Source organism: Nocardioides panzhihuensis, assembly GCF_013408335.1.
Lineage (GTDB): Bacteria > Actinomycetota > Actinomycetes > Propionibacteriales > Nocardioidaceae > Nocardioides > Nocardioides panzhihuensis.
The window spans coordinates 4,294,466-4,351,555 of the sequence record NZ_JACBZR010000001.1 but is presented as its reverse complement, the minus strand read 5'-3'; the positions used below and the strand labels follow the sequence as shown (position 1 = coordinate 4,351,555).

Below are 57,090 nucleotides of genomic sequence, written 5' to 3'. Positions count from 1 at the left end.
TGGAAGGCGCGGCTGCTGCCGCACCTCGGTGAGGACAAGACCGCCGAGATCATCGCGAACAGCAGCGGCCCCGGCGCGCTCGCCGGCACTCCCGAACAGGTCGTCGAGCGGCTCAAGGCGATGGAGGAGCTCGGGATGACGTACGCCATCGGCTACTTCCCCGATGCCGCCTACGACCGCTCCTCGCTCGAGCTCTTCGAGTCGCAGGTCATCCCCGAGCTCGCCTGAGCGAACCGACGACACCGTCGCCACGTTTACAAGTGGGTGACCGCCCGGTAGGAAGACGTACATGAAGATGACGACCCTCCTCGGAGGAGCAGCGGTTGCTGCCGGTGTGGTCGCCGCGCGCGACCTGACCCAGCGCAAGCACGCGATCCTGAGGAACTTCCCGGTGATCGGGCATGCGCGCTACCTGATGGAGAAGATCGGTCCGGAGCTGCGGCAGTACATCGTGACCAGCAACGACGAGGAGAGGCCCTTCAGTCGTGACCAGCGGCGCTGGGTGTACGCCTCGTCCAAGGGTCAGAACAACTACTTCGGCTTCGGCACCGACAACGACGTCGAGCACATGCAGGGCCACATCCACATCAAGCACCGTACGTTCGCCGACAGCCTCCCCGACGACCACGACATGGCCGCGAAGCTGCCCTCGGCGAAGGTGCTCGGAGGCCCACGGGGGCGCGCCAAGGCGTTCCGGCCGGAGTCGGTCGTCAACATCTCGGCGATGTCGTTCGGATCGCTGTCGGGTCCGGCGATCAAGGCGCTCAACCTGGGCGCCCACCGTGCCGGGGCGATGCACAACACCGGCGAGGGCGGCATCTCGTCCTACCATCTCGCGGGTGGCGCGGATCTGGTGTGGCAGATCGGCACCGCCTACTTCGGCTGCCGGAACCCGGACGGCACCTTCTCGATCGAGCGGTTGAAGGAGAAGGTCGCCGCCGCACCGGTCAAGGCGATCGAGATCAAGCTCTCCCAGGGCGCGAAGCCGGGCCTCGGCGGGCTGCTGCCGGCGGCCAAGGTGACCCCGGAGATCGCCGAGATCCGGGGCATCGAGGTCGGCAAGGACTGCGTGTCGCCGTCTCGGCACTCTGCCTTCTCCGACGTCGACTCGATGCTCGACTTCGTCGAGATGATCGCCGCCGAGACGGGACTGCCGGTCGGCATCAAGTCGGCTGTGGGGGAGATGGAGTTCTGGCAGGAGCTCGCCGGCAAGATGCTGTCGGGGGAACGAGGAGTCGACTTCATCACCGTCGACGGTGGCGAGGGCGGCACCGGCGCTGCGCCGCTGATCTTCTCCGACGCCGTCGCGATGCCGTATCGGATCGGCTTCTCGCGGGTCTACGGCACCTTCGCCGAGCTCGGTCTCACCGACTCGGTCACCTTCATCGGGTCGGCCAAGCTCGGTCTGCCGGAGAACGCCGCGGTCGCCTTCGCGCTCGGTGCCGACATGCTCAACGTCGGCCGCGAGGCGATGCTGTCGATCGGCTGCATCCAGGCGCAGAAGTGCCACGACGACAGCTGTCCGACCGGCGTCGCGACCCAGAGCAAGTGGCTCTCCGGCGGTCTCGACCCGCAGGACAAGGGTGATCGCTGCGCCAGCTATCTCAGGACCCTGCGCAGGGAGCTGACCAAGGTCTCCGCCGCCGTCGGCGTCGCCCACCCCGGCCTGATCACTCCGCACGACATCGAGGTCATGAACGGCGACTACGAGTCACGCACCCTCGCCGGCGTCTACGGATACAAGAACCACTGGGGAGCCCTTGGGCCCGACGTGATCCGTGACCTCCTCGACGTCGTGCAACCGCACGGCTCCTTCAACGAGAAGCCGAACACCGCCTGAGAGCCGAAGCGTCAGGTACGTCGGTCGAGACGTCGCTTGCGTCGGTCGAGCTGGCATCCAGGTGCCAGCTCGGCCGACGTGCGTGACGTCTCGGCCGGCGGGGGTGACGACTCGGCCTGTGAGGTGACTACTCGTCAGGCTTCGGTGGCGTAGCGGGCGCCGACGGACTCGCGGATCATGTCCATCTGGCGCATCAGGCTGAGCGTCTGGTTGTGCGGGACCAGCGGGGACTCCAGGAGCCCCTCACGCAGGCAGCGCTGCACCTCGACGATCTCGTTTCCGTACGCAGCGCCGATGACGGGCTCGTCGCCGACGATCTCGACGGGCTCGTCTCCGTTGGCGGGCTTGAAGACGGCCGAGGACGGGTGGTGGAAGTCGGTCAGCTCGACGCGGCCCTGGTCGGTGGCGATGGCCGCCGAGCGGGAGGAGTGGGACGTGACCGAGGCGACCATGGTGGAGAGCTCGTTGCCGGCGTACTTCCCGGTCATCACCAGGTCCAGGTCGAAGGTGCCGCCGGAGGCGCCGTCAGGGCTCGTGCCGATGTTGGCCTGAGCGGTCAGCGCTCGGGCCTCGCCGAAGAGCAGATGGGCGAAGGTGAGCGGGTAGATGCCCATGTCGAGCAGCGCGCTCGCGCCGAGCGCGGGGTCGAGCAGGCGCTGGTGCTTGTCGGGATCGGCGACGAAGCCGAGCTCGGCGTGTACGTGACGGGGAACCCCGAAGCGGCCAGACTGCACGTCGGCGACGACGCGCCGGATGATCGGGTTGGTCGCCATCCACATGGCCTCCATGAGGAACAGCTTCTTGGAGGTGGCCAGGTCGACCATCGTCTGCGAGTCGGTGCTGTTGAGCGTCAGCGCCTTCTCGCACAGGACGTGCTTTCCGGCCTCCAGCACGAGGCTGGCGTGCTCGAGGTGGTGGGAGTGGGGGGAGGCGACGTAGACGACGTCGACGTCCTCATCGGCGGCCAGCTCCTCGTAGGAGCCGTGCGCGCGAACCGGGCCGTGGGCGGCGTACACCTGCGCGAACGTCTCCGCGGACTCCTTGCTCCGCGACCCGACCGCCACGAGTTGGCCGTCGGGGACGAGCATCAGATCGGTGGCTAGGGAGTGGGCGATCCGGCCGGTGCCGAGGATTCCCCACCTGATCGGAGCAGAGTTGGTGGTCACGGCCTCGACTCTAGTGGCCCGGGGGGAGCTAGCTGCCGTTGGGCGGAAGGACGTTCTTGGTGTGGCTGCTCTGCACCGCGGCGAGCACCTCGAGGAACGTGTCGGCCCAGTGGCGGACATCCTTGGAGGCGACCTGCTTGCGCATCGCCCTCATCCGGCGGGTGAGCTCCTTCGGCTCGGCGGAGTACGCTTCCAGCAGCGCGGCCTTCATCCCGTTGATGTCGTAGGGGTTCACCAACCAGGCCTGGCGCAGCTCCTCGGCCGCGCCGGCGAACTCGGAGAGGACGAGGGCGCCGTCGTTGTCGTAGCGGCAGGCGACGTACTCCTTCGCGACCAGGTTCATGCCGTCGCGGTAGGGCGTGACGACCATGATGTCGGCGGCGCGGTAGAGCGCGGCCATCTCGTGTCGTGGCAGCGAGGTGTGGAGGTAGGAGATCGCCGGGCGGCCGATGCGGCCGAGGTCGCCGTTGAGGTGGCCGACGAGCCGGTCGATGTCGTCGCGCAGCTTGCGGTACTGCTCGACACGCTCGCGCGAGGGCACCGCCACCTGGACGAAGATCGCGTCCTCGACGTCGAGCTCGGTGTCGCGGAGCATCTCGCCGTACGCGCGCAGACGGGCGTAGATGCCCTTGGTGTAGTCGAGCCGGTCGACGCCGAGAAGGATCTTCTTCGGGTCGCCGAGCTGTTGGCGGATCTCCTTGGCGCGCTGGTTGACGGACTCGTCGTGGGCCATCTCGTCGAAGCCGATGAAGTCGATCGAGATCGGGAAGGCGGCCGCGTGCACCGTGCGCCCGTCGGGGAGGTAGACGAGGTCGCGATGGGTCTTGTGGCCGACCCGCTGGCGCACCAGCCGGACGAAGTTCTGTGCCGCCTGGGGAAGCTGGAAGCCGACCAGGTCGGCGCCCAGCAGGCCCTCGAGCAGCTGCCGGCGCCACGGCACCTGCTGGAAGAGCTCGGCAGGTGGGAACGGGATGTGGAGGTAGAAGCCGATGCGCAGGTCGGGGCGGAGCTCGCGCAGCATCTGCGGGACCAGCTGGAGCTGGTAGTCCTGCACCCACACGGTCGCGCCCTTGGCGGCGACCTCGGCGCACTTCTCGGCGAACCTCTTGTTGACGCGCTGGTAGCCGTCCCACCACTCGCGGTGGAACTCGGGCTTGGCGACGACGTCGTGGTAGAGCGGCCACAGGGTGCCGTTGGAGAAGCCTTCGTAGTGCTCCTCGATGTCCTGGGCGGTCATCGTCATCGGCAGCAGGTTGAGACCGTCGTCCTCGAAGGGCTCGAGGTCCTCGTCGGTGCCCCCCGGCCAACCGATCCAGACGCCCTCGTTGGCGCGCAGGACGGGTTCGAGGGCGCTGACCAGGCCTCCAGGGGAGCGTCGCCACGCCTTCGTGCCGTCCGGCATCTCCACTCGATCGACGGGGAGCCGATTGGCCACGATTACCAGGTCAGCCTGCACATCGCCGACTCTAGTAGACCGGGCCCAGGTTCGGCGCGCCGTTGTTCCACTCACGACTTCCGCCCCGTCCGGAATACCTGTCGAGTAACACGCCGAAGGGTGAACCACAGCCGTGTAGTTCGGCGGGTTACGCTGTCGTCAGATGCAGACAACACCGGGGGACGAGGAATGAGCGCTGTAAACGTGCAGGTCACAGGCCCAGGTGAGGACCCCGCGAGCCTCAGCGAGCGCGACAAGCAGATCCTTGACTTCGAGCGCCAGTGGTGGAAGTACGCAGGCGCCAAGGAAGCCGCCGTGCGTGAGGCGTTCAACATGTCGGCCACCCGCTACTACCAGGTGCTCAACGCCCTGATCGACAAGCCGGAGGCCCTCGAGGCCGACCCGCTGCTGGTGCGCCGGCTGCGACGGCTCCGCGCGGCCCGGCAGCGTCAGCGCTCGGCGAGACGGCTCGGTTTCGAGGTCTGAATGACCGGCTGCGTACGTCCTTCGAAGGGGGAGCGCGGCGTCGCGCTCCCCACACCTGTCATCGCTCTGAGCGTCGTGGCCGTCGTCATTGCCGTCGTCATCTTCTGGGTGACCGGGGGCGACGACGACCAGGGCAAGGAGGTCGCCCAGGCCGGTGGCAGCCCGTCGGCATCGGCATCGGCTTCGCCGCAGGCGGCCAAGACCGAGACGAAGAAGCCGGCCAAGGCCGAGCCTTCGCCCGTCGACCGCGCCAAGATCAGCGTCGAGGTCTACAACAACAGCAACATCGGCGGCCTGGCCGGTGAGGTCGCGGCGAAGGCCACGACGGTCGGCTGGAACGTCGTGGGCGAGGACAACTGGATGGGCTCCATCCCGGAGAACACCGTGTACTTCCCGCCTGGGATGAAGCGCGAGGGCCAGCAGCTGGCCGACGATCTCGGCATCAAACGCACCCATCTGTCGGTGGAGGGCTCGATGAAGGGCGACCGGCTGACGGTCGTGCTGACCGGAGCTCTCTGAGGGTTCCCGGCCGTTCTCGACGGCGTGTGATCTGTCGCACGGCCACCCTCGCCCCGTCGGCTCTGGGGTCGTTGTCGTGTCACAGTTGATGCATGGCCGAACTCCAGTCCGTTGGCACCGAAGGCGAGCAGAAGTACGCCGCGGTCGTGTCCGCTGCCGCCGAGACCCTCGTCGGGCTCGACTTCGACGGGACGCTCTCGCCGATCGTCGAGGACCCCTCTACGGCGCGGATCCATGAGGACGCCGCGTCGGTCCTGATCGGTCTCGCCTCCCGGGTGAAGGCGCTGGCCATCGTGACCGGCCGCCCCGCCGGGCAGGCCGTCGAGCTCGGCGGACTGGACGCGATCGCCGATGCGCTCGCGGAGATGGGCAAGGAGATCTATGTCTTCGGGCAGTACGGCAACGAGCGCTGGAGCGGCTCGGACCGGGTCGTCGTCGGCCCGCCGCCGCCCGAGGGGCTGGCTGCCTTCGAGGCGGCGCTGCCGGAGGTGCTCTCCGCCCACGGGGCGCAGGACGCCTATATCGAGGAGAAGGGGCTTGCTGTCGGGGTGCACACACGCCGGTTCCCCGACCCCGACGGACTCGCCGAGCGCCTGCTCCCGCCGCTGGCCGAGCTGGCCGCCGAGCACGGCCTGATGATCGAGCCCGGCAAGCAGGTCATCGAGGTGCGCGCCCCCGGCATGCACAAGGGCCGCGCGATCGACACGCTGGTCTCGGAGGTCGCGCCCGGCGCGATCCTGTTCGGTGGCGACGATCTCGGTGACATCGAGGCGTTCGAGGCCGTCAGGGCTTGGGGTGAGACCACCGGATCGCCCACGCTTCTCGTCTACTCCCACGCGGGTCCCGACCGAGGCCCGCTCGCTGGGCTGGCCGACCTCGAGGTGGCCGGGCCTGAGGGTGTGCTGGGGCTGTTGCGGGGCCTGAGCGCCGACGCAGCCGGCGCCGTCCGCTGACAGCGAACAGACTAACCGGAGGGAACATCCGGTTGCTCCCAGAAGTTGAGCGGGTATCACTCAACTTCTGTAGGAGGGTCCGTCATGGACAAGCTTCCCGTGCTGTTCGTCTCCGACGCCGTGGTCCTGCCGGGCATGGTCGTGCCGATCGAGCTCGACGAGGCCGCGCAGGCTGCCGTCGACGCTGCCAGGGCCGGCTCGGAGAGCCGGCTGCTGGTCGCGCCGCGGCTGGGGGACCGGTACGCGACGTACGGCGCCGTCGCGACGATCGAGCGCGTCGGCCGTTTCCGGGGCGGTGAGCCCGCGGCGGTGCTGAGGGCCGACGGCCGCGCAAAGATCGGCGCCGGTGTGACCGGCCCCGGCGCGGCCCTGTGGGTCGAGGTCGAGCCCGCGGTCGAGACCACGACGGAGCACGCGAAGGAGCTGGCCGAGGAGTACAAGCGGCTGGTCGTCGCGGTGCTCCAGCGTCGCGAGGCCTGGCCGGTCATCGACCAGGTCAACCGGCTGACCGACCCGGCCGAGATCGCCGACACCGCCGGCTACGCGCCCTACCTCGACGACGAGGCCAAGCGCGAGCTGCTGGAGACGCCGGACGTCACCGAGCGCCTCGAGAAGGTGATCGCCTGGGCGAAGGAGTACATCGCCGAGTCCGAGGTCACCGACAAGATCGCCGAGGACGTACGCGAGGGCATGGAGAAGACGCAGCGGGAGTTCCTGCTGCGCCAGCAGCTCGCCGCGATCCGCAAGGAGCTCGGCGAGGGCGAGCCCGAGGGGTCTGACGACTACCGGGCCCGCGTCGAGTCGGCCGACCTCCCCGAGGCCGTACGCGAGGCCGCACTGCGCGAGGTCGACAAGCTCGAGCGTGGCTCCGAGCAGAACCCCGAGACCGCCTGGATCCGCACCTGGCTGGACACCGTGCTGGAGCTGCCCTGGGGTGTGACCACGGAGGACTCCACCGACGTGACCGCCGCGCGCGAGGTGCTCGACGCCGACCACCACGGCCTCGACGAGGTCAAGGACCGGATCGTCGAGTACCTGGCGGTGCGGGCCCGGCGCGCTGAGCGCGGGCTGCAGGTCATCGGCGGCCGGGGCTCCGGTGCGGTGGTGCTGCTCGCCGGCCCGCCAGGAGTCGGCAAGACCTCCCTCGGCGAGTCGGTGGCGCGGTCGCTGGGTCGGAAGTTCGTCCGCGTCGCGCTGGGCGGTGTCCGTGACGAGGCCGAGATCCGTGGTCACCGACGCACCTACGTCGGCGCGCTCCCCGGACGGATCGCGCGGGCCATCAAGGAGGCCGGCTCGATGAACCCCGTCGTCCTCCTCGACGAGGTCGACAAGGTCGGCTCCGACTACCGGGGCGACCCTGCGGCCGCGCTGCTGGAGGTGCTCGACCCGGCGCAGAACCACACCTTCCGCGACCACTACCTCGAGCTCGATCTCGACCTCTCCGACGTCCTGTTCGTCGCCACCGCCAACGTCGTCGAGCAGATCCCGTCGGCGCTGCTCGACCGGATGGAGCTGGTCACGATCGACGGCTACACCGAGGACGACAAGGTCGCCATCGCCCGCGACTTCCTGCTGCCCCGGCAGCTCGAGCGCGCCGCGGTGACCTCCGAGGAGGCCACCGTCACCGACGAGGCGCTGCGTGAGCTGGCGGCGAACTACACCCGCGAGGCCGGCGTTCGCCAGCTCGAGCGGCTCATCGCCAAGGCGCTGCGCAAGGCGGCGACGAGGCTGGCCACCGGGGCGGAGCACGTCGAGATCGACCTGGACAACCTCAAGGACCTGGTCGGGCGGCCGCGGTTCACTCCGGAGTCGGCGGAGCGTACGTCTGTGCCCGGTGTCGCCACCGGACTGGCAGTCACGGGCCTCGGCGGGGACGTGCTCTTCATCGAGGCGTCCGCGGCGGAGGGCTCTGCTGGATCTTCGGGGACCGGGCTCAACATCACCGGTCAGCTCGGCGAGGTGATGAAGGAGTCCGCGCAGATCGCGCTCTCCTTCGTACGCTCGCACGCCGCCGAGCTCGGCGTCGACCCGGCCGTGCTGGACCGCTCGCTCCACGTCCACGTGCCCGCGGGCGCGGTCCCCAAGGACGGGCCGAGCGCCGGGATCACGATGGTCACCGCGCTCACCTCCCTGGCGACCGGTCGCCCGGTGCGCAGCGAGGTCGGCATGACCGGTGAGGTCTCCCTCTCCGGGCGGGTGCTGCCCATCGGCGGCCTCAAGCAGAAGCTGCTCGCCGCCCAGCGAGCCGGCCTGACCGAGGTCTTCGTGCCGCAGCGCAACGAGCCGGACCTCGACGACGTCCCCGACGAGGTGAAGCAGGCGCTGACGATCAACCTGGTCAGCGACGTACGCGACGTCGTACGTGGCGCGCTCGCGCCTGCCGAGGGCAGCGCTGAGCTCGGGGCCGAGGTCGGGGCCGCGCACGCCGCCTGAGGTGTAACACGCTGTTCGTAGGACTATCCGGTCGTTCTGAACGACCGGATAGTCCGTGTAACAGCGTGTTACAGCAGGTAGGGGAGCCCGTCGGTCCGGATGGTGGACGCCTGGTCCGCGGAGTGGGACCCGCGTGTGCTGGCGGCGGGCTGCCTGCCGTACGATCGGTATTGCTCATCGAGAGGGACTGAGGGAACGGCCCTGAGAAGTCCCGGCAACCGCCACGAGCCTCCTCCCACCTGTGGGCGGGTCGTGGAAACGGTGCTAATTCCGGCCCGGCGCGAGAGACGTGATCGGGGAAGATGAGGAGGAGGTTTCTCATGAGCGCTGTGACATCGGAGCCCAACGGCACGACCACGGAGAAGAAGGGTCTGCGCGAGGGTGCGTTCGGCAACGCCTCGGCGCTGTCGTGCCGCGAGTGTGGCAACCAGATCGAGCTCGGACCGCACTATGCGTGTCCGGAGTGTTTCGGGCCACTTGAGGTGGCCTATGACTTCCCGGCCGTGACCCGCGAGGAGATCGAGGCCGGCCCCCGCAACATCTGGCGCTACAAGGCGCTGCTGCCGGTGCCCGACGACATCGAGCAGAGCCCCAACACCGAGCCCGGCTTCACCCGGCTCCTCGAGGCGAAGAACCTCGCCCGGGAGCTCGGCATCGAGAAGATCTGGGTGAAGGACGACTCGACCAACCCGACCAACTCCTTCAAGGACCGTGTCGTCGCGTGCGCGCTGAGCGCTGCCCGCGAGTTCGACGCCAAGGTCTTCGCCTGCCCCAGCACCGGCAACCTGGCCAACGCGGTCGCGGCCGCCGGCGCCCGGGCCGGGATCCCCACCGCCGTCTTCATCCCGAGCAACCTCGAGCAGCCCAAGCAGGTCAACTCCGCGGTCTTCACCGACAACCTGATCGCCGTCGACGGCAACTACGACGACGTCAACAAGCTCGCTCAGGAGATCGCCGCTGAGGAGGACGGCTGGGCGTTCGTGAACGTCAACGTACGTCCCTTCTACGCCGAGGGCTCCAAGACGCTCGGCTACGAGATCGCCGAGCAGCTCGGCTGGCGCCTGCCCGACCAGATCGTCATCCCCGTGGCCTCCGGCTCGCAGCTGACCAAGGTCGACAAGGCCTTCAAGGAGCTGGTCAAGCTCGGTCTGGTCGAGGAGAAGCCCTACCGGATCTTCGGCGCCCAGGCGACCGGCTGCAACCCGGTCGCGACCGCCTTCAAGGCCGGCGTCGACGCCATCCGTCCGGTCAAGCCCGACACCATCGCCAAGTCGCTGGCCATCGGCAACCCGGCCGACGGCATCTACGTCCTCGACGCCACCCGCTCCTCCGGTGGCGCCGTCGAGGAGGTCACCGACGACGAGATCCGCTCGGCGATCGTGCTCCTCGCTCGCACCGAGGGCATCTTCACCGAGACCGCCGGCGGCACCACGCTCGCGGTCACCAAGAAGCTCGTCGACAACGGTCTCCTCGACCCGAGCCTGGAGACGGTGATCATCAACACCGGCCACGGCCTCAAGACCCTCGACGCGATCAGCGGCATCGTCGGCCCTCGCGCGACCATCTCCCCGAACTACGACGCCTTCGAGGCGGCCGGCCTCTCCCAGGCGTAGGGGCTGTCCCTTCGTCAAGGTATGCAGGTGAAGGCACGCTTCCCACGCGGAACTCCGCACGGGAAGCGTGCCTTACTCTGCATACCTCGACGAAGGAACCGGACGTTCACATACGTCAGGTACACAAAGGAATGTGAACACCGCGAAGACGAGTGAAGAGGCCAGGTGGCTCGGTATGGTCGCCGCCACTGCCGGGGTCGCCGGCGCGGTCGGTGTGGTCGGGGCGGCGGCCGGTGCCGGGCTCGTGACGTTGCTGAAGAGACAGGCCGCGCACGCGCGCGACGTGATCGGAAAGCCCCTCGGCGAGGAGGCCATCGACGCCGACAAGGTCTACAAGAAGACCTACGGCGGTACGCCGGTGGAGCTGCTCGTCCTCGGCGACTCGATGGCCGCCGGGCTGGGTGCGGAGACCAAGGGCGGCACCCTCGGCGCACGGCTGGCCAAGGGCATCGCCAAGGCCCTGCTGAGACCGGTGCGGCTGCGCACCGCTGCGGTCGTCGGGGCCGAGACCTCGATGGTCCCCGCGCAGGTCGAGTCGCTGCCCGACGACTATCGGCCCGACGTCGCCGTGGTCATCGTGGGTGGCAACGACGTCACCCACCGGGTGCCGCAGAAGGACTCCACCCGTGTGCTGGGCGAGGTCATCGACGCGTTGCGGGAGCGCGGCGCCGAGGTCGTCGTCGGGACCTGCCCCGACGTGGGCGCGGTCCGGCCGCTTCCGCAGCCGCTGCGCTCGCTCGGGCGTAGGATCGCCAAGCAGCTGGCCGAGGGTCAGCGGGAGATCGCGCTCGCCCGGGGCGCCTACGTCGTCTCGCTCTCCGACGTCGTCGGCCCGTTCTTCATCACCAACCCCGACGAGATGTTCGCCATCGACCACTTCCACCCCAGCGCCATGGGCTACAAGCGCACCGCCAAGGCGATGCTGCCCTCGATCCTGGCCGCCCTCGGACACGTGGAGCGGGTGCCCTTCGGCCACCACCTCCCCGGGCTTGCTGGGCCCCTTGAGCCGCCTGATTCCACTGAGTCTGTCGGGCCGGTCGAGCCCTAGGAGGCCGCTGCGACTCGCTCATCGACGACGGCCCAGGCCTCAGCCGAGACACCCGGGTGAGCACTTCGGTCGATGTCAGCAAGCGCCTCGGCGAGGTCGGCGACGATCGTGTCGACCACTAGTCGGGCGCGGCGCTCTGGCAGGCCCCAGGATCGACCCTCCGCGACCAGATCATCGGCGGTGACATCGCTGACCACGAACTTGCCGTTGACGTCCAACGCGAACCGCCGGTTGTCCCGGCGGTGGTGGAGATGCATGGAGATGTCGTAGGCCGGGCTCAGGGTCACGCTCCCGTCGACCCGGCGGATGAACGAGATGTTCTTCGCGTGCATGTCGGTGTTGCCGATGAGGTGGGAGAAGGTGGCCAGCCGCAGGAGATCGTCAGGGTTCCCGCCGTCGAGGCGGATCACGTCGGCTGCGTGTCGCAGAGAGGGCAGCCTCGAACCCCACTGGAACTTCCGGTTGGGATCCAGGGTGTTCAGCCCGATCGCCTGAGCGAGATCCTCCTGGTGGATCCGAGGATGTGGTCCGTCGAGATCCCTGTCGTAGCGGGAGACCGCGATGGCACGTACATCCTCGAACTCCAGGACCTTCGCGTCGACGCTGGTCAGGCCCAACATGCGGGCAAGTGTCAGGGAAGCGACCTCGGTGTCGACGACATCAGCGATGGCGGACTCCGCTGGGCCTCCTCGCTTGATGATCCAGGTCGATGGGGCGCCGTCTTTGCAGGCGAACCAGATGCCGTCCTCGTGGTGGGCGGCGATCTTCGGGACCATTCCCGGAAGACTGACCGACTCGACGGTCGTCCCGAACGCGCCCGCTGGCGCGTGTTCGTCCGCGTGACGAATTCGGTCGGCGAGCTGGTCCTGCGTCAGTGGCACATATCGCCCTTTGGCGGTCGGGTCGTCTGCCCCTTCGGTGACGAAGATGGCCGCGCCGGTCGTGTCGCGGCCGTACGACCGGATCATCGCGAACGAGTCGTCCGGCGGGACGCCTGCACTCATCGCATGGTTGGTCCGAGCGTTCCCTTCTGGGAGAAGTCCGTCCAGATAGTTCTTGACCAGTGCGGGAACCGGCACGTCGCCGATCGTCAGCTTCGCCGACAGCAGGCGCGTGCCTTCGGGCCAGCGTTCCTGCGACTCGTCGGTCCAGGACAGGGCCAGTCGGCCGTCGTACGCCTCGGACAGGGTGGCGATCCGAGTGCCATAGATCCAGATGTCGAGCGGATCGCGCATCAGCGTCGCCCGTTATCGTCGACCTGGGCATGAATCTCGACGTGGGCCCCGAGCTCTCTGAGCAGCTCGAAGATGCGCGTGGCGTACAGGTTCGGTTTCCCGGACTCGAGCTCATAGATGTATCGGCGCGAGATGCCGAGCGCCTCTGCGAGCTCGTCCTGCGTCACGCCGCGCTTCGCCCGAAGGCGGGCGAGGGCCTGGCCGAGTGCTTCTGGTGACCTAGCGGTGAGGCGATAGTCCGCCACGATCGACTCCTATGGGCTGATATCAACTCATTCGATGAATGCGAGGATATCAGCCCATAGGGCCTGTGGGCTGATATCAGCCCGCGAGGCGTCTACTCGGCGTCCTCCTCGTCCGGGCCCCTCCCGCCATTGCTGAGCCCGCCGGTGCTGAGCAGGTCGGCGGTGAGGCCGGTGGCGGCCCGGTAGTCCACGGTCCCCGCAGGCGTACGCGGCACCGACTCGACCAGCAGGACGAGCTTGGGCTCGTACGACTCCCCGAGGACGTCGCGGGCGTGCTTGCGCAGGTCGGCGGCGGTGGTCTCGACCGAGGGAGCCAGCTGCACCAGGGCCGCGACCTGCTGACCCCAGCGCGGGTGGGGCATGCCGAAGACCGCCGCGTCGATGACGTCGTCGTGCGCGAGAAGGACGCCCTCGATGGTCTCGGGATGGATCTGGAGGTCGCCGGTCCGTACGAGCGTGGCTGCTCGGCCGAGCAAGGTGATCGAGCCGTCCTCCTCGCGGCGGGCGAGGTCGCCGGGGAAGGTCCAGCGTCGGTTGTCGATCAGCTTGATCGCGGTGGCCGAGCGGGCGTTGTCGTTGTAGTAGCCGAGCGCCGCCGGGCCGGAGCGCGCCAGCAGCCCCTCGACCCCGGGGGCCGCCGGGGTCAGGTCGGGGTTGAAGACCTGCACCTCCGGGCCGACCATGAACCGCGGCTCACCGGGGGCGACGGTCGACCCGTCGTCGGCACGGGACCCGGTCACACCGGTCTCCAGGGTGCCGTAGGAGTCGACGATGACCCGGCGGGCGAACGCGTTGCGCAGGACCGAGAGCACCCCGTCGGAGAGTGGCGCGGCGGTGTTGGAGACGCCCGCGAGCGAGCGCAGCGGCCAGCGCTTCTTGCTGGTCAGTCGCGCCGCCGCGACCGGTCGCGCCTGGGCGTCGCCGAGAAGCGTGATCGCGGTCGCGCCGGTCTTCTCGGCGAGGTCGAGGAAGGCCTCCGCCGAGAACGTCGCAGAGGTGTCGAGCACGGCGGTGCCGCCGGCGACCAGCGCCCGCAGGAGCAGCAGCTGGCTCTGCCCGTGCAGCAGCGGCCCGCCGGCGAGCAGGACGACGCTCGAGGCACGGGCGGCTGCCTCGGCGGCGAGCCCCGCGACCGAGGGGATCGGCGCGTTGTGGCGGACCGTGTTCAGCGCGGCCCAGATCAGGTCCTCCTGGCGCCAGACCGCGCCCTTGGGGGTGCCGGTGGTGCCGGTGGTGAAGATGATGTGCCAGTCGCCGGGGGTGCGTCCGACCGTCGGCCGTTCCTTGGACGCCGCGGCGACCTTGGCGTCGTAGTCGGGGCCGAGGACGACCCGGTGGTCCAGCTTCAGGTCGAGCTCATCGAGGTCGGCGGTGAACTCGGGCGAGACGATGGCCGCGACACAGTCAGTGGCGGCGTACGTCCGGGCGAGCTCGTCGCGCCGGTAGGCGTGATTGATGTTGACCGGGATCGTGCGGGCCTTGAGGCACCCGTAGAGGGCGTCGACCCACTCGATCCGGTTGGTCGCGTGGACGGCGACCTGGGCGCCCGGCTCGAGCCCGATGCTCAGCAGGTGGTTGGCCAGGCGCGTGGCACGCTCGTCGATCTCGGCGTACGTGTAGGCGCGCTCGGTGGTGATGACTGCCGGGCGGTCGGGGATGGCATCGGCCATCGCTTCCAGGATGTCGGGCAGTGTGAGGGGGATCACGGCGGACACAGGGCTTCTGCGCCTTCCAATTGGTAGGGCCAGGGGTAGCGCCGTACGGCACGGAGCCGTACGTCGGATCACCCGGTCGTCACGTACGCGCCTCGAGCAGCTCGGCGGCGACCGTAGCGCTGGCACGATAGTCCACCTTGCTCACCGGCGTGCGAGGGACTCGCTCCACGAGCAGGATGTCCTTGGGCACCTTGTAGGCGGAGATCAGGCTGCGACAGTGCTCTCGGAGTGCGTCTGTCGAGGTCGCGGCCCCTTCTCGGAGCTGCACGAGGGCGGTGACCTGCTGGCCCCAGCGCTCGTTCGGGGTGCCGACGACCGCGGTGTCGAAGACGTCGGCGTGGCGCAGCAGGACTGACTCGACCTCCTCGGGGAAGACCTTCTCGCCGCCGGTGTTGATGCAGCCCGAGCCGCGCCCAAGGACGGTGATCGAGCCGTCCTCCTCGCGCCGCGCGAAGTCGCCCGGGATCGACCAGCGCTGCCCGTCGATCTCCTTGAAGGTCGCTGCGGTCTTGGCCGGGTCGTTGTAGTAGCCGAGCGGGATCGCGCCGGTGCGCGCGAGCATCCCGGTCTCGCCCGGTGCGCACGGCTTCAGCTCGATGTCGAAGACCTGTACGTCCATCCCGACCTGGAACCTCGGCGCGGCCTGCGCGCCCTCGTTGCCCTCGTCGACCTGCATGCCGGTCGCCCCGGACTCCGAGGCGCCGTAGGAGTCGAGGATGTAGCGGCCCGGCAGCGCCTCCCGCAGCTGGGTGCGAACGCCGGCGGAGAGCGGGGCGGCGCCGTTGGAGACCGCGAACAGGCTGCTCAGGTCCCAGCGCTCCGGCTCGCGCAGGATCGCCTCTGCGACCGGGCGGCCCATCGCGTCACCGAGGAAGGTGAGCGAGTTGACCCCGGCGGCCTGGACGAGGTCGAGGATCGTCTCGGCCGACCAGGCGGGCTCGGTGTAGAGCGAGACCGTGCAGCCGGCGACATGGCCGTTGCCCATGATCCATTGGCTGCCGCCGTGCATCATCGGACCGCAGGCCAGCAGCACCATCGGCGACTCCTGCGCCGCGGCCTCCTGGGCGAGCTGCTCGACGGTGTCGAAGGGCGCTCCGAAGCGGCTCGCGTTCATCGCGGCGCGGATGATGTCCTCCTGGCGCCACACGACGCCCTTCGGCATGCCGGTGGTGCCGCCGGTGTAGATGACGTAGCGGTCATCGGGGCTGCGCTCGATGTCGGGACGCTCCTTGGAGGCGGCAGCGACCGCGGCGTCGTACTCCTCGCCCATCACCAGGGTCGGGATCCCCAGATCGAGCGCCGCGACGGCCTCGACGTGCTCCGGTCCGATGATCGCCGCGACCGCGTCGGAGTTGCGGTAGAGATGGTCGAGCTCGTCGTGGAGGTACTTGTGGTTGATGTTGATCGGCACCGCTCGCGCCTTCATGCAGCCGTAGAAGGCGTCGACCCACTCGATCCGGTTGCGGGAGTGGACGGCGACGTGGTCGCCCGGCTCGATGCCCTGGCCGATGAGATGGTTCGCGAGTCGGCTGGCGCGCTCGTCGAGCTCGGCGAAGCTGTAGGCGTGCTCCATGGTGAACACGGCGGTGCGGTCGGGGATGGCGTCGGCCATCGCCTCGAGGATGTCGGGGAGAGTGATCGGGGTCACATGAACGAGTGTGGCAACTAGAACGTGTTCTCGTCTAGCGATTGCGAGGCAAAACCTGTCAACGCGCCCCGTCGACGGTCGAGGTCGGCCCGCTCCGGTCCGTGTGTGCACAGCGCGATGGCCTCCTCGTAGGCCTCGACCGCCGCAGCGTGACGACCCGCCCGCTCCAGCAGCTGTGCCCGTACGGCGGGCAGCCGGTGCCCCGGGAGCGCGACCGACTCCAGCGCCCTGAGCCCGGCCTCAGCGCCGTCGGCCTCGGCGACCGCGACGGCTCGGTTGAGGCGTACGACCGGGGTGTCGTGCAGCGTGAGCAGCTCGTCGTAGCGCTCGACGATGCGACCCCAGGCGGTCGCCTCGGAGCTGGGCGCGACGGCGTGCTCGGCGGCGATCAGGGCTTGGAGCAGGTAGGGCGCAGGTGGTGCATGGGCGAGCGGGGTGAGGATCGCGAGTGCATCGGTGATCTCCTCGAGGCGCCAGGTGGTGCGGTCCTGGTCGGGAAGCAAGACGGGGCTCCCGTCGGCGCCGATCCGCGCCTCGCGGCGTGAGTGCTGCAGCAGCATCAGGGCGAGCAGGGCGTCGACCTCCGGATCGGGCGCCGGGAGGACGGTCCGCAGCACGCGGACCAGCCGGATCGCCTCGCCGGCGAGGTCCCTGCGTACGACGTCAGGGCCGGTGCCGGGCGCGTATCCCGCGGTGAACGCGAGGTAGGCGACCTCGGCGACGATGCCGACTCGGTCGGCGAGGTCGGCGACATCGGTGGGGACCTCGAAGGAGGCCCCGGCCAGACGCTTTCGCGCCCGGGTGAGCCGCGCCGCCATCGTTGCCTTCGACTGCAGGAAGAGCCGCCCGATGTCCTCGGTGGCGACACCGAGGACCAGCCGGAGAGTGAGCGCGGCGGCAGCTTCGCGAGACAGCGTCGGATGGGCGCAGAGCAGCACCAGCCGCAGCCGTTCGTCGGTGATCGCCTGGCCGCCGGCCCCGAGGGGCACCGTGGCCAGGACCTGCTGCGCCTCCTGGGTCACTGCCGCGTCCACCGCGAGCAGCGGCATCTTGCGGGCCAGCACCTCCTCCGAGCGCATCCGGTCCACGATCCGCCGCCGCGCGGTGGTGAGCAGCCAGGCCGGCCCGTTGTCCGGATCGCCGTCGGCCGTCCAGTGCCGGGCCGCGGCCTCGAACGCGTCGGCCAGGCCGTCCTCGGCCAGGTCGAGACGCCGGAACTGCGCGACGAGCAGGGCCAGCAACCGCCCCCACTCGTCGCGCAGCAGGGTCTCGACCAGAGACATCAGCTGAGCTTCACCTCCAGGCACGGCCGGATCTCGGTCGCGAAGCGCTTCGGCAGCAGGTCGGCGAGCTCCGTCGCGTCGTCGATGGTGGGCACATCGATGAGGATGAAACCGCCCAACTGCTCGACCGACTCCGCGAACGGTCCCTCGGTGACGGTTCCGTCCGTGTGGATGGTCCTTGCGGTCTCTGGGCGGCCGACCGCGTCGCCAGCGAGACGTGTGCCGCGCTCGACGAGTGCCTTCTCGAAGGCGATGAAGTCTGCGTGCGCCTGGTCGCGTTCATCCTTGGACAGGGCGTCCCAGCGATCGTGGTGGTCGGGACCGCCCAGGAGAAGGAGGAAGTTCATGACATCCCCTCGTGCTCGACGATCTCGCGGATCTCGAGCGCCGTCTCGAGCTCGGCGAGGACCTTGCAGCACTCGAGCATGTCGGCCGCGTCGTCGGTCTCGATGACGTAGAAGCCGGTGACGTGCTCGACCGTCTCGGCGTAGGGCCCGTCGGTGATGACGATCCCGTCGTCGGTCTTGCGCAGCGTCTTCGCCGCGCTGGAGTGGTGGAGCTCGGCGCCGCCGGTGACCTTGTGGCCGCGCTCGGCGAGCAGCTTGGCGAACTTGCCGTGCACCTCGTAGCCGGCTGCCTTCTCCTCCGACGTCGACTCGGCCCAGAAGGCCTCGTTCGTCGGCAGCAGCACCATGTATCTGGTCATCGTGATCCCTTTCGTCCGCTCGAATGAGTCTGTCACCGGGGATGACGGGTGGGACGAGAACAAATCGACAGCGAGAAAGAAGGAAGATGTACGTCATCCGTTCAACTCGCCCCGGAAGGCTCCGCGTGTGACCGACCCCCTGCTGCGAGGAGACCTCGCGCCCGAGCCTCGGACCCTCGTCGACATCTTCCGCGCGACTGCGGCCCAGGTTCCCGACGAGCCGGCCGTCGACGCGGGCAACGGCCTGCTGACGTACGCCGAGCTCGAGGAGGCCGCCGACGGGCTGGCCGCCGAGCTCAACGCCGCCGGGATCGGGCCGGGTGACAAGGTCGGGCTTCGGATCGCAAGTGGCACCACCGACCTGTACGTCGCGATCCTCGGCATCCTCTGCGCGGGCGCCGCCTACGTACCGGTCGACGCCGACGACCCCGAGGAGCGGGCCAGGCTGGTCTTCGGCGAGGCGCAGGTCGCCGCGGTCGTGACCAATGACCTGCGGGTCACCCTGTCTCCGGTGGTCGAGCCTGACGAGACCCGGGAGCCGCGTGAGCCGGAGGAGCCCTCGACCGAAGACGACGCCTGGGTGATCTTCACCTCCGGGTCGACAGGCACGCCCAAGGGCGTCGCGGTCACCCACCGCAACGCCGCCGCGTTCGTCGACGCCGAGTCGCGCCTCTTCCTCCAGGACGCCCCGATCGGGGTCGGGGACCGGGTGATGGCCGGTCTCTCGGTCGCCTTCGACGCGAGCTGCGAGGAGATCTGGCTCGCCTGGCGCTACGGCGCCTGCCTGGTTCCGGCGCCCCGGGCGCTGGTGCGCTCCGGCGTCGACGTCGGCCCCTGGTTGGTGGCCAACCAGATCACCATCGTCTCGACAGTGCCGACGCTGGTGGCGCTGTGGCCGCCGTCGTCGCTCGACCGGGTCCGGCTGCTGATCACCGGCGGCGAGGCGATCCCGCCCGAGCTCGCCGCCCGCCTGGTCACGCCCGAACGGGAGGTGTGGAACACCTACGGCCCGACCGAGGCGACGGTGGTGGCCTGCGGCGCTCGGCTGAGCGCCGAGGGGCCCGTACGGATCGGCCTCCCGCTCGACGGCTGGGACCTCGCCGTCGTCGACCCTGCGACCGGCATCCCGGTCCCCGAGGGTGAGACCGGCGAGCTGATCATCGGCGGAGTCGGCCTGGCCCGTTACCTGGACGCGGCCAAGGACGCCGAGAAGTACGCCCCGATGCCCACCCTCGGCTGGGATCGCGCCTACCGCTCCGGAGACCTGGTCGTCAACGACCCCGCGGGGCTTCTCTTCGGCGGGCGCGCCGACGACCAGATCAAGCTGGGCGGCCGGCGCATCGAGCTCGGGGAGATCGACAGCGCCCTGCTGCAGCTGGACGGGGTCGTCGGGGCCGCGGCAGCCGTCCGCAAGAGCGCTGCCGGCAACAGCCTGCTGGTCGGCTACGTCACGGTCGAGGACGCCTTCGACCACGCCGCCTCCGTCGCCCGGCTCCGGGGCGATATGCCGGCAGCCCTGGTGCCGCGGCTGGCCGTGGTCGACAGTCTCCCGACGCGTACGAGCGGCAAGGTCGACCGCGACGCCCTGCCATGGCCGCTCACCTCGAGCGCGGGGGCGGGGGAGGGGCTCAGCGACACCGAGACCTGGCTGGCCGGGCTTTGGAACGACGTGCTCGGCGCCCAGGTCACCGGGGCCGCGGCGGACTTCTTCGACCTCGGCGGCGGCAGCCTGACCGCGGCCCAGATGGTGAGCCTGATCCGGGAGCGGTTCCCCGAGGTCGCTCTCGGTGACATCTACGACCGGCCGAAGCTCGGCGCGCTGGCGGCCTACATCGACGAGCTGGGCAGCTCGGCTGCGGTCTCCGAACGCGAGGTGCCTGCAGTCCGGCGCCGGACCCAGGTCGCGCAGGTGGTCGCGACGATCCTGCTGCGCTGCCTCGCCGCGCCGCGCTGGTTGACCTGGATCGCGCTCGGGACGACGCTCGCCCAGCCGTGGGCGCCCTGGCTGCCCTCGATCGGCTGGTGGGTCCTCGTGCCGGCGATCCTGCTCTTCCTGACCCCGCCCGGACGGATGCTGGCCGCGGCCGGGGTCGCCCGGCTCGTGCTGCGCGGGATCGGACCGGGGGAGTATCCGCGCGGCGGCGCGGTCCATCTGCGGCTCTGGCTGGCGACGCACGCCGTCGACGAGCTCGGCGCGCACGGTCTCGCCGGGGCGTCCTGGATGCTCTGGTACGCCAGGCTGCTCGGCGTGCGGATGGGCAAGAACGTCGACCTGCACAGCCTCCCGCCGGTCACCGGCATGCTCACCCTCGGCAAGGGCTGCTCGATCGAGCAGGAGGTCGACCTCTCCGGCCACTGGATCGAGGGCGACGTGCTCCATCTCGGCGCGGTCGAGGTCGGCGAACGGGCCCGGATCGGGGCGCGGTCGACGCTGCTACCCGGGGCCCGGGTCGGTGACGACGCCGAGGTCGGGCCCGGGTCGGCCGTCTTCGGCGCGGTGCCGGCGGGCGAGTTCTGGTCCGGCTCCCCGGCCGTCCGGGCCGCAAGGGAGGCCCGCGGTCCGTGGCAGCCGCCCCAGGCGCGAGCCCGGGTGTGGATGCTCCTCTACGGCATCGCCGCCGCAGTGCTGGCGCTGCTGCCCGCGGTCGCCATCGGTGTCGGTGGGCTCGTCGCCGTCGCGCTGGCCGGCTTCCCTGATTCCTACACCGACATCGGGCCGCTGCTCGCCTGGAGCCCGGTCGCGGTGGCGGCCGGCTTCTGCACCCTGGCCGCGCTGATCTGGACCGTGGTGCGGCTGGCCGGGCTGGCGATCACCCCCGGCGTACATCCGGTACGCAGCCTGGCTGGTGTCGCGGTCTGGTCGACGATGCAGGTGCTCGACGAGGCGCGCACCTGGCTCTTCCCGCTCTACTCCTCGACGCTGACGCCGCTGTGGCTGCGGGCGCTCGGCGCGAGGATCGGCAAGCGCGTCGAGGCGTCGACGGTGCTGATGATTCCCCGGCTGACGCAGGTCAACGACCAGAGCTTCCTGGCCGACGACACCCTGATCGGTGGCTACGAGCTCGGCGGCGGCTGGCTTCGGGTCGAACGGGTGAAGATCGGCAAGCGCGCCTTCGTCGGCAACTCGGGCATGGCTGCCCCGGGCCGCAAGGTGCCGAAGGCGTCCCTGGTCGCCGTGCTCAGCGCTGCTCCTCGCCGCAAGCGCGCCCAGAAGGGGGAGAGCTGGCTCGGCTCGCCGCCGGCGCCGCTGCGGAGAGCGGCCGGCGACGCCGACTCGGGGCGCACCTATGACCCACCCACCCACCTCCAGATCGCCCGAGCGCTCGTCGAGCTGGCGCGGCTGGTGCCGCAGACGCTTGCAGCGCTTCTCTACGCCGGCGTCGGCTATGTGCTCGTCCGGATCTGGGCCGCCACCGACCTGCTCGTCGCGATCCTGGTCGCCGGGCCGGTGCTGGCGCTGGCCGGAGCGGTCGCGGCCGGCCTCACGGTGCTCGCCAAGTGGCTGCTAGTCGGCCGGATCCGGGCCGGGTCGCACCCGCTGTGGAGCTGGTTCGTGTGGGCCAACGAGCTGGCCGACACCTTCGTCGAGGTGCTCGCGGCGCCGTGGTTCACCGGCGCGGTGTCGGGCACGCCGGTGCTCAACCTGTGGTTCCGGGCGCTGGGGGCGAAGATCGGCCGGGGCGTGTGGATCGAGACCCACTGGCTCCCCGAGACCGACCTGGTCGAGCTCGGCGACGGCGCCACGGTCAACGCCGGGACGGTCGTGCAGACCCATCTCTTCCACGACCGAGTGCTGGCTCTCGACACGGTCGTCCTCGAGAGCGGTGCCACGCTGGGGCCGAACTCGGTGATCCTGCCCGCGGCCGTGATCGGCCGGCATGCGGTCGTCGGCCCGGTGTCGCTGGTGATGCGCGGGGAGAGCCTCCCGGACAAGACGCTGTGGATCGGCAACCCGATCGGTCCGTGGGACCGATCGAGCGAGGACACCCTCTAACATGACCGCCGTGCCGAAGCTCCCCACAGCCGACCCCTACCTTCCCGGTCACGGGGACCTGTCGTGGAGCGCGACCCACTACGACCTCGAGCTCACCTACGACCTGGTCGGGAACCGGCTCGCGGGCACGGCCACGATCCGCGCGGTCGCCGTCGAGGACATCAGCCGCGTCGTCCTCGATCTCGCCCACCTGCGCGTGCAGAAGGTCGCGGTCGACGGCCGTACGCCGGCCAAGTGGGCCCACGACGACCACCGGCTGGTGCTGAACCTCCGCTCGCGGATCGCGGCCGGCGAGGAGTTCGTGGTCACGGTCAGATACTCCGGCAAGCCCCGCCCGGTCGTACTCGCCCATCACGGCGACGCCGGCTGGGAGGAGCTCGACGACGGCGTCATCGTCGCAGGTCAGCCGCATGGTGCGCCGACCTGGTTCCCCTGCAACGACCGGCCCTCAGACAAGGCCCGCTACGCGATCAGCGTGACCACCGCGCCCGGCTATGCGGTCGTCTCGAACGGCGAGCTGACCTCCCGCGTACGCCGCGGCAGCGGGGAGACCTGGCGCTACTGGCAGGCCGAGCCGATGGCTACCTATCTCGCCACGGTGCAGATCGGGCGCTACCGCGTCGTCGACATGGAGCCGGCGGAGGGGGTGGGCGGCCAGGTGCCGATCCGCGCTGCGTACCCGGTCGACGCCACCGCCGAGTTCGACGCCTCCTTCGGCCGCCAGCGGGAGATGCTGGCCTACTTCGCCTCGATCTTCGGGCCCTACCCGTTCGCCTCCTACTCCGTCGTGGTCACCGACGACGAGCTCGAGATCCCGCTCGAGTCGCAGTCGCTGTCGACTTTCGGGCGCAACCACCTCACCGGCGAGTGGGCGGAGGTACGCCTCGTGGCCCACGAGCTCGCCCACCAGTGGTTCGGCAACGCGGTGACCCTGCGTGAGTGGCGCGACATCTGGCTGCACGAGGGCTTCGCCTGCTACAGCGAGTGGCTGTGGTCGGACACGTCCGGCGGGCGCGCGTGCGGCGAGCACGCCCGGCACCACCACCGCCGGCTGGCCGAGCTTCCGCAGGACCTGGTGCTCGCCGACCCCGGCCCTGAGGACATGTTCGACGACCGCGTCTACAAGCGTGGAGCCCTCACCCTGCACGCACTGCGGCGCACGGTCGGCGACGAGGCGTTCTTCCGGCTCCTGCGCACCTGGGTCTCCCGGCACAGCGGAGGCTCGGTCACCACCGCCGACTTCGAGGCCCACGCGGCCGAGGTCTGCGGCCGCGACCTCACCCCGCTCTTCGACGCCTGGCTGCGCCGGCCGGCATTGCCGGACCTGCCCGCCTGAGGACGGTCCCGCTCGCTGGTCGAGCCGGATTCGTGAGGAACGAGCGAATCCGTGTCGAGACCAACACAGTCCCCTCGGCACACGGCAGGACTGTGTTGGTCTCGACACGCTCGGCCGCAGGCGGCCTCGCGGCTCGACCAGCGGGCGCTGACTCCGGCTACCCTCGGCGACGTGCCTGAGCTGACCTTCCGTGACGCGAACCTCTCCGACGTGGACCCCCTGGTCGAGCTGATCGAGTCGGCCTACCGTGGCGACGCCTCCCGTGCCGGGTGGACCACCGAGGCCGACCTGCTCGCGGGCCAGCGCACCGACCCCGGGGGCGTACGCGAGGTGATCACCGCTGCCGGATCCCGGCTCCTCGTCGCCGAGCAGGCCGACCAGCCCGACCCGCCCGAGCGGCCAGGCGGGATCGTCGCCTGCTGCCAGCTGCAGAAGCGCGAGGCGTACGTCTACTTCGGCATGTTCTCCGTCGCGCCGCAGCTCCAGGGCGCTGGTGTCGGCAAGGCCGTCATCGTCGAGGCCGAGCAGATCGCGCGCGAATGGGGCGCGGAGGAGATCCGGATGACCGTGATCCGCCAGCGAGAGGACCTGATCGCGTTCTACGAGCGGCGCGGTTTCCGGCGTACGGGTCGGTTCGATCCGTTCCCCTACGGCGACGAGCGCTTCGGCCTCCCGCTGCGTGACGACCTGGAGTTCGCCGAGCTCGCGAAGGACCTCTGACCGGCGTCTACGACGGCTTGGCCTGTCCGTCGCCGGCCCGGTTTTCTTGCACTCTCTGGGGTCGAGTGCTAAACATGAATCTGGCACTCTTACCATGAGAGTGACAACAAACCGGACCGGTGACGTTGAGGCGTCGCGAGCGGCAGGGAAGGGTTCTGCCGGGAGTGACGTCGTCCGTCGCGGGCAACCCATCGGACCGGATCCAACGAACTTCCCAAGTGAAGGATCGCAGGAGCAATGCCGAAGCTCATCGCTTTCAACGAGGAGGCCCGTCGGGGTCTGGAGAAGGGTCTCAACACCCTCGCCGACGCCGTCAAGGTCACCCTCGGTCCCAAGGGCCGCAACGTAGTGCTCGAGAAGAAGTGGGGTGCCCCCACGATCACCAACGATGGTGTTTCCATCGCCAAGGAGATCGAGCTCGAGGACCCCTACGAGAAGATCGGTGCCGAGCTGGTCAAGGAGGTCGCGAAGAAGACCGACGACGTCGCCGGTGACGGCACGACGACCGCGACCGTTCTCGCCCAGGCGCTCGTCCGCGAGGGCCTGCGCAACGTCGCCGCGGGTGCCAACCCGGCCGGCCTGAAGCGCGGCATCGAGGCGGCGGTCGACGCCGTCACCGAGCAGCTGCTCGCCCAGGCCAAGGACATCGAGACCAAGGAGCAGATCGCTGCTACCGCCTCGATCTCCGCTGCTGACTCCACCGTCGGCGAGATCATCGCCGAGGCGATGGACAAGGTCGGCAAGGAAGGCGTAATCACCGTCGAGGAGTCGAACACCTTCGGGCTCGACCTCGAGCTGACCGAGGGTATGCGCTTCGACAAGGGCTACATCTCGGCCTACTTCGTGACCGACACGGAGCGTATGGAGACCGTCCTCGACGACCCGTACATCCTGATCGTCAACTCGAAGATCTCCAGCGTCAAGGACCTGATCCCGGTCCTCGAGAAGGTCATGCAGACCGGCAAGCCGCTGGTCATCCTGGCCGAGGACGTCGACGGCGAGGCTCTCTCGACGCTGGTCGTCAACAAGATCAAGGGCACCTTCAAGTCCGTCGCCGTCAAGGCTCCGGGCTTCGGTGACCGCCGCAAGGCCATGATGCAGGACATCGCCATCCTCACCGGTGGCCAGGTCATCTCCGAGGAGGTCGGCCTCTCCCTGGAGACCGCCGGCATCGAGCTGCTCGGCCAGGCCCGCAAGGTCGTCATCACCAAGGACGAGACCACCATCGTCGAGGGTTCGGGCGACCAGGGTCAGATCGAGGGTCGGGTCAACCAGATCCGCGCCGAGATCGAGAAGTCGGACTCCGACTACGACCGCGAGAAGCTCCAGGAGCGCCTCGCCAAGCTGGCCGGCGGCGTGGCCGTCATCAAGGTCGGCGCGGCCACCGAGGTCGAGCTCAAGGAGCGCAAGCACCGCATCGAGGACGCCGTTCGCAACGCGAAGGCTGCTGTCGAGGAGGGCATCCTCGCCGGTGGTGGCGTCGCGCTGATCCAGGCTGCCGCCGTCGCGTTCGAGAAGCTCGAGCTCGAGGGCGACGAGGCCACCGGTGCCTCGATCGTCAAGGCCGCCATCTCGGCCCCGCTGAAGCAGATCGCCATCAACGCCGGCCTCGAGGGCGGCGTCGTGGCGGAGAAGGTCGCCGGCCTCCCGCAGGGCCACGGCCTCAACGCTGCCACGGGCGAGTACGTCGACCTGCTGGCCGCGGGCATCATCGACCCGGCCAAGGTGACCCGCTCGGCACTGCAGAACGCCGCGTCGATCGCCGCGCTGTTCCTCACCACCGAGGCAGTCGTCGCCGACAAGCCTGAGAAGGCCGGCGCCGGTGGCGACCCGACCGGTGGCATGGGCGACATGGGCGGCATGGGCTTCTGAGTCCGAGTCCGTTCTTGCTCTAGGCAGGGCCTCTCCTTCGGGAGGGGCCCTGCTCCCATTTCGGATGTTGGCGCTCCGCTCACGGGTGCGGGCTACTCTCGACGGCATGAGCCCGAAGGCGATGTCGGCGCTGGCGATCTCGGCTGTGCTGCTGGCTGGGTGCGGCGGTGAGCCGCCCGCTGCGCCGTCGTCCTCCGGAACGACGTCATCGGCCTCGGCGAGCCCGGCCACACCCTCTGCGTCCCCGTCGGAGACGCTGCCGCCGGTGACCGACAAGGTCTCGCTGCCACAGCTGATGCGTGAGGAGTTTCCGGGCGGTCAGGTGAAGGTGCTGCGGGAGTCGGGAAGCACGGACGCCTATCGGCGCTTCGAGGTCAGCTACCCGAGCGGCCCGCTGACGATCACCGGCGTGCTCTTCCGGCCGCGCGGGACGGGGCCGTTCCCCGGCGTGGTCTTCGCGCACGGCCACATCGACACCGACATCTACGTCACTGGCCAGGGGCTTCGACGCGAGCAGGACCGGCTGGCGCGAGAGGGCTACGTCGTCCTGCACACCGACTACCGCGGCCACGCCGGGTCATCGTCCATCCCGGAGGGCACCGAGGAGGACGAGAGCCGGCTGGGCTACACCCGGGACACCATCAACGCCGTCCAGGCGATGAAGAGACTTCCGTACGTCGACCCCGACCGCACCGCACTGCTCGGTCGCTCCATGGGCGGGGGAGTGGTGATGAACGCGCTCGTCGCCCAGCCCGACCTGGTGCGGGCCGGGGTGACGTACGCATCGGTCTCCTCCGACATCGTCGACAACATCAACCGGTGGGCGGTGCCGTCGCGGCCCGAGGAGGTTGCCCGGCTCTACCGGCAGCACGGCGACCCCGAGCAGCAGCCCGAGTTCTGGGAGGGGCTGTCGGCACGGACGTACTTCGACCACATCGAGGTCCCGGTGCAGATGCATCACGGGACCGATGACGAGTCCTGCCCGATCGGATGGGCCTACACGACCCGGGACCTGATGGAGACCGCGGGCGTACGTCAGCGCCTCTGGGTCTATCGAGGTGAGCAGCACGCCTTCGGGCCGCAGTGGGACCTCTCGATCCGCCGGGTCCTCGGGTTCCTCGATCGTCACCTGGCCTGAGCCCGAGGACGCCGAGAATGAGTCGTTGGGTCCATCGATCTGGGGACTTTCGACACTGTCTCGACAGCATCCCGGTGGCGCAGCATGGGTGCTCCACACACAGTGGCCGACTGCGGGGAAGCGTCTGGATCTGGGGGGCTTTGAAGCCCAAGGAGACATCCGGGTGAGGTTCTGCAGCGGCGGGCGGGGTCAGGGCTCATCGAAGCCAGGGCCCCGCCTGCGTGTGTCAACCGGATGCGTCGACCAGGAGTGCCAACCGGGTCCCGAGATCGCACCCAGCGATGAGGCATGATGTTGGCATGAGCGAGCGCAAGCGAGCGGCAACAAGCCATGAGTGACGATGTCGGACCGAACACCGAGACGGAGCAGCCGCGGTCGCCGTGGCGCTGGGTGGCGGCCGTCGGAGCTGCCGCGGTCGTGCTCGTCGCCATCGTCGCCTCGTTCGGGCTCCTGGGCTCCGACGACACCGCCGACGACCCCGCTGCCACGCCCCCGTCGCCGATCGCGACAGTCACCGAGACCGCGCCGGTCCCGTCGAAATCCGCTTCCGGCGGAGGCGCCGGAGCGACCGAGCTGACCGTCGTCGCGGACGCCGCTCGCTGCATCCCGCCGACCCCGAAGTGGCTCTCGCAGAACGCCGCGCTGGCCTTCGAGGGCACCGTGGAGAGCACGAAGAAGGATGAGGCCGTGCTGCGGGTGAAGACGTGGATGTACGCCGATGGCGTCGGTGGCACCGACACCGTCCGGATCATCCTGCCGGCGCCGAGCACGATCCCGATGCCCGAGTTCGAGAAGGGCGAGGAATACCTGGTCGCGGCCAAGGGCGATGGCAAGGTCATCGGCTGCGGCTACAGCGACGTCAAGAGCGCGAAGCTGCAGAAGCTGTATACCACCGCCTTCAAGTGACGGGCAGAATCGCGGGGCTGCTGCTCGCCGCCGGCGCCGGGCGGCGGATGGGGCGGCCCAAGGCACTCGTCGACGACTGGCTGGTCCGGTCGATCGAGGTCTTGCGTGAGGGCGGCTGCGACGACGTGCTCGTCGTGCTCGGAGCGTCTGCGGACGAGGCCCGGGCGCTGCTCCCCGCCGATCAGGAGGTCATCCTCGCCGAGGACTGGAACGAGGGGATGGGCGTCTCGTTGCGGGCCGGGTTGCGGGCATTGAGCGAGCAGGTCGACGCGGTCGTCGTCCATCTCGTCGATCTGCCTGATGTTGGCCCCGATGTGGTCGCCCGGGTGGTCACCTCGACGAGCTCGGCCACTGGAGCCTTGGCGCGTGCGGCGTACTCGGGCGTCCCCGGCCACCCGGTGCTGATCGGCCGCGACCATTGGGCCGGGGTCATCGAAGCCGCGGTCGGCGACGAAGGCGCCCGCGCCTACCTGAGGTCCCACGACGTACGCGTGGTGGAGTGCGGCGACCTGGCTGGTGGGCGGGACGTCGACAGTCGGTGACGGACGCTGCCGGGGTAGTCCGGTAGCGACCTGCCTATTACTCGCCGGTATATGGGCAGTTCGCTACCGGACTACCCCGCCGCCCGCCACCCAACCACCAACCAACGACACGCGCTCTACGCTGAGGACCATGGAGTCGCTGACGCCCGAGATGATCGCCGACCGGCTGGCGGCGACGGGTTATCTGGCCGATCCGGAGCTGGCGACGGTGACCTTCCTCGGGCTGCGGATGCAACGCCCGCTGCTGCTCGAGGGCGAGCCCGGCACCGGCAAGACCGCGCTCGCCGAGGCGGTCGCCGAGGCGCTGGACCTGCCGCTGGTGCGGTTGCAGTGCTATGAGGGGATCGACGCCACCCAGGCGCTCTACGACTGGGACTTCGCCCGCCAGATCCTGCATCTGCGTGCGCTCGAGGCGACAGGTGGCGCGGCCGAGGTCGAGGAGGCCGAGAAGTCCCTCTACGACGAGCGGTTCCTGCTCGCCCGACCCGTGCTGGCCGCGCTGCGACAGTCGCCGTCGGTGCTGCTCGTCGACGAGGTAGACCGGGCCGACGACGAGTTCGAGGCGTTCCTGCTGGAGGTGCTGTCCACGTATCGGGTGACGATCCCGGAGTTCGGGACGGTCGCCGCCACGGTCCCGCCGATCGTCGTGCTCACCTCCAACCGCACTCGCGAGCTCCACGATGCCCTCAAGCGCCGCTGCCTCTACCACTGGATCGACCACCCGGGCCTCGAGCGCGAGATCGAGATCGTACGCAGCCGAGCCCCCGAGGTCGCCGACGAGCTCGCCCGCCAGGTGGTCACCGTGGTCCAGCAGCTGCGCAGCGCCGAGGGCGCGAGCGCGCTGCTCAAGCCGCCGGGAGTCGCCGAGACGCTCGACTGGGCGCGCGCCCTGCACCACCTCGGCTCGGTCGAGATGGACCTGGAGAGCGCAGCGGCCACGCTCGGCGCGCTGGTCAAGCACCGCGAGGACGCCGACCGCGTCCGGGTTGCCCTGGACCGGCTCCTGGCATGAGCGACTTCTCAGGCGAAAGCTGCACTTCTCAGGCATTGCAACGCCAGAGAAGTGCAGCGATACCCGGTGAACCGGGTATTCCGACCGCGATCCTGCTCGGCTTCACCCGAGCGCTCAGGGCAGCGGGGGTCTCGGTGACCCAGGACCGCGCCCACGGGTTCCTGCAGGCGACGGCGATCGTCGGCGCCGGCGATCCGGTCGCGACCTACCGGGCGGGACGAGCCACGTTGTGCGCCGGCCCGGACGACCTGCGCCGCTACGACCAGGTCTTCGAGGCCTGGTTCGGGTCGACGACGGGGCTGCCGAAGCCGCAGGGGCCGCCACGTACGGTCTCGGTCTTGTCCACCCTTCCCGAGACCGAGCCGCAGCCGGGGGAGGAGGCTGCCGAGGGTCCCGACGAGGTCGTCCGGGCGCGCGCCAGCGACATGGAGACCCTGCGTCATCGGGACGTCGCCGACCTCGACCCGGCCGAGCAGGAGCGGGTGGCTGCGCTGATCGCACGCCTCCGCCCGCGAGCCCCGCGACGACGGACCCCGCGGCAGGATCCCTGGCGGCGGGGGCGGGTCGATGCTCGCCGCACCCTGCGGGCGAGCCTGCGACACCTCGGTGAGCCGGCCGGGATCCACTACCGCAGGCGCGGCGAGCGGCCGCGCCGGGTCGTGTGGCTGATCGACGTGTCCGGGTCGATGAGTTCCTATGCGGACGTCTTGTTGCGGGTCGCCCACCGAGTGGTCTCGACGAGCTCGACCACGAGGGGCGGCGCGGTGTTCACGATGGGGACCCGGCTCACCAACGTCACTCGCGCGCTGCGCCACCGCGACCCCGACCGAGCACTCGCCGCGGCAGGCGAGACGGTGCCTGACTGGTCGGGAGGGACCCGCCTCGGCGACAATCTGCAGGCGTTCCTGCGGCGGCACCAGGGGCTGGCCAGAGGCGCCGTTGTGGTCATCGCGAGCGACGGCTGGGAGCGCGGTGACCCGACCCTCCTCGAGGAGCAGACGGCGAGGCTGCACCGTCTCGCGCATCGGGTGGTGTGGGCCAACCCACATCGTGGCAAGGTTGGATATGAACCGCTGCAGCAAGGCATCGTCGCGGTGCTGCCGCACGTGGACGACTTCGTCGCCGGGCATTCGCTGGCGACGTACGAGGAGCTGGTGGAGGTGATCGCGCGTGCGTGACGTGCTCGACGATCTGATGAAGTGGTGGGAGTCCGGCGAGACCGTGGCGGTGGCCACCGTGGTGGCGACCTTCCAGTCGGCGCCCCGTCCACCGGGAGCCTCGATGCTCGTCGGCCCCGACGAGACCGCGGTCGGCTCGGTCTCCGGCGGATGCGTGGAGGGCGCCGTCTACGAGGTCGCCCGCGAGGTCGCCGGCACCGGCGTCCCGGAGCTCAACCGCTACGGCGTCTCCGACGACGACGCCTTCTCCGTCGGGCTGACCTGCGGCGGCATCCTCGACGTCTTCGTCGAGAAGGTGTCGAAGGAGACCTTCCCCGAGCTCGGCGAGCTCGCCGAGGACGTACGCAGCGGCAGCCCGGTCGCGCTCGCGACGGTCATCGAGCACCCGGACCCCGAGATCCTCGGGCGCCGCGTCCTCATCCGCCCCGAAGGGGTCAAGGGGTCGCTGGGCAGCGCCCGGATGGACGACGCCGTCCACGACGACGCGCTCGGTCTCCTGGCACACGGCACCAACCAGACCCTGTCCTACGGCATCGACGGCGAACGTCGAGGCGAAGGGATGCGGGTCTTCGTCTGGTCCTTCGCGCCCAAGCCGCGCATGCTCGTCTTCGGCGCGATCGACTTCGCTGCCGCCGTTGCCCGGGTCGGTGCGTTCCTCGGCTATCACGTCACCGTCTGCGACGCCCGCCCGGTCTTCGCCACCAACTCCCGCTTCCCCGAGGCCGACGAGGTCGTCGTCGACTGGCCCCACCGCTTCCTGAACCAGGAGGTCGAGGCGGGCCGCATCGACCAGCGCACCGTGGTCGCCGTCCTCACCCACGACCCGAAGTTCGACGTACCTCTCCTCGAGGTCGCCCTCCGCCTCCCCGACATCGCCTACGTCGGCGCGATGGGCTCCCGCCGCACCCACGACGACCGCCTCGCCCGTCTGGTCGACGCCGGCCTCACCGAAGAGGAGATCGCCCGCCTGAGCAGCCCCATCGGTCTCGACCTCGGCGCCCGTACGCCGGAGGAGACCGCCATCTCCATCGCCGCCGAGATCATCGCCGGCCGTTGGGGCGGCAGCGGCGAGCGCCTGGCCACCACCGCCGGACGGATCCACGAAGAGCGTTAGACGGACACAGCAGACACTCAGGACACCTACAACCGGGCCACGATCCCCTTTGCTACGGTCGAAAGATGAAGAGAACTTGGCAGCTCGGCAATGTCCTCGCTCTCCTCTTTGCGCTGGTGGCCAACTTCCTCACCGGTGCACAGATTCTCGATCTGCCGGCGATCGGTGAGATCTCGGACAAGTACGCGACGTATCTGACCCCGGCCGGATACGCGTTCTCCATCTGGACGCCGATCTATCTGCTGCTGATCGTCTTCGTGGTCTACCAGGCGAGAGATCTTCGTGATCCGCGCGATGACAACGACGTACCGCAGTTGCTCGGGCCGCTCTTCATCGTCGCCAGCATCTGCAACGGGCTGTGGACCTACGTCTTCGTGAAGGAGTGGGTCGGGCTCTCCGTCGCTGTCCTGCTGACCCTCACCGCAACGCTCTATGCCGCGCTGTGGCGCCTCGGGGTGGGCACGACCCGGCCGTCCACGAAGGACTTCCTCATGGTCTGGCTGCCGCTGATGCTCTACACGGGATGGGTGACCGCGGCGAGCATCGTCAACATCGCGACCTACCTCGACTCGCAGGATGTGACGGTCAGCCCGCTGGCCACGATCGTGGTGATCGCGGTGCTCACCGCCGCTCTGCTGGCGCTCCTGCTCAAGCGCAACCTGCGAGAGCTGCTGTTCTCCTGCGTCTGGGCGCTGGGCGCGATCGGTCTTCGCCAGATCCAGCTGTCGCAGAGCACGTCGGTGGCGGTCGTGGCGCTGGTCTGCGCCGGCATCCTGGTCCTCGCCATGCTTTTCCACGGGATCGCTCGCGGACTGTCGTACGACGCACCGCACCGAGGCGCTCCGGCCTGACCGTCAGCACCCCAGGCTGAGCAGGAGCCCTACAGCTCCTTCTCGTAGTAGAGCGCCCGCGGCCCGGAGCCGCGGCCCTCGTGGTTGTCGAAGCCGAACTTCTCGTACAGCGCGCGGGCGGAGGTGTCGTCCTCGCTGGTCCCCAGATCCATGTACGTCGCCCCGCGAGCCTTCGCGTCGTCGATGATCGCCTGCAGCAGGACGGTGCCGAGGCCCTGTCCACGCCGGGCGGGGACGATGTAGAGCTCGGCGAGGTAGGCCTCGAGCTCATCGGCGGTGGACTGCAGGCGGAAGCGGGTGATGCCGTGGCCGACCGCGGGGTCGCCGATCAGTATCACGGACGTGTCGCCGTTCTCGGCCAGCCGGCTCAGGTGCTGGGCGAGCTCCTCGGCGGGCGGGGCGGGGTCGTCGTACTCGGTGTTGAAGTCGACCTGCAGCCGGGCCGCCGTCTCGAAATCGGCCCTGGTCGTGGCAGTGCGCGTCTCCATGCGCCCACTGTGACACCGCCGCGCGACCGCCGCGACGGTTGTGACCGAAGTGGGTGTGGAGCGGGTACCACCGAGGGGATCGTGAGGCACATCACAGGGTGCTACCTTGGCAGCACCCAGTCTCGAGGGCCGAGCTCCAAAGGGGGAGTGATGGTTCGTAGCGATCTGCAGGAGCGCCGTATCAGCGCGGCGCGGGCGTGGACCGCCTTCGTGGAGAGCGGCGATGCCGCCGAGGATTTCGTCAGGCCGGAGATCCTGTCGAGCTGGACGCGCTCGGCGACGGCCATCAAGCCCGACGTGCGCGAGGCGCCGCTGGCCGACGAGGACGAGACCCGGGAGATGTGGCGCGACTCCCCGCTCCAGGTGGCCGTCGAGCGGGTCGAGCAGGAGCTGCGGTGCACCGCCGACGACGGTGACCTCGTCATCGCGATCACCGACCCGGACACGCGGGTCCTGTGGACGTACGGAGGCCGGGTGATGCGTCACAAGGCCGAGTCGGTGAACTTCGTGCCCGGAGGGCGATGGGATGACCGGTCGGCCGGCACCAACGCGCTCGACCTCGCCAACCGCACCGAAGCCCCGGCGATGGTCTTCGGCCCCGAGCACTACGCCGAGGCCGTGCACAACTGGGTCTGCTGGGCGGCGCCGCTGCATGATCCGGTCACCGGCAAGCACCTCGGCGTCCTCGACCTCTCCACCACGTGGGACCGCACCCACCCGATCGGCCTGGCCACCGCCCGGGTGATGGCGCGCCTGATCGAGGGAGCGCTGCCGAAGATGCCCACCCAGCGAGGCGGCGACGAGGCGATCGAGCAGCCCGGCCTGGTGCTCACGCTGCTCGGCACCGCCGAGACCTGGCTCGACGGGAAGCGGCTGCTGCTCAATCGCCGCCAGACCGAGATCCTCGCGCTGCTCGCGCTCCACCCCGAGGGGCTCTCGCTGGAGCGGCTGCACGCGATGGTCTACGGCGACCAGGCGGTCACCTTCTCGACGCTCAAGGCCGAGGTCTCCCACCTGCGCCACGCGCTGGGTGGCCAGGTCGCCTCCCGCCCCTACCGCCTGCTGATGCCGGTCGTGACCGACGTCGAGCAGGTCCTCGCCCTGATCCGGCACGGCCGGGTGGCCGCTGCTGTGGAGGCGTACGGCGGTGATCTCCTGCCCGGCACCAACAGCCCGGCGCTGGCCGAGATGGCCGAGTACGTCGCGGTCGCACTGCGCGAGGCGCTGATCGCCGACCCGCAGCCCGACGCGGTGCTGAGCTACAGCGAGCTGGCTCCGTACGACACCGAGATCGTCGACGTCTGCCTGCGCCGCCTGGGCGGGAGCGTCCACCCCGCGTTGCCCCTGCTCAGGGCACGCCTGGCAGCCAGCCGCTGACGGTCATCTCGACAAGCTCGATACGACGCTCGACAAGCTCGACCACCGGACGGCCGCGGCAGCCAACCGGAGCCCAACCCTCTCCGTCCTACTGTGATCTGGCCCACACAGTGACGTCTGGCAGGGAGACAACATGGCCCGGATCAGCATGCGCGTCGACGGTATGAAGGTCACCGACGACGTCGAACCGCGGACGCTGCTCGTGCAGTATCTGCGCGAAGGACTCGGCAAGACCGGCACGGTGATCGGTTGTGACACCAGCAACTGCGGCGCCTGCACGGTCCATCTCGACGGCGACTCGGTGAAGTCGTGCAACGTGCTCGCGGTGCAGGCCGACGGGTGCGAGGTCACCACGATCGAGGGCCTCGCCGACACGGTCGACAGCGATCTGCACCCGGTCCAGGAGGCGTTCCGTGAGTGTCACGGTCTCCAGTGCGGGTTCTGCACCCCCGGGATGATCATGCAGTCCGTCGACCTGCTCAAGCGCAACCCTCAGCCCAGCGAGGACGAGATCCGCGAGGGCATCGAGGGCAACCTGTGCCGCTGCACGGGCTACCACAACATCGTCCGGGCGGTTCAGCACGCTGCGGGCACGGAGGTGAATGCGCTGTGACCGCCACCGAGACACGTCCGGACCAGACTCTCGAGATCGGCCGCGACCGACGCCGCAAGGAGGACGCGCGTCTGATCACCGGTCGGACCCGCTGGACCGACAACATCAACCTGCCCGGGATGCTGCACCTCGCCATGGTGCGCAGCCCGTTCGCCCATGCCCGGATCACCGGCATCGACACCAGCGCCGCCGAGGAGTCCGTGGGCGTGGTGACCGTGCTGGCCGCCAAGGACTTCGACGAGAGCCTCGGCGTCTGCATCAACGCCTGGCCGATCACGCCCGACCAGAAGACGCCGCCCCACCCGCCCATCGCCACCGACCGGGTCACCTTCGCAGGCGAGATCGTGGCGGTCGTGGCCGCGCGGTCCGCGGCAGCGGCACGCGATGCCGCCGAGATGGTCGAGGTCGACTACGAGGAGCTCCCCGCGGTCGTCTCCCTCGAGGAGGCGGTCAAGGACGAGGTGCTCGCGCACCCCGACCTCGGCACCAACAAGTCCGCGCTGTGGGTCTTCGACAGCGCCCAGGCCGGCACCGGTGGCAACGTCGACGAGGCGATCGCCTCCGCGAAGAGCGACGGCGTCGTCATCGAGCGCACCTACCGCCAGCAGCGCCTGATCCCGGCTTTCATGGAGCCTCGCAGCGTGGTGTGCGACCCGACCGGTGAGCAGATCACGGTGTGGAGCGCCACCCAGATCCCGCACATCCTGCGGTTCGCGTTGGCAGCGACCACGGGTGTGTCCGAGTCGAAGATCCGGGTGATCGCGCCTGACGTCGGCGGCGGCTTCGGCGGCAAGCTCCAGCAGACGCCGGAGGAGATGATCGTCTTCGCGATCGCTCGCCGCCTCGGCAAGCCGGTGAAGTACACCGAAACCCGCTCCGAGTCGCTGGTCGCCGCTCACCACGGGAGGGACCAGATCCAGAAGCTGACCCTCTCGGCCACCAAGGACGGTCAGGTCACCGGCCTCAAGGTCGAGCTCGACGCCAACCTGGGTGCGTACGTCGCCATCGTCGGTGGCGGTGTCCCGGTGCTCGGCGCCTTCATGTTCAACGCGATCTACAAGTTCCCGGCCTACCAGTTCAACTGCCAGACGGTGCTCACCAACACCACCTGGACCGACGCCTACCGCGGCGCAGGACGGCCGGAGGCGACGTACGCCATCGAGCGGCTGATGGACGAGCTGGCGGCCGAGGTCGGGGTCGACCCGCTCGAGATCCGGGAGAAGAACTGGATCAAGCACGAGGAGTTCCCGTTCACCACCATCGCGGGCCTGACCTACGACTCCGGGAACTACGAGGCCGCGACCGCCAGGGCGAAGGAGATGTTCGGCTACGACGAGCTCCGTCGTGAGCAGGCCGAGCGCCGTGCCAACAACGACCCGGTCCAGCTCGGCATCGGCATCTCGACCTTCACCGAGATGTGCGGTCTGGCACCGTCCAGGGTCCTCGGCAGCCTCGACTACGGCGCCGGCGGCTGGGAGCACGCCCAGGTGCGCCTGACGCCGACCGGCAAGGTCGAGGTCATCACCGGTGCCAGTGCTCACGGGCAGGGGCACGAGACCGCGTTCAGCCAGATCGTGGCAGACCGCCTCGGCGTGGCTTTCGAGGACGTCGAGGTGCTCCACGGGGACACCCAGATCGCGGCCAAGGGTTACGACACCTACGGGTCCAGGTCACTGGTCGTGGGCGGCGAGGCGCTCGTACGGGCCGCCGACAAGGTGCTCGAGAAGGCCAAGCCGATCGCGGCCCACCTCCTCGAGGCCAGCGTCGACGACATGGAGTTCACCGGCGGCAGATGGACGGTGCGCGGCACCGACCAGGGCATGTCCATCGGCGAGCTGTCCACGGCGGTCTTCGCCGCGCACAACCTGCCCGACGGCGTCGAGGCCAACCTCGACTCCGAGGCCACCTTCGACCCGGAGGCCTTCAACTTCCCGCACGGCACCCACCTGTGCGCGATGGAGGTCGACACCGAGACCGGGCAGGTGAAGATGCGGAAGTACGTCTGCTGCGACGACATCGGCAACATCATCAATCCGCTCATCGTCGCAGGTCAGGTGCACGGTGGACTGGTCCAGGGCATCGCCCAGGCGCTGTGGGAGGAGGCGGTCTACGACGACGCCGGCACGCTGGTGTCGGGCTCGTTCGTGGACTACCTGCTGCCGACCGCGGCCGACACGATCAGCTTCGAGATCGACCACACCACCTCACCCGCGACGACCAACACGCTCGGCACGAAGGGCGTCGGTGAGGCCGGGACGATCGCCTCCACCCCGGCGGTGGTCAACGCGGTCGTCGACGCGCTGCGTCCGCTGGGCGTGCACGACGTGACCATGCCCTGCACCCCGGAACGGGTGTGGCGGGCGATCAACGAGAGCTCGGCCGGTGGCGAGACCACCGGTGCCGCCGCCGCACACTTCGATCCGTCGACGGGCATGTCCGGGAACGTCGACCGCACGGAAGGAGACGTCCAGTGATTCCCGCATCGTTCGACTACGTCGCCCCGACCACCGTCGAGGAGGCGCTGGCCGCGCTCGCGCAGTACGGCGACGAGGCCAAGGTGATCGCCGGTGGGCAGAGCCTGCTGCCGGTGCTGAGGATGCGCCTCAACGCCCCGGAGTGGGTCATCGACCTCGGTCGCATCGACTCCCTCAAAGGGGTGCGCGACGAGGGTGACTCGATCCTCGTCGGCGCCATGACGCGCCACTGCGACGTCGCGACCGATCCGCTGGTCGCCGAGCACGCTGCCCTGGTCGCGCGTGCCACGGCGACGGTCGCCGACGAGCAGGTCCGCCATCGCGGCACGTTCGGTGGCGCGCTGGCTCACGCCGACCCGGCGGGTGACCTCGGAGCCCCGGCACTCGCCCTGGGCGCCGAGTTCGTCATCGCCGGTCCGGACGGGGAGCGGGTGGTCCCGGGCACGGAGTTCTTCCAGGGCCTCTTCGAGACCGCGGTTTCCGAGGACGAGCTGCTCACCGGCGTACGCATCCCGAAGCACACCGGATGGACGGCCCACTACGAGAAGTTCGTCCGGGTCGCCCACCAGTGGCCGATCTGCGCGGTCGGCGCGACCCTCAAGGTCTCCGGCGGCGTGATCGAGGGGGCAGCGATCGGGCTCACCAACATGGGGTCGACCCCGTTGCGTGCCACCGGCGTCGAGCAGGCGCTGGTCGGCCAGCAGGCTACCGAGGAGGTCGTACGCAGCGCCGCGGCCCTGGCCGCGGAGGGTGCTGATCCGCCCTCCGACCTCAACGGCGACGCCGCCTACCGGCGTCATCTGGTCACGGTGCTCACCCGGCGGGCCATCACCAAGGCGCTCGGGGGCTGAGGCGTGGACCTGACGCACCAGTTCACGGTTCCGACCTCGGTCGAGGAGACCTGGGACAGCTTCTTGGACATCGGCTCCATGGCCGAGTGCTTCCCGGGAGCCCAGGTCACCTCGGCCGAGGGGGACACCTTCACCGGCACGGTGAAGGTGAAGCTCGGCCCGATCGCCATGGTCTACGCCGGCTCCGGCACCTTCGTCGAGAAGGACGAGGTCGCCCGGCGTCTGGTCGTCGAGGCGAAGGGGCGGGACAAGCGCGGCAACGGCACCGCCGGTGCCAACGCGACCCTGACGATGGCGTCGGAGGGCACCGGCACGAAGGTCGAGATCGTCACCGACCTCGCCGTCACCGGCAAGCCGGCCCAGTTCGGGCGTGGGGTCATGCAGGACGTCTCCGACAAGCTCCTCGGCCAGTTCGTCGCGTGCTTGGAGTCCAAGTCGGCTCCGGCCGCCGCCCCGGCAGTCGATCCCGACGGTGACTCCGCTGGTCGAGCCGCGAGCGCCAGCGAGCGTGTCGAGACCAACACAATCCCATCGAGCGCCGGAGGGGACCGTGCTGGTCTCACTGAGCCTGGTTCGGCGGGACCTCCGCCCAGCAGCTCCGGCGGCTCGACCAGCGCGGGGCCGAGGCACGCTGCTCCTCAGCAGCCCGAGGCGCTGGACCTGGGAGCGACGGTCATGCCGGTGCTGGTCAAGAACTACGGCAAGAAGATCGCCGTCGGAGCTGTCGTGGTGGCCGCGGCGGTCATCGCGTACAAGCTGCTGAGGGGTTGAGGCCGGCCCGGCGACGAACCCGTCGCGCAAATTGGATACCAACCGCGCGACGTGGATAGCGGGCGTCCGGCGACCTCTCTAGCGTTTCCACTACGCAGACCCCACTGCGAGAGGAAGCCCAAAAGTGAAGATCGCGGTCATCGGCGCCGGGTTCGCAGGCGTCGCCTCGGCGAAGGTGCTCACTGAGCTCGGTCATGACATCACCGTCTACGAGAAGGCACCGGACATCGGCGGCGTCTGGAGCCGGACCCGTCGTTACCCAGGCCTGACGACGCAGAACAACAAGGACTCCTACACGCTCTCGGATCTGAGGATGCCGAAGGTGTTCCCCGAGTGGCTCAGCGGCGAGCAGGTCCAGTGCTACCTCGAGATGTATGTCGAGAAGTTCGAGCTCGCCTCGATGATCAGGCTCGACACCGAGGTGCGTAAGGCCCAGCCGGCTGGAGGGGGCGGCTGGGCCATTACCTCCGCACCCAGCTCCGCGGTGGGGACCGACGGCGAGACGACCGAGCACTACGACCATCTGATCGTGGCCAGCGGCGTCTTCTCGGAGACGTTCACCCCTGCGTACGACGGGATCGACGAGCTGGAGGCTGCCGGTGGCCGGATCCTCGCGGCGAGCGAGCTGCACGATCTGGAGACCGTCAGGGGCAAGGACGTCGTGGTCGTCGGCTACGGGAAGTCGGCCTGTGACGTCGCCGTCGAGATCGCCAAGGAGGCGGCATCGACCACCGTGGTGGCGCGCCAGCTGCTGTGGAAGATGCCCCGCAAGATCAAGGGCGTCCTCAGCTACAAGATGCTGCTGCTGACCCGGCTGGGGGAGGGGCTGTTCCCCTACCAGAGCGTGCGCGGGCCGGAGAAGGTGCTGCACGCGGGCGGCTCGAAGATGGCGGGCTCGATGGTCGGCAGCGTCGAGTCGGTCACCAGCGGCCAGCTCAAGCTGAAGAAGCTCGGGCTGCTGCCGAAGGGCCCGTTCACCGACATCGCCCGATCGACCGTCTCGCTGGCCACCGAGGGCTTCTTCGAGGGCGTCGAGGCCGGTGACATCACCATCGAGCGCGACACCGAGATCGCCACGTTCGTGAGCAAGGACGGCAAGGCGTACGCCGAGCTGGCCAACGGCCGGGCCCTGCCCGCCGACGTCGTGGTGACCGCGACCGGCTTCAAGCAGGAGCTTCCGTTCTTCCCCGCGGAGATCCAGGACCAGCTCACCGACGACAACGGCGACTACCAGCTCTACCGGCAGATCCTCCCGCTGACCGTGAAGGACCTGACCTTCGCCGGCTACAACTCCTCGTTCTTCTCGCCGCTCTCGGCCGAGATGAGCGCCGTCTGGATCGCCTCCTACCTGGCCGGCGGCCACGAGCTCCCGCCGACGGAGGAGATGGAGGCGCACGTGACGTCGCGGGTCGCGTGGCTGCGGGAGCGCACCGACGGCCACCACGCCCGTGGCACCAACATCATCCCGTTCTCGATGCACAACATCGACGAGGTGCTCAGCGACGTCGGTCTCGATGTCAGCAAGCGGACCAAGGCGGCGCAGTGGCTGCTGCCGATCAACCCGAAGGCGTACGCCTCCATCACTCCCAGGCTCGTGGAGAAGCTGGCAGCGAGGAGCTAGTACGGGGGCGGGATGCCGGTGTTCAAGGGTGGGACCGGCATCTCGTTCGTGGCCGTTTGCGGGATAGTCCGGTAGCGAACTGCCTATTACTCGTCGGTATATGGGCAGTTCGCTACCGGACTACCCCGACGGAGGCCGGGACCTTAGACGGTGATTGCGCTGTGGCCGCGCTGCCACGGCGCCGGCTCCGCTACGCTCTTCGGTCAATCGAGCCACGCGCCAGGAGCCCCCATTGCCCCGTCCCCTGCTGGGCCGCCACACCGTCGTCGCCACCACCGACGTGGACCAGGCCAGAGAAGCCGTAGCCGAACGATTCTGTGCCCACTATCTGGCGCTGACCAAGGCCGGGTCCCACCTCGACATGGTGCACAACGCCGCGCCGCTGGGCGAGGACGTGATGCTGAACTACATGCGCTACGGCGACGAGGTGCGCATCACCCCCGGCACCTTCGAGGACTTCTACCTGATCCAGCTCCCGCTCGCCGGCACCGCCAAGGTCAAGGTCGGTGAGCAGGTCGTCCTCGCCGACCGCACCCGCGCCTCGATCGGCTCCCCGACCGAGCCCGTCGACATGCTCTGGTCCGACGGCTGCGAGAAGCTGCAGGTCTACATCCGGCGCAGCGCCGTCGAGGAGGCGGCCGCGGGCATCGGCGGGTCCGGACCGGTGGTCTTCGACCCCACGCTCGACCTGGGCCGGCCCGAGGTGCGCGACTGGATGAAGATGGTGCGGCTCGCCTACGACAACGTCGAGGCCGGCGGCGCGCTGATGAGCTCGCCGCTGGTCGCCGCCCCCTACGAGCAGGCGCTCATCGGCGGGCTGCTCACCGTGCAGCCCAACACGTCCCTGGAGGTTGCCTCCGCGACCGCCTCACCCAGCGTCTCCCGAGCCGTACGCATGGCGGTGGACCTTCTCGAGGCCCACCCGGAGCGCCCCTGGAAGGTGGCCGACCTCGCCCAGAGGGTCGGCGTCTCCACCCGCACGCTGCAGGAGGCGTTCCAGCGCGACCTCGGCACCACCCCGCTGGAGTACTGGCGGCGTACGCGGCTGGATCGTGCCCACTCCGACCTGCTCGCGGCGGACGCGCGAGCGATCTCTGTCACCGAGATCGCCGCCCAGTGGGGCTTCTTCCACCTCGGCCGGTTCTCGCAGGCGTACCGGGCGCAGTTCCAGGAGCTCCCGTCGCAGACGCTCATGCGCTAGCGGCGGTCGAGCCTCACCACTGGGGCTCGTCGCTGAACCCGCCGTAGTCGTCGAGGTCGGCGTCGTCGCGCCGGTACTCCTCACCGGCGCCGTTGCGCTGGTCGAGCTTGTCCTCCTTCTCGTCCTGCTTCTGCGGCTGCTCGGGCTGCTCGTCCTGATCGTTGGGCCTGATCGGGACCTTCGGGACCAGCTTCTCCTTCAGGCGCTCCTCCACGGAATCGCCCTGCTGGGACTGCTCGGGACCCTGACCTGCGTCGGTGGGGCAGTCGCCCTCCCGCAGCGTGGTCAGCGCCGCCTCGTACGCGGCCTTCGCCCCGGGCTGGTCGCCGGTGTCCCGGGCACGGTCGCCGATCGCCTCCTGGGTCAGCGACATGTTGATACGGACGGTGCACTCGTGCTCCTCGGGCACCCGCTCCAGGGCGTCGCGGTAGTAGGCGACCGCGCGGGCGTTCTCGCCGAGCAGGAAGGCCGCGTTGCCGGCGTCGAAGTGGGCGATCCACGGCTGCAGGAAGTTGAGGTCACGGTTGGCCGAGTAGTGCTCCATCGCGGTCGCGGCGTCCCGCGCGTCCCAGGCGTCGCGACCACCTCGGTCGTGGTGGCCCATCATCATCACCTTCGCCAGGAAGGCGAGCCCGAGCACCACGGGCAGGATCCCGGCCAGCAGCAGCGCGCGCCGCACCTGCTCGCGAGGGGTCCGCATCGGTCCTTGCGGCTCGGTCGAGTCGACAGGTGTCTCAGTAAGGGTCACGAAAGCACCTCCTCGGCCTCGTGTCCGCGACGACGGTGGCCCCACAGCTCCCACAGCAACAGTGCCAGCAGGGGGAAGCCGAAGATCCAGGCCCGCGAGACCTCGCCGCCGGCGGAGGTCTTCTCGGTGAGCATCTCGGAGTCCCAGGTGGAGGCCTCGGTGGCGACCTCTGCGGTCTCCTTCGTCGTCCGGTGAAGCGTCTGAAGACCCATCTGACCTGCGATCTCGCGCAGGTTCGCCAGGTCGATCCGGGAGCGGGCGTCCTGGCCCTCGCCGTCCTTGAGATAGCCGTCCTGGGGACGCTCGTCGTCCCAGGGCATCCGGCCGCCCTCCTCGGTGCCGTAGCCGAGCACCACGCCGCCGGCCGAGAGGTCGTCGACCTCGCTGAACGACTGCTGGTCCACGCCCGTGCGGGTGTTCTCGCCGTCGGAGGCGAACACCACGATCCGGCGCCGCTCGGGGAAGCGCTCCTGGTCGCGCTCCAGCGTCTCGACGAGCTCTTCGAGCGGAGCATCCACCATCGACCCGGACCCGTCGAAGGCACGCTCGGCGTAGAGCCCGTCGACCCAGGCCTCGAATGCGGTCGTGTCGTAGGTGAACGGCATCTCGGTGCGCACGACCTCGCCCCCGAAGGTGATCGCTCCGAAGCGCACCGAGGGCAGCGCCGCCGAGAGCGCCTTGAGGTCCTTCTTGAGCTGCGTCACCCGGGCCTCGCCACCGGGGCCGTCCTCGGCGACCATCGACCGCGTCCGGTCGACCACGACGATGACGTCGAGATCGGCCGTACGCATCTCCGCCGGGGCCGCGCCCCAGCTCGGTCGCACCAGGACGACGACGGTGAGCAGGACGATCAGCACGCGGCGTACGAGCGTGAGTATCTGCCATTTCCGGATACTCATCGACCCACCTCGCTCGGTGGCCGAGTCTGCTGAGGCGGCGGGCCCGCCGGCGGCGTGGGCCGGGATCCCGGGGACAGCCGGCCGGAGCGGACGAGGGCATAGACCCATCCAGCAGCCAGCATGAGAACGCCGAACACGATCAGAACGATCGGCCAGCCTGGAGCGTCGCGGACCTGATACTTCGGCGGCTCGACGACCTCGTCCGCCGAGAGCCGGTCGATGCCTGCCAGGATCGAGTCGATGGAGCCGTCGTCACCGAGCAGCGAGAAGGTGCCGCCGGTGTCGGTCATGGCCTTGTCGAAGGTGGCCCGCTTGTCCTCCTGGAAGCTGAGGTCGGCGGAGCCGATGCCGTAGAGCTGGACGTCGCGTTCCTTGGCGAACTCGGTGGCCTCGGGCAGCGTGTAGACCGGTGGGCCACCCTGCGGGTCGTTGTCGGAGGCGATGATGACCGCCCGGCCGCGCTCGGAGTTGGTCAGGTCGAAGCGCTTGACGCAGGAGACGATCCCGTCGCTGATCAGGCTCGCCCGCTCTTTGCCGAGGTAGGTGCCGGCGACGTACTCCTGGTCGCCGAGGGCGAAGGCGCGGCCGGCTCGGGCCAGCTCGTCCTGCACCCAGCCGTAGTCGTCGGTGAGCGGGAAGACCGTGACCGCGGCGTCGCTCCACAGGACCAGGCTGACCCGTTCGCCGTTGAGGCCGGAGACGAGCTCGGAGTAGGCCTGGGTGACCTGGGTGTCCTCGTCGAACATCGAGGTCGAGGCGTCCAGACAGAGCACGATGTCGCGGGTCGAGTAGCGGTTCTGGGTGATGTCGGTGGCCTGCGGACGGGCGATCAGCCAGATGCACCCGATGACCGCGAGCACGATCCCGGCGGTCTGCCACCAGGAGAGCCAGCGCTGCTGGGTCGCGAGCTCGCGGAACCGGGGGAGACGCCTGAGTCGCGCGGTGTGGGCGACGAGCACCGCGTCGGTCGGGCGGCGGTGCACCCGGGCGGCGAGGACGACGACCGCCGCGACCGCGACGACCGTGACGGCCAGCACGATCACGCCGACGACGGGCCACTTCAGGTCCATGTCGTCACCACCTGGCGGGCCCGGTCCAGCGCCTCGGGGAGACGTTCGGCCGCCTTGCCCTCCTCCTCGGAGGCGAATGCGGGCGGGTACATCACCTCGACCGCCATCGCCAGGGGACGGGTGCGGGGGTCGCTGCGTACGGTCGCCTTCAGGTCGGCGAGGACCATCTTGTCCGCCGGGATCTGGCTGACCTCGGCGACGTAGTCGCGCACCGTGCGGCTCAGGTGCTGGTGGCCGACCCGAGCGGGTACGTCGCCGCGGTGCACGGCCCGCTCGATCCGGTCGATCTCGGCCAGGTGCTCGGCGCGCAGGTCACGAGGCTCGGGGACCCAGGGCGTCTCGACCTCGACCACCGGCGGGCGCTCGCGGGTCAGCAGGATGACCGCGAGGTAGTAGAGGGCCACCGCGGCGAGCAGCGCGAGCGTGAGCACCAGCCACCAGCCCGAGTGGGCGATGGGCTGCTGGAACTCCTCCGGGAGGCTACCGGCGCGCATGCCGGTGCCTCTCCAGGAGGTGGAAGACCGCGCCGATGGCGGTGGCGTCGTCCTGCACCCGCTGGTAGGCGATGCCCAGGCGGTCCAGGATGCTGCGCAGGCCGTGCTCCTCGGCGGCGGCCAGCTCGGCGTACTGCGCCTGGAGGACCGCGTCACCGCTGAGCCATCCCGGCAGGGCGGAGGTGGTGTCGATGTCGACCGTCGGCGCACCGCCCGCCACGGCGGTGGTGGGGTCGAGGTCGTCGATACCGGCGATCAGGACCTCGTGCTGGACGGTGAGGCGACGAAGGATCGCGGCCATCTCGTCGCTGACCGAGTGCTCGTCGGTGACCACGAGCAGGATCGCCCGGCGGCGTACGTTGGTGGCGATGTGGCGCAGGACCGCGACGATGTCCGCCTCGGCGGCATCAGGGGTGATCGCATCGTGGGCCTGCCCCAGCGCGCGCTCGAGCGCGACCTCGGTGTCGGCGGGCTTGGTGAGCTTCTGGGTCGCCGAGTCGCCGTAGGCGACCGCGACCTTGTCGCCGTGACGAACGCCCAGCCAGCCGACCAGGCCGGCGGTGAAGACGGCGATGTCGCGCTTGGTCGTGGTGCCGGTCGCCTGGGCCGCCATGCTCCGGCCCGTGGAGATCGCCAGCAGCACCAGATGCTGGCGTTCTGCGGTGAACCGCTTGACCAGCAGGCTCCGCGAACGGGCCGTCGCCTTCCAGTCGATGTCCTTCACGTCGTCCCCGGGGACGTACTCCCGCAGGTCGTGGAAGTCCATGCTGCGCCCGGTCTGGATGCTGGCGTACTCCCCGTCCAGCAGGCCCACCACCTTCCGGTGGGCGTGGATCATCAGCCGCGTGCGGATCCGGGGAAGGTAGGTCGCCATGGCTGTGCCACTCAGGGGCTAGGGACAGCGCGGACCAGCGCGTCGACCAGCATCTCGGGCTGGACCTTCTCGGCCAGCGCCTCGAAGCTGAGATGGAGCCGGTGGCGCAGGATGCTGTGGCGCAGCTCGCGCACGTCCTCGGGCGTGACGTAGGAGCGGCCGAGCAGCAGCGCCGCCGCGCGCGACGCCTGCAGGAACGCGATCGAGGCACGCGGGGACGCCCCGATCTCGACGTAGGAACCGGTCTCCGGCCCGAGAAGCTGGGAGGCGTTGCGGGTGGACTGGACGAGGGCGACGATGTAGCGCTTGATCGCGGGGTCGACGTAGACCCGCTTGGCGAGCTCTTGGAGCCAGATCACGTCGTCGGGGTCGGCGACCGGGCGGGTCACCTCGTGGTCGGGTCCGAGAGTGCCGGCCTCGATGCGCTCCAGGACGACGAGCTCCTCGCCGTCGCTGGGATAGTTGACGATCTCCTTGAGCAGGAACCGGTCCATCTGCGCGTGGGGGAGGACGTAGGTGCCCTCCTCCTCGATCGGGTTCTGTGTGGCGAGCACCATGAACGGGCGCGGCAGCGGGTGGATGTGGCCCGCGATGCTGGTCTGGCGCTCCTGCATCGCCTCGAGCATGGCGCTCTGGGTCTTGGCGGAGGAGCGGTTGATCTCGTCGAGCAGCACGAAGTTGGCGTGCACCGGGCCGAGCTGGGTCTCGAACTCGTGGTTGCGCTGGTCGTAGACCTGGGTGCCGATGATGTCGCTCGGCAGCAGGTCGGGAGTGCACTGGATCCTGGAGAACTTCGCCTCGACCGTCTGCGACAGCGTCGCCGCGGCCAGCGTCTTGGCGAGCCCGGGGACGCTCTCGAGCAGGACGTGACCCTCGGAGAGGAGCGCGATCAGGAGCGCTGTCCTGAGCCGCTCCTGGCCGACCACACGGCTGCTGAAGGCGGTGCTGATCCGCCCGACGATCTCCTTCGCCCTGGCGATCTCCTCCGCGGACGGCGGGGCGAGGGGCGGTGCGGTGGTGGTCAAGGCGGCTCCAGAGGCGTCGGCTGTCAGTCCCATCCTTTCCTACCAGCGTACGGAACGCATCTGGGGCCCCGCCTCAGAAGGCGCGCGACCTCTCAGAAGACGTTGCGGGGGCGGAACTGGACCGAGATCCGGGGGCCTGCGGAGGAGACCTTGGGGATGGAGTGCTCCCAGGTGCGCTGGCAGGAGCCGCCCATGACGACGAGGTCGCCGTGGCCCATCTGGATGCTCATGCCCTTGCCGCCGCCGGTGGGCCGCAGCGCCAGCCGGCGTGGGTCGCCGACGGAGACGATCGCGACCATCGTGTCGTTGGCGCGGCCCCGGCCGATCCTGTCGCCGTGCCAGGCGACCGAGTCGTGGCCGTCGCGGTAGTAGCAGCAGCCCGCGGTCACGAACGGCTCGCCGAGCTCGGGCAGGTAGTGGGCGGTGAGGCGACCACGCGCCTCGGCCAGGCGTGGGTGGGGAAGAGGGTCTCCCTGCAGGTAGGTGTGCAGGAGCCGAGGCACGTCGACGACGCGGTCGTACATCTGGCGGCGCTCCTCGCGCCACGGGACGCCGTTGACCAGAGCTGCGAAGACGTCGTCGGGATCGGGCAGCCAGCCTCGGGCGATGTCCACCCAGGCTCCGCGGTCGAGCTGGATCCGCTCGTAGCTCGTCTCGGCGGTCTCGTCGTCTGTCGGGGCGAAGAGGGTTCCCTGGAAGTCCACCTTCGCAGCATACCTCGTGATCGAACATGTGTTCTAGTGAACATCGGACATCGATACTTCGTTGCAGATGAGGCGCCTCATCTCGATGCAGTGTCACAACTTGACGAAATTCGGGACGTACGCGAGGTGTACACCTACGCTCGGCTCATGGTCCGGCCGGTCGAGGGTGAGCGTTCCCTCAAGCACGTCCAGATCCGGGAGTACGTACGGGAGCTGGTCGTCGGCGAGAGCCCGGGCGCTTCGGCTCCCTCAGAGCGTGAGCTGGTCCAGAAGTTCAGCGTTGCTCGGGCCACCGTGCGACAGGCGCTCGACGCGCTCGTCGCCGACGGTCTGCTGGTCCGGATCCCGGGCCGGGGCACCTTCGTGGCGCGTCCTCCGCGGGCAGCGAGTCCGGTGCTCGGCTTCACCGAGGAGATGGCTCGCCGGGGGATGCAGGCATCCTCCGAGACGCTGCTGCTCGGCCGGGAGAAGGCAGGGCCCAGCATCGCCCGCGCGCTGGCCATCGAGGAAGGCGCGGCCGTCATCCACTGGCGTCGCCTCCGTCGCGGCGACGGGGTGCCGATCTGCGTCGAGGACGTCTATCTCGACGAGATGATCGTGCCCGGTCTGCTCGAACGCGCCGCGCCGTCCAGCCTCTACGCCGAGCTGGCCAGCCGCCGGCTGCGGCCGTCGTGGGTCGACGACACGTTCCGCGCCGATGTGGCCAACATCGAGGAGGCCACGCTGCTCGGCCTCTCCGTCGGCGTGCCCGTGCTTCGCAGGCAGCGGAAATCAGTCGCGGGGGACCGCTACGTCGAGGTGTGCCGCTCGGTCTACCGAGCAGACCGCTACGCGCTGCACCTGCAGCTCGGGCCGTCCTGACGCCGAGAAGTCGGGCTCAGAGATCGCCGAGCGGTGCGACGACGTCGCCGCTTTCTTCGCAGACCCAGATCGGGTCGGGCCCACCCAGGTCGGGTGTGATGTGCAGCGAGTGTGTCGGCGACTCGGGCGGACAGCTGGTGCACACCGGCCACCGCTCGGAGACCTCGCCGTCGAAGAGCAGGTCCTGCACGTCCTGGGCGACCAGGCCGGCAACGTACGCCTTGCCCTCCGGCCACTGCTCCACCCACCAGCCGCGCTCGGTCATCGCGTCCTCGAGGGCGGAGACGGCGGCCGCGCCGGCGAGCCCCCGGGCATCGAGGTCGTGGAGCACCCTCGCCCGAGCCTCGAACAGCACTGTCGTGTTCATCACGGACCATTCTTGCCGACCGGTCAAGGAGCCGCCATGCGCGATCGCGGACGATCGCGGACAATCCTCCTTGTGATCCTCATCGACCCGCCGAACGTCCCCAGTCGTGGCCGGATGTGGTCGCACCTCGCCAGCGACACCTCCTACGAGGAGCTGCACACCTTCGCGAGCCGGCTGGGCATCCCCGCCCGTGGGTTCGACCGGGACCACTACGACGTCCCGGCCGAGGCCTACGACGATCTCGTCGCCGCAGGCGCCGTCGAGGTCACCTCTCGGGACCTGGTCTCCGCGCTCCTCGCCGCCGGCCTGCGCCGCCGCAAGCCACGCAGACCGCGCTAGCCAAGGCGTCACTACGGTCGGCCGAGACGTCACTGCGGTCGGCCGAGGCGGCGTGGCTGTGACTACTCGGCCGGCGCGGGTGACTTCTCGCCCGGCGGGAGTGACGCCTCCGCGCTTCGCGCGGTTACTCCCTCGCTCGGCGCGAGCGGACGAGCAAGCTCGCCGCTCGACCTCGCTCGGTCGTCTCGGCCGGGCTGGACATCCGGCGGGTGGTGAGCCAGATGGCCGCCGCGATCAGCAGACCGAGACCGCCGCCGAGGACGAAGCCGCCCGGCCAGCCGATCAGGTCGATGGCGAACCCGGCGGCGGGGGCACCGACGGCGCTGCCGAGGGTGATGGCCGAGCCGTGCCAGCCCATGACCTCGCCGCGTACGGACGAGGGGACGTGGCGGGTGATCGCCTCGAGCGCCGCGGTCAGGGTCGGTGCGCAGAAGAAGCCGCTGAGCAGGAGCAGGGCGGTGAAGGAGATCGGGTCCCAGGCGAACGCGGTGAGCACCGTCGTCGCGCCCAGCAGGACGAGCATCACCGATGTCGGCGGGTGACTGTTGAGGGCGCCATAGATGAGCGCGCCGAGCAGCGAGCCGAGTGCCCAGATCGCCATCACCAGACCGAGCAGGGGAGTCCGGTCGAAGTCGCGCATCGCGGCCACGGTGCCGAGGTCCTCGGCGATGAGGATGAGCGAGGCGGTGAAGGTGCCGGCGAGGAGCAGCGCGACGCCAGGGCTCAGCCACGACGGTGGCCTGAAGCGGCGAGCCGGTCTGCCGGTGTCGCTCGGGACCGCGTCGCTCGGGACCGCGTCGCTCGGGACCGCGTCGCTCGGGACGGTCGGGTCGCCCTCGGTGATCCTCGGGTTGAGCAGCCACAGCAGCACAGCGGCCACGATGCCGAGCCACTGGATCATCAGCAACGCCCATGACGTGCCGAAGTAGCTCGCACCGAGGACGCCGAGGACCGGACCGGCCATGAAGGCGAGCTCGGTCATGATCGCGTCGGCGCTGAGCGCCGCGGTGCGCTGCCCGGGGCCGACCGAGCGGAGCATCACCTGGCGCACGATCGAGAAGGACGGCACGGTGAAGAGGCCGGCGACAGCAACCAGCGCGAGCAGCGGGAAGTAGCCGACCCAGGGGGCGATCGACCAGGCGATCGGCAGAACGGCCAGCGGCAGCAGGAGCGTACGCCGCAGGCCGAGGCGGTCGAGGAGGCGACCGAGCCAGGGTGCGGAGATCGCCATCGCGATCGCGAGGGCCGTCGAGACCAGGCCGGCCTGGGCGTAGGAGCGGTCCAGGGGACCGACCACGTGGAGGGTCACGATCACAGCGGACGCCGGCATCGGGATCCGGAGGAACAGACCCAGCACGAGGATGCGGCGAACATCGGGAATCCGCCACAGATCGGCGTAGGTCTTGAAGCTCACCGACGAATTCTGTCACCGAGATGGCATCCGCCACCAATTGTTATTGATCAGGCGACAGTTATGTGGTGAGCGTCTCCGTCTCGGCCTCGAGGTTGGCCCGGGCGGCGGTCTCCCAGCTGATCCGGGCGAAGGGCGTGGAGAAGAGCGACTCCTTCTCGAGGAGCCGCTCCAGGACCTGGGCGCGGCCGGCGCGGAACTCCTCGTCGGAGAGGTGCTGGTACTCCTCGCGAACCGTCGAGACGTACTCCGCATACCGATCCGCCGGGGCCGCCAGGATCGCCAGGTCGGCATCGGAGAGCACCCGGCCGCCGTGGTCGTCGGGCGCGGGGTCGTGGGTCTCGGTCAGTCGCACCAGGCGGGCGACCTCGGCGACCGCGTCCGCACCCAGGTAGGCGCCCAGAGCGTCCTCGGCCCAGGTGGCCGAGCGCTCCTCGGCGTCCCGCTCCCCGTCGTAGACGGAGTCGTGGAAGAACGCCGCCAGGGTGACGGTCAACGGGTCGAAGCGCTCACCCTCGTCCCGCAGCTCCTCGATCCGGTCCAGCACCTCGGCGAGGTGCCGACGGTCGTGATAGCGGCGGGTCGGCTCGTCGTACGCTGCCAGAATCTCACCGAGAAGTTCGGTCGCTTCGGGCAGCGGCCAATGTTGAGGGAGCTCCATGGGCCAGAACGCTAGCGTCAGGCCGGGTAGGCGCGCACCCACCGGGTGTGCGGGTTGCCCGCGATCTTCTCCAGCGTCGTCGGCGGTACGTCGGTCACGTCGGTGACCACGAAGCCGGTCTCGCCGGCGGTGGCGAGGTATTGACCGGTCACGTTGACGCCCTCGGCGGCGAGCAGGTTGTTGAGCTCGGCGAGCACGCCCGGGACGCTGTCGTGCAGCAGCGCGAGGCGAGCGCCCGCGCCCAGCGGCGGCGGCTGGACGGCGGGCAGGTTCACGCTCAGCGCGGTCGAACCGGAGCGGATGAAGTCGCCCAGCTTGCCGGAGACGAACCAGCCGATCTCCTCCTGGGCCTCCTGCGTGGAACCGCCCACGTGCGGGGTCAGGATGACGTTGTCGAGGCCCTGCAGCGGGCTCTCGAAGGCGTCACCCTGGGCCTTGGGCTCGATCGGGAAGACGTCGAGCGCGGCGCCGGCGATGTGGCCGGACTCGATGTGCTTGCGCAGCGCGTCGTTGTCGACGAGGAAACCGCGGGCGGCGTTGATGAACAGCGAGCGCGGCTTCATCTTCGCGAACTGCTCCTCGCCGAACATGCCCAGGTTGCCGGGGCGTCCGTCGATGTGGATGGAGACGACGTCGGCCTCGGCCAGGAGCGCGTCGAGCGACTTCATCCGGCGCGCGTTGCCGTGGGCCAGCCGGTCGGCGATGTCGTAGAAGATGACGTAGAAGCCCAGCGCCTCGGCGACGTTGGAGAGCTGGGTGCCGATGTTGCCGTAGCCGATGATGCCGAGCGTGCGGCCGCGGACCTCGTGGGAGCCCTTCGCGGACTTGTCCCAGACACCGGCGTGCATCTTCTCGGTCTTCTCCGGCAGTCGGCGCGCCAGGGAGATGATGTAGCCGATGACCAGCTCGACGACCGAGCGGGTGTTGGAGTAGGGGGCGTTGAAGACGGCCACGCCGCGCTCGCCGGCAGCGACCAGGTCGACCTGGTTGGTGCCGATGCAGAAGCAGCCGATCGCCTTGAGGTCGGTGGCCGCGTCCAGCACTCGCGGGGTGATGTGGGTGTTGGACCGGATGCCGAGCAGCGTCACGCCCGGAAGGTCGGCCACCAGCTCGTCCTCAGAGAGCGACTTGCTGCGCAGCTCGACCTCGAAGCCGGCCCTCTCGAGGTTCTCGACAGCGACGGGATGGATGTTCTCCAGGAGCAGCGCCTTCATGGGTCAAGCCTAAGACGCGGGACGTACGCCCCCTCAATCCTGCCCGAGGGCCGGACGTCAGGACACGGCGGTTCTCAGGACCAGTAGATGACGACTCCGTCGCCGATGCCGACCTGGTCGTAGAGCGAGGTGATGGCGCCGTGGTCGCGCACGTTCACGCAGCCGTGGGAGGCGCCGTTGTAGCCGTTGGCGGCGAAGTCGGGGGAGTAGTGGACCGCCTGGCCGCCGGAGAAGAACATCGCGAACGGCATCGGGGTCTTGTAGATGGAGGAGACGTGGTCACGGCTCTTGGCGAAGACCGAGAACCGGCCCTCGCGCGTCGGCAGCTCCTGGGAGCCGAACCGCACCTCGACGCTCAGCTGCACGGTGCCGCCGACGACCCAGCGCAGCATCGAAGTGGACTTGTCGATGCACATCACCCGGCCGGTCAGGCAGCGCGGATCGAGCTTGCCGGTGGGCACCGGTGGCGGGGCGTCGATCAGCTCGGCCTCGGTCGGTTCGCGGGTCATCGCGTGGAGCCGGTCGAGCGTGGTCTGGTCCACGAAGCCGGTGACCGCGATGCCGCGCTTGCACTGGAAGCCGGAGACGGCCTCGGCGGTGACGGTGCCGTAGTAGCCGGTCACGCCCGCGTTGAACCATCCGATCTGCTTCAGGCGCGCCTGCAGCTCACGTACGTCGTCGCCGCTGTCGGTCTGGCCGAGCAGGCGCGGGCCCGAGGTCGGGGACGGTTTCGGCTCGGGCTTCGGCTTCGCGCTGGGAGTCGGTGTCGGGGTGGCGCTCGGCGAGGTCGAGGGGCTGGCCGAGGAGCTGTTCGAGGACACCGCGGCCGGTGAGGCCGTCGTCTCAGGGGCGGCGGCAGGCTCCGCGGCGCACGCCGTGAACGCGGTTGCCAGCAGGACGGCGAGTGCCCCTGCGATCATTCCCCGCTTGACCATGTTCATCGCCTCGCTCCAGATCTTGGCCCTTCGAGATAGAACGGGCCGACGACCTATTGATGTGCGAACAGGGGTCTTCGGTTGCATTCTCTGCCGGAAACGTTCCGGATGTCGGGAGGTCTCTCAGTAGCGGGGGCGGCGGAGACGGCTGAACCAGCGGCGTACGGTCCGCTTCAGCCGGTGTCGCGCACCGTTGCACTCCACCAGGGGCAGCGTGAGGCCGACCCGGTCGGCATCGGCCAGCTCGCGCAGCAGGATCTCCGCGGCCACCCGGGTGTCGTCGCCCGCGTCATGCGCCCGCAGCTGCTCGACCGCGTAGTAGGCGGCGATCGTGGCCAACGACTTGTCGGGCACCTCCAGCGCGAGCGCCTTCGCGAACCTCATCGTGCACAGCCACTCCAGGACCTCGAGCCGTACGCCCGCACGGTCGGACTCCACGGCGACGAACGCCCAGTCGAACGCAGCGTTGTGGGCGACGAAGACGCGGCCGGCAAGACGCTCGGCGATCGTGGCGGCGACGTCTCGGAAGGGCGGGGCGTCGGCGAGATCGGCGCTGGTCAGGCCGTGCACCTCGACCGGCCCCGGGTCGACGCCGGCACCGGGATTGACCAGGCTCTCCCATTCCGACTCGGCGGTGCCGTCGGCGGAGATCTGGCGGATCGCCACCTGGATCACACGGTCGCGGTAGGGGTCGAGCCCGGTGGTCTCGACGTCGAGGACCGCATAGCCCCGTGGGTTGCCCCGGGCTTGGCTTCGACCGCGTGGTTCGGTGGTTGTCACAGTGCTGACGCTATCGGGGACCACCGACACTCGAGCCTTGGCCGGCGCTTGCGCCGGCCAAACGCGAGAGGGTCGAGCGAGCGCAGCGGGTGAGCCTGCGAACCCGCGAAGCGGGTCGAGACCTACCGGGCGTGACCGTTCGGCCACCATCGGTGAGAACGCAACTCACTGCGAACCGCGTACCCCCACGACCCCGTCCGATCAGATCGTCAGCGCCACGATCCCCACGATGACGAGCAGCACCACGACCAGCACAGCGACCAGCGCGAGCACGCCGGGCTTCTTCTGCTTGACGTGCCCGATCGCGCCCTTCTGGAACGTTGTGGCCGGCGCGGCGTAGAAGACCGGAACGGTGTGGCCCTCGGCGACGTCGAAGCCGAGCGACGCCTTGCCGAACTTCCAGGTCCACTGGGTGTACATGTCGACCTGCCAGTGCCCCGGTGGCACCGGGAAGACGTTGCGGCCGTACTGCGTCGGCATCTGGTGGCCGTTGAGCATCACCGTCGGCACGATCATGTTCGAGGTCATGTGGCTGCCCTGGATGGTCAGGTCGATCCACCCTACGGGCGGCTGTCCGGGCACCTGCTGGCCCGACTGGTCCGGCGTCGTCATGGGGGGATCATGCCCGATCCCCCAGAGCGGTGGTGGGTCAGATGTCGACGCTGCCGCCGTCGCGCCAGTAGAAGCCGCCCTCGCGCATCATGAACCCCTCCTCGTAGAGGTAGCGACGCAGCGCGGCGACGTCGTCGTGGAAGCCTCGCAGGATCTCGTTGACCTCACTCTCGGAGTAGACCTTCCCCAGCTCGAAGGACTGCGCGAGCTGGTTGAGCACCACCAGCTTCTTGACGTGCTTCGAGGGGATCGTCAGCAGCCGCCCGTCCTGGCCGAAGAACCGTCTCAGGGTCTCGGCGTCGTCGGGGCGGGGCTGCCAGGTCGCGCGGGTCACCTCTTCATCGTGGCCGATCAGGTCGGGCGATGCGACTGGTTTCTCCGCCGTCGGTCTCCCTGCCGTGCCCGCAGCCGTGCGCGGCCGACGAGGTCGTGGGCGGCGGAGGCCCAGTCGGCGTACTCGAACTCGAAGCCCGCCTCCAGCAGACGTCTCGGGACGACCCGGCGGCTCTTGAGGAGCAGCTCGGTATCCGTACGCAGCGCCCACGCTCCGATCTCCGCCATCCAGCGGGTCGCGGGCAGCCCGACCGGCATCCCGGCCTCCTTCCGCAGCGTGCGCATCAGGTCGCGCTGGGGTGATGGTGCCGGGGCTGCCAGGTTGACCGGTCCGGCGATGTCGTCGCGTTCGACGAGCAGATCGCAGGCGCGTACGAAGTCGGCCTCGTGGATCCACGAGACGAACTGGTCGCCGCCGGCGACAGGTCCACCGAGACCGAGACGGGCCATGGTGAGCAGCACGTCGAGGACGCCACCCTTGTCAGGGCTCATCACCATCGCCGAGCGGAGCGCCACCTTGCGGGTGTGCGGCGTCGTCGCCGCGGCCTGCTCGGCCTCCCAGCGCTTGGCGATCCGTGTCGAGAACTCCCAGTAGGCGGGGGTGTCGGTCTCGTCGCCGCCGATGATGCCGGTCGCCTCGTCGTTGGGGGCGTCGAAGCGGTGGGCGTAGATCGTCGCGGTGCTCATCTGCAGCCACGTGCGCGGGGGAGCCGACGCCTGCGCGATCGCCTCCCCGACGACCCGGGTCGACTCGACGCGCGAGTCCATCATCTGCTTCAGGTTGGCGTCGGTGTAGCGGCAGCTGACCGTTCTGCCCGCGAGGTTCACCACGACGTCCGCACCATCGATCTCGTCCGCCCAGGGACCGATCGTCCGGCCGTCCCAGACCTGATGGCGTACGCCTTCCTCGAGCTGTTCGGGGTGGCGCGAGAGCACCACGACCTCATGTCCTCGAGTGCTCCAGGCGCGCCGCAGGATGCCTCCGACCTGGCCGGTTCCGCCGGGGATGACGATCTTCATGAGATCGACCATAGGGCTATTTGAGCGATCGCTCAATACCTGCGCTAGGCTCAATTTGAGCAATTGCTCAATTCGGTTTCCGGGAGGCGTACGTGGCTGGTCGGGTGTGGATCTGTTTCTGGGCGTTCCTGCGGGCATGGCTGTTCGGTGTGGTGCTGGGGTTGGTGACGGGCGGTGTCTTCGGGACGCTTCTCGTTCCTGTCGTCGGCACGGTCTTCGGCGGAGTGCTCGGAGTCGGCATGGGCGCGATCATGGGACTGCCCTTTGCGGTGCTGGTGGCGCCTGTGTCGCTGGTTCCGACGTCGGTGGTCGCTGACCGGATCTGGCCCGCGGTCGTTGCGGCGGTGCTGGCGTTTCTG

55 protein-coding genes and 1 riboswitch (2 of these 56 only partly in view) are annotated in these 57,090 nt (G+C 69.6%); of the genes, 29 read left to right on the top strand and 26 right to left on the bottom strand.

What is annotated here, in order from left to right; translation table 11 throughout:
* Together BJ988_RS20645 and BJ988_RS20640 are read left to right on the top strand one after the other, a co-directional pair.
* Nucleotides 1-228, top strand: partial view of an LLM class F420-dependent oxidoreductase gene (locus BJ988_RS20645; RefSeq protein ID WP_179659787.1) — the final stretch only. The gene continues 771 nt to the left of window position 1, outside the view; 228 of the gene's 999 nt are visible here — the last part of the coding sequence; its start codon lies off the left edge, out of view; it ends in the stop codon at nt 226-228.
* Nucleotides 229-289: 61 nt separating this feature from the next.
* Entirely contained in the window at nt 290-1,840 is a 1,551-nt protein-coding gene (locus BJ988_RS20640; protein ID WP_179659786.1) for an FMN-binding glutamate synthase family protein, read from the top strand.
* A 134-nt stretch (nt 1,841-1,974) separates the two neighbouring features.
* Here the strand turns inward: BJ988_RS20640 and BJ988_RS20635 are convergent, their stop codons facing one another.
* Together BJ988_RS20635 and BJ988_RS20630 are read right to left on the bottom strand one after the other, a co-directional pair.
* A complete protein-coding gene (locus BJ988_RS20635) occupies nt 1,975-3,006 on the bottom strand; it encodes a Gfo/Idh/MocA family oxidoreductase (protein ID WP_179659785.1) in 1,032 nt (343 codons plus the stop codon).
* 28 nt (nt 3,007-3,034) lie between these two features.
* On the bottom strand, nt 3,035-4,462 hold the full coding sequence (locus BJ988_RS20630; protein WP_343051711.1) for an alpha,alpha-trehalose-phosphate synthase (UDP-forming): 1,428 nt from the start codon (nt 4,460-4,462) through the stop codon (nt 3,035-3,037).
* 168 nt (nt 4,463-4,630) lie between these two features.
* On the opposite strand from BJ988_RS20630, the gene BJ988_RS20625 reads away from it, so the two are divergent.
* The 6 genes from BJ988_RS20625 (at nt 4,631) to BJ988_RS20600 (ending at nt 11,493) form a co-directional block, all read left to right on the top strand.
* Nucleotides 4,631-4,927, top strand: coding sequence for a DUF3263 domain-containing protein (locus BJ988_RS20625; RefSeq protein ID WP_091046051.1), 297 nt, complete (start codon nt 4,631-4,633; stop codon nt 4,925-4,927).
* Complete coding sequence (locus BJ988_RS20620) at nt 4,928-5,446, top strand: LytR C-terminal domain-containing protein (RefSeq protein ID WP_179659784.1); 519 nt, start codon at nt 4,928-4,930, stop codon at nt 5,444-5,446. It begins immediately after the preceding gene.
* A gap of 92 nt (nt 5,447-5,538) precedes the next feature.
* On the top strand, nt 5,539-6,399 hold the full coding sequence (otsB, locus tag BJ988_RS20615) for a trehalose-phosphatase (RefSeq protein ID WP_179659783.1): 861 nt from the start codon (nt 5,539-5,541) through the stop codon (nt 6,397-6,399).
* 84 nt (nt 6,400-6,483) lie between these two features.
* Nucleotides 6,484-8,832: an endopeptidase La gene (gene lon, locus BJ988_RS20610; protein WP_179659782.1), complete on the top strand. Its 2,349-nt coding sequence runs from the start codon at nt 6,484-6,486 to the stop codon at nt 8,830-8,832.
* 171 nt (nt 8,833-9,003) lie between these two features.
* Nucleotides 9,004-9,141, top strand: a riboswitch (SAM riboswitch).
* An 11-nt stretch (nt 9,142-9,152) separates the two neighbouring features.
* On the top strand, nt 9,153-10,445 hold the full coding sequence (thrC, locus tag BJ988_RS20605) for a threonine synthase (RefSeq protein WP_179659781.1): 1,293 nt from the start codon (nt 9,153-9,155) through the stop codon (nt 10,443-10,445).
* A gap of 133 nt (nt 10,446-10,578) precedes the next feature.
* Nucleotides 10,579-11,493 (top strand): SGNH/GDSL hydrolase family protein, encoded by a 915-nt coding sequence (locus BJ988_RS20600; protein ID WP_343051710.1) that lies wholly within the window; start codon nt 10,579-10,581, stop codon nt 11,491-11,493.
* On the opposite strand, the gene BJ988_RS20595 is transcribed toward BJ988_RS20600, so the two are convergent.
* From BJ988_RS20595 to BJ988_RS20565, 7 genes are all read right to left on the bottom strand, one after another.
* A complete protein-coding gene (locus tag BJ988_RS20595) occupies nt 11,490-12,728 on the bottom strand; it encodes a HipA domain-containing protein (RefSeq protein WP_179659780.1) in 1,239 nt (412 codons plus the stop codon). The genes BJ988_RS20600 and BJ988_RS20595 overlap by 4 nt on opposite strands.
* A complete protein-coding gene (locus BJ988_RS20590) occupies nt 12,728-12,973 on the bottom strand; it encodes a helix-turn-helix domain-containing protein (RefSeq protein WP_179659779.1) in 246 nt (81 codons plus the stop codon). The genes BJ988_RS20595 and BJ988_RS20590 overlap by 1 nt, the downstream gene beginning before the upstream one ends.
* Before the next feature lie 92 nt (nt 12,974-13,065).
* Nucleotides 13,066-14,679: an AMP-binding protein gene (locus tag BJ988_RS20585; RefSeq protein ID WP_179659778.1), complete on the bottom strand. Its 1,614-nt coding sequence runs from the start codon at nt 14,677-14,679 to the stop codon at nt 13,066-13,068.
* A gap of 88 nt (nt 14,680-14,767) precedes the next feature.
* Nucleotides 14,768-16,336: an AMP-binding protein gene (locus BJ988_RS20580; RefSeq protein ID WP_179659777.1), complete on the bottom strand. Its 1,569-nt coding sequence runs from the start codon at nt 16,334-16,336 to the stop codon at nt 14,768-14,770.
* A 17-nt stretch (nt 16,337-16,353) separates the two neighbouring features.
* The gene (locus BJ988_RS20575) at nt 16,354-17,619 is read right to left on the bottom strand and encodes an RNA polymerase sigma factor (RefSeq protein WP_179659776.1); all 1,266 of its coding nucleotides are present in this window, start codon (nt 17,617-17,619) and stop codon (nt 16,354-16,356) included.
* A complete protein-coding gene (locus BJ988_RS20570; RefSeq protein ID WP_179659775.1) occupies nt 17,619-17,966 on the bottom strand; it encodes a YciI family protein in 348 nt (115 codons plus the stop codon). Before BJ988_RS20570 ends, BJ988_RS20575 begins: the two co-directional genes overlap by 1 nt.
* Complete coding sequence (locus tag BJ988_RS20565; protein ID WP_246321539.1) at nt 17,963-18,325, bottom strand: YciI family protein; 363 nt, start codon at nt 18,323-18,325, stop codon at nt 17,963-17,965. Before BJ988_RS20565 ends, BJ988_RS20570 begins: the two co-directional genes overlap by 4 nt.
* A gap of 127 nt (nt 18,326-18,452) precedes the next feature.
* On the opposite strand from BJ988_RS20565, the gene BJ988_RS20560 reads away from it, so the two are divergent.
* The 11 genes from BJ988_RS20560 to BJ988_RS20510 all read left to right on the top strand — a co-directional run bounded on the left by BJ988_RS20560 (nt 18,453) and on the right by BJ988_RS20510 (nt 32,988).
* Nucleotides 18,453-22,319 (top strand): Pls/PosA family non-ribosomal peptide synthetase, encoded by a 3,867-nt coding sequence (locus BJ988_RS20560; RefSeq protein WP_343051709.1) that lies wholly within the window; start codon nt 18,453-18,455, stop codon nt 22,317-22,319.
* A 1-nt stretch (nt 22,320) separates the two neighbouring features.
* On the top strand, nt 22,321-23,655 hold the full coding sequence (locus BJ988_RS20555) for a M1 family metallopeptidase (protein WP_179659773.1): 1,335 nt from the start codon (nt 22,321-22,323) through the stop codon (nt 23,653-23,655).
* Nucleotides 23,656-23,826: 171 nt separating this feature from the next.
* Complete coding sequence (locus BJ988_RS20550; protein ID WP_179659772.1) at nt 23,827-24,375, top strand: GNAT family N-acetyltransferase; 549 nt, start codon at nt 23,827-23,829, stop codon at nt 24,373-24,375.
* 237 nt (nt 24,376-24,612) lie between these two features.
* Nucleotides 24,613-26,247 carry a chaperonin GroEL gene (gene groL, locus BJ988_RS20545; RefSeq protein WP_179659771.1) on the top strand — a complete coding sequence of 545 codons (1,635 nt, stop codon included), beginning with the start codon at nt 24,613-24,615 and terminating at the stop codon, nt 26,245-26,247.
* 106 nt (nt 26,248-26,353) lie between these two features.
* Nucleotides 26,354-27,385, top strand: a complete 1,032-nt coding sequence (locus BJ988_RS20540; protein ID WP_246321538.1) for an alpha/beta hydrolase family protein — start codon at nt 26,354-26,356, stop codon at nt 27,383-27,385.
* 330 nt (nt 27,386-27,715) lie between these two features.
* A complete protein-coding gene (locus BJ988_RS20535; protein ID WP_179659770.1) occupies nt 27,716-28,291 on the top strand; it encodes a hypothetical protein in 576 nt (191 codons plus the stop codon).
* Nucleotides 28,288-28,833 (top strand): nucleotidyltransferase family protein, encoded by a 546-nt coding sequence (locus BJ988_RS20530; protein WP_343051708.1) that lies wholly within the window; start codon nt 28,288-28,290, stop codon nt 28,831-28,833. Before BJ988_RS20535 ends, BJ988_RS20530 begins: the two co-directional genes overlap by 4 nt.
* A 130-nt stretch (nt 28,834-28,963) precedes the next feature.
* Nucleotides 28,964-29,845 (top strand): AAA family ATPase, encoded by an 882-nt coding sequence (locus tag BJ988_RS20525; protein ID WP_179659769.1) that lies wholly within the window; start codon nt 28,964-28,966, stop codon nt 29,843-29,845.
* Nucleotides 29,846-29,979: 134 nt separating this feature from the next.
* Nucleotides 29,980-31,023 carry a vWA domain-containing protein gene (locus tag BJ988_RS20520; protein ID WP_343051707.1) on the top strand — a complete coding sequence of 348 codons (1,044 nt, stop codon included), beginning with the start codon at nt 29,980-29,982 and terminating at the stop codon, nt 31,021-31,023.
* On the top strand, nt 31,016-32,137 hold the full coding sequence (locus BJ988_RS20515) for an XdhC family protein (protein WP_179659768.1): 1,122 nt from the start codon (nt 31,016-31,018) through the stop codon (nt 32,135-32,137). The genes BJ988_RS20520 and BJ988_RS20515 overlap by 8 nt, the downstream gene beginning before the upstream one ends.
* 65 nt (nt 32,138-32,202) lie before the next feature.
* Nucleotides 32,203-32,988 carry a tryptophan-rich sensory protein gene (locus BJ988_RS20510; protein ID WP_179659767.1) on the top strand — a complete coding sequence of 262 codons (786 nt, stop codon included), beginning with the start codon at nt 32,203-32,205 and terminating at the stop codon, nt 32,986-32,988.
* Between the two features lie 29 nt (nt 32,989-33,017).
* Here BJ988_RS20510 and BJ988_RS20505 read toward each other — a convergent pair whose 3' ends face one another.
* Nucleotides 33,018-33,476 carry a GNAT family N-acetyltransferase gene (locus tag BJ988_RS20505; protein ID WP_179659766.1) on the bottom strand — a complete coding sequence of 153 codons (459 nt, stop codon included), beginning with the start codon at nt 33,474-33,476 and terminating at the stop codon, nt 33,018-33,020.
* Between the two features lie 150 nt (nt 33,477-33,626).
* Here BJ988_RS20505 and BJ988_RS20500 point away from each other — a divergent pair, with 150 nt between their 5' ends.
* From BJ988_RS20500 to BJ988_RS20470, 7 genes are all read left to right on the top strand, one after another.
* Entirely contained in the window at nt 33,627-34,853 is a 1,227-nt protein-coding gene (locus tag BJ988_RS20500; protein WP_179659765.1) for a helix-turn-helix domain-containing protein, read from the top strand.
* 133 nt (nt 34,854-34,986) lie between these two features.
* Entirely contained in the window at nt 34,987-35,466 is a 480-nt protein-coding gene (locus tag BJ988_RS20495; RefSeq protein WP_179659764.1) for a (2Fe-2S)-binding protein, read from the top strand.
* Complete coding sequence (locus BJ988_RS20490; RefSeq protein ID WP_179659763.1) at nt 35,463-37,940, top strand: molybdopterin cofactor-binding domain-containing protein; 2,478 nt, start codon at nt 35,463-35,465, stop codon at nt 37,938-37,940. The genes BJ988_RS20495 and BJ988_RS20490 overlap by 4 nt, the downstream gene beginning before the upstream one ends.
* Nucleotides 37,937-38,791, top strand: a complete 855-nt coding sequence (locus tag BJ988_RS31430) for an FAD binding domain-containing protein (protein WP_179659762.1) — start codon at nt 37,937-37,939, stop codon at nt 38,789-38,791. Before BJ988_RS20490 ends, BJ988_RS31430 begins: the two co-directional genes overlap by 4 nt.
* 3 nt (nt 38,792-38,794) lie before the next feature.
* Nucleotides 38,795-39,562 carry an SRPBCC domain-containing protein gene (locus BJ988_RS20480; RefSeq protein WP_179659761.1) on the top strand — a complete coding sequence of 256 codons (768 nt, stop codon included), beginning with the start codon at nt 38,795-38,797 and terminating at the stop codon, nt 39,560-39,562.
* A 124-nt stretch (nt 39,563-39,686) separates the two neighbouring features.
* The gene (locus tag BJ988_RS31425; RefSeq protein ID WP_179659760.1) at nt 39,687-41,183 is read left to right on the top strand and encodes an NAD(P)-binding domain-containing protein; all 1,497 of its coding nucleotides are present in this window, start codon (nt 39,687-39,689) and stop codon (nt 41,181-41,183) included.
* Between the two features lie 232 nt (nt 41,184-41,415).
* Nucleotides 41,416-42,384 carry an AraC family transcriptional regulator gene (locus BJ988_RS20470; RefSeq protein WP_179659759.1) on the top strand — a complete coding sequence of 323 codons (969 nt, stop codon included), beginning with the start codon at nt 41,416-41,418 and terminating at the stop codon, nt 42,382-42,384.
* Between the two features lie 13 nt (nt 42,385-42,397).
* Here BJ988_RS20470 and BJ988_RS20465 read toward each other — a convergent pair whose 3' ends face one another.
* The 7 genes from BJ988_RS20465 to BJ988_RS20435 form a co-directional block, all read right to left on the bottom strand.
* A complete protein-coding gene (locus BJ988_RS20465) occupies nt 42,398-43,132 on the bottom strand; it encodes a tetratricopeptide repeat protein (RefSeq protein ID WP_179659758.1) in 735 nt (244 codons plus the stop codon).
* A complete protein-coding gene (locus BJ988_RS20460) occupies nt 43,129-44,031 on the bottom strand; it encodes a vWA domain-containing protein (protein WP_179659757.1) in 903 nt (300 codons plus the stop codon). Before BJ988_RS20460 ends, BJ988_RS20465 begins: the two co-directional genes overlap by 4 nt.
* Nucleotides 44,028-45,101 carry a VWA domain-containing protein gene (locus BJ988_RS20455; protein WP_179659756.1) on the bottom strand — a complete coding sequence of 358 codons (1,074 nt, stop codon included), beginning with the start codon at nt 45,099-45,101 and terminating at the stop codon, nt 44,028-44,030. Before BJ988_RS20455 ends, BJ988_RS20460 begins: the two co-directional genes overlap by 4 nt.
* Nucleotides 45,092-45,595, bottom strand: coding sequence for a hypothetical protein (locus tag BJ988_RS20450; protein ID WP_179659755.1), 504 nt, complete (start codon nt 45,593-45,595; stop codon nt 45,092-45,094). The genes BJ988_RS20455 and BJ988_RS20450 overlap by 10 nt, the downstream gene beginning before the upstream one ends.
* Nucleotides 45,582-46,469 carry a DUF58 domain-containing protein gene (locus BJ988_RS20445; RefSeq protein ID WP_179659754.1) on the bottom strand — a complete coding sequence of 296 codons (888 nt, stop codon included), beginning with the start codon at nt 46,467-46,469 and terminating at the stop codon, nt 45,582-45,584. The genes BJ988_RS20450 and BJ988_RS20445 overlap by 14 nt, the downstream gene beginning before the upstream one ends.
* A gap of 11 nt (nt 46,470-46,480) precedes the next feature.
* Nucleotides 46,481-47,494, bottom strand: coding sequence for an AAA family ATPase (locus tag BJ988_RS20440; protein WP_179659753.1), 1,014 nt, complete (start codon nt 47,492-47,494; stop codon nt 46,481-46,483).
* A 92-nt stretch (nt 47,495-47,586) separates the two neighbouring features.
* Nucleotides 47,587-48,198 carry an alpha-ketoglutarate-dependent dioxygenase AlkB gene (locus BJ988_RS20435; RefSeq protein ID WP_179659752.1) on the bottom strand — a complete coding sequence of 204 codons (612 nt, stop codon included), beginning with the start codon at nt 48,196-48,198 and terminating at the stop codon, nt 47,587-47,589.
* Between the two features lie 147 nt (nt 48,199-48,345).
* Here BJ988_RS20435 and BJ988_RS20430 point away from each other — a divergent pair, with 147 nt between their 5' ends.
* Nucleotides 48,346-49,059 (top strand): GntR family transcriptional regulator, encoded by a 714-nt coding sequence (locus BJ988_RS20430; protein WP_218861002.1) that lies wholly within the window; start codon nt 48,346-48,348, stop codon nt 49,057-49,059.
* Nucleotides 49,060-49,075: 16 nt separating this feature from the next.
* Here BJ988_RS20430 and BJ988_RS20425 read toward each other — a convergent pair whose 3' ends face one another.
* On the bottom strand, nt 49,076-49,426 hold the full coding sequence (locus tag BJ988_RS20425) for a hypothetical protein (RefSeq protein WP_179659750.1): 351 nt from the start codon (nt 49,424-49,426) through the stop codon (nt 49,076-49,078).
* 72 nt (nt 49,427-49,498) lie between these two features.
* On the opposite strand from BJ988_RS20425, the gene BJ988_RS20420 reads away from it, so the two are divergent.
* Nucleotides 49,499-49,765 (top strand): DUF4031 domain-containing protein, encoded by a 267-nt coding sequence (locus BJ988_RS20420; RefSeq protein ID WP_343051705.1) that lies wholly within the window; start codon nt 49,499-49,501, stop codon nt 49,763-49,765.
* Nucleotides 49,766-49,889: 124 nt separating this feature from the next.
* Here BJ988_RS20420 and BJ988_RS20415 read toward each other — a convergent pair whose 3' ends face one another.
* The 8 genes from BJ988_RS20415 to BJ988_RS20380 all read right to left on the bottom strand — a co-directional run bounded on the left by BJ988_RS20415 (nt 49,890) and on the right by BJ988_RS20380 (nt 56,731).
* Nucleotides 49,890-51,179, bottom strand: a complete 1,290-nt coding sequence (locus tag BJ988_RS20415; protein WP_179659748.1) for an MFS transporter — start codon at nt 51,177-51,179, stop codon at nt 49,890-49,892.
* A 58-nt stretch (nt 51,180-51,237) separates the two neighbouring features.
* A complete protein-coding gene (locus BJ988_RS20410; protein WP_218861001.1) occupies nt 51,238-51,837 on the bottom strand; it encodes an HD domain-containing protein in 600 nt (199 codons plus the stop codon).
* A 17-nt stretch (nt 51,838-51,854) separates the two neighbouring features.
* Nucleotides 51,855-53,051 (bottom strand): phosphoglycerate dehydrogenase, encoded by a 1,197-nt coding sequence (gene serA / locus BJ988_RS20405; RefSeq protein WP_179659746.1) that lies wholly within the window; start codon nt 53,049-53,051, stop codon nt 51,855-51,857.
* Between the two features lie 74 nt (nt 53,052-53,125).
* On the bottom strand, nt 53,126-53,992 hold the full coding sequence (locus BJ988_RS20400; RefSeq protein ID WP_179659745.1) for a L,D-transpeptidase family protein: 867 nt from the start codon (nt 53,990-53,992) through the stop codon (nt 53,126-53,128).
* Nucleotides 53,993-54,109: 117 nt separating this feature from the next.
* Entirely contained in the window at nt 54,110-54,766 is a 657-nt protein-coding gene (locus BJ988_RS20395; protein ID WP_179659744.1) for an exonuclease domain-containing protein, read from the bottom strand.
* A 201-nt stretch (nt 54,767-54,967) separates the two neighbouring features.
* Nucleotides 54,968-55,378: a hypothetical protein gene (locus tag BJ988_RS20390; protein ID WP_179659743.1), complete on the bottom strand. Its 411-nt coding sequence runs from the start codon at nt 55,376-55,378 to the stop codon at nt 54,968-54,970.
* A 37-nt stretch (nt 55,379-55,415) separates the two neighbouring features.
* Nucleotides 55,416-55,712 carry a DUF2087 domain-containing protein gene (locus tag BJ988_RS20385; RefSeq protein WP_179659742.1) on the bottom strand — a complete coding sequence of 99 codons (297 nt, stop codon included), beginning with the start codon at nt 55,710-55,712 and terminating at the stop codon, nt 55,416-55,418.
* 17 nt (nt 55,713-55,729) lie between these two features.
* Entirely contained in the window at nt 55,730-56,731 is a 1,002-nt protein-coding gene (locus tag BJ988_RS20380) for a TIGR01777 family oxidoreductase (protein ID WP_179659741.1), read from the bottom strand.
* A 92-nt stretch (nt 56,732-56,823) separates the two neighbouring features.
* On the opposite strand from BJ988_RS20380, the gene BJ988_RS20375 reads away from it, so the two are divergent.
* On the top strand, nt 56,824-57,090 hold the 5' end (the start) of the coding sequence (locus tag BJ988_RS20375; protein ID WP_179659740.1) for a hypothetical protein. Its footprint extends 348 nt past the window's final position; the window shows 267 of its 615 coding nt (coding positions 1-267); its start codon is at nt 56,824-56,826; its stop codon lies off the right edge, out of view.

Coding starts and splice junctions, on each gene's coding strand:
- BJ988_RS20640 (WP_179659786.1), top strand. CDS start 290: ATGAAGATGACGACCCTCCTCGGAGGAGCAGCGGTTGCTGCCGGTGTG.
- BJ988_RS20625 (WP_091046051.1), top strand. CDS start 4,631: ATGAGCGCTGTAAACGTGCAGGTCACAGGCCCAGGTGAGGACCCCGCG.
- BJ988_RS20620 (WP_179659784.1), top strand. CDS start 4,928: ATGACCGGCTGCGTACGTCCTTCGAAGGGGGAGCGCGGCGTCGCGCTC.
- otsB (WP_179659783.1), top strand. CDS start 5,539: ATGGCCGAACTCCAGTCCGTTGGCACCGAAGGCGAGCAGAAGTACGCC.
- lon (WP_179659782.1), top strand. CDS start 6,484: ATGGACAAGCTTCCCGTGCTGTTCGTCTCCGACGCCGTGGTCCTGCCG.
- thrC (WP_179659781.1), top strand. CDS start 9,153: ATGAGCGCTGTGACATCGGAGCCCAACGGCACGACCACGGAGAAGAAG.
- BJ988_RS20595 (WP_179659780.1), bottom strand. CDS start 12,728: ATGCGCGATCCGCTCGACATCTGGATCTATGGCACTCGGATCGCCACC.
- BJ988_RS20575 (WP_179659776.1), bottom strand. CDS start 17,619: ATGTCTCTGGTCGAGACCCTGCTGCGCGACGAGTGGGGGCGGTTGCTG.
- BJ988_RS20570 (WP_179659775.1), bottom strand. CDS start 17,966: ATGAACTTCCTCCTTCTCCTGGGCGGTCCCGACCACCACGATCGCTGG.
- BJ988_RS20565 (WP_246321539.1), bottom strand. CDS start 18,325: ATGACCAGATACATGGTGCTGCTGCCGACGAACGAGGCCTTCTGGGCC.
- BJ988_RS20555 (WP_179659773.1), top strand. CDS start 22,321: ATGACCGCCGTGCCGAAGCTCCCCACAGCCGACCCCTACCTTCCCGGT.
- groL (WP_179659771.1), top strand. CDS start 24,613: ATGCCGAAGCTCATCGCTTTCAACGAGGAGGCCCGTCGGGGTCTGGAG.
- BJ988_RS20540 (WP_246321538.1), top strand. CDS start 26,354: ATGAGCCCGAAGGCGATGTCGGCGCTGGCGATCTCGGCTGTGCTGCTG.
- BJ988_RS20535 (WP_179659770.1), top strand. CDS start 27,716: ATGAGTGACGATGTCGGACCGAACACCGAGACGGAGCAGCCGCGGTCG.
- BJ988_RS20525 (WP_179659769.1), top strand. CDS start 28,964: ATGGAGTCGCTGACGCCCGAGATGATCGCCGACCGGCTGGCGGCGACG.
- BJ988_RS20510 (WP_179659767.1), top strand. CDS start 32,203: ATGAAGAGAACTTGGCAGCTCGGCAATGTCCTCGCTCTCCTCTTTGCG.
- BJ988_RS20505 (WP_179659766.1), bottom strand. CDS start 33,476: ATGGAGACGCGCACTGCCACGACCAGGGCCGATTTCGAGACGGCGGCC.
- BJ988_RS20500 (WP_179659765.1), top strand. CDS start 33,627: ATGGTTCGTAGCGATCTGCAGGAGCGCCGTATCAGCGCGGCGCGGGCG.
- BJ988_RS20495 (WP_179659764.1), top strand. CDS start 34,987: ATGGCCCGGATCAGCATGCGCGTCGACGGTATGAAGGTCACCGACGAC.
- BJ988_RS20460 (WP_179659757.1), bottom strand. CDS start 44,031: ATGAGTATCCGGAAATGGCAGATACTCACGCTCGTACGCCGCGTGCTG.
- BJ988_RS20455 (WP_179659756.1), bottom strand. CDS start 45,101: ATGGACCTGAAGTGGCCCGTCGTCGGCGTGATCGTGCTGGCCGTCACG.
- BJ988_RS20450 (WP_179659755.1), bottom strand. CDS start 45,595: ATGCGCGCCGGTAGCCTCCCGGAGGAGTTCCAGCAGCCCATCGCCCAC.
- BJ988_RS20445 (WP_179659754.1), bottom strand. CDS start 46,469: ATGGCGACCTACCTTCCCCGGATCCGCACGCGGCTGATGATCCACGCC.
- BJ988_RS20430 (WP_218861002.1), top strand. CDS start 48,346: ATGGTCCGGCCGGTCGAGGGTGAGCGTTCCCTCAAGCACGTCCAGATC.
- BJ988_RS20425 (WP_179659750.1), bottom strand. CDS start 49,426: ATGAACACGACAGTGCTGTTCGAGGCTCGGGCGAGGGTGCTCCACGAC.
- BJ988_RS20410 (WP_218861001.1), bottom strand. CDS start 51,837: ATGGAGCTCCCTCAACATTGGCCGCTGCCCGAAGCGACCGAACTTCTC.
- serA (WP_179659746.1), bottom strand. CDS start 53,051: ATGAAGGCGCTGCTCCTGGAGAACATCCATCCCGTCGCTGTCGAGAAC.
- BJ988_RS20400 (WP_179659745.1), bottom strand. CDS start 53,992: ATGAACATGGTCAAGCGGGGAATGATCGCAGGGGCACTCGCCGTCCTG.
- BJ988_RS20390 (WP_179659743.1), bottom strand. CDS start 55,378: ATGACGACGCCGGACCAGTCGGGCCAGCAGGTGCCCGGACAGCCGCCC.
- BJ988_RS20380 (WP_179659741.1), bottom strand. CDS start 56,731: ATGAAGATCGTCATCCCCGGCGGAACCGGCCAGGTCGGAGGCATCCTG.